Below are 56,641 nucleotides of genomic sequence, written 5' to 3'. Positions count from 1 at the left end.
TCTCAGGCATCCGTACCGCACGGACGAGGCGACTCTGGAAAGCAGGCCCGCCGGCCAGGCGGCGCCTCACCGAAGGGGAAAGCCGGGCTCGACGGCCCGGTGAAGCTCTCAGGTCCGATGACAGAGGGGGAGACCGCTTCACGACCGGCCGCGCCACACAGGGCGCCGGGCGGTCGCCGCAGGTCTCGACCCGTCCAGGAGGCCCCTGTCATGACCGATCGGTCCACGCTCCGCGATCTTTCCGCTCCGCCCTTCGCGACCCGTCACATCGGCCCCTCGGAGGCCGGCCGCGCCCGGATGCTCGAGGCCGTCGGCTACGAGTCGGTGGCCGACCTGCTCGCCGTGGCCGTGCCCGAGGCGATCCGCACGCGCGGTCCGCTGAACCTGCCCGAGGCGGTGGGGGAGGCCGAGGCCCTGGCCGAACTGCGCGCCCTCGCGGGCCGCAACCGGGTGCTGACCCCCATGATCGGCCTCGGCTACCATGACACGATCACGCCGGGCGTCGTCCTGCGCAACGTGCTGGAGAACCCGGGCTGGTACACCGCGTACACGCCGTACCAGCCGGAGATCTCGCAGGGGCGGCTGGAGGCGCTGCTGAACTTCCAGACGGTCGTGTCGGACCTCACCGGCCTCGACGTCGCCGGCGCGTCCCTGCTGGATGAGGCGACCGCCGTGGCCGAGGCGATGACGCTGGCCCGGCGCGCGAGCAAGGTCAAGACCGACGTGTTCGTGGTGGACGCCGACGCGCTGCCGCAGACCAAGGCCGTGCTGGCGACCCGCGCCGAGCCGCTCGGCATCACGCTGGTGGAGTCCGACCTCACCGGTGAGCTGCCCGAGTGCTTCGGGGTCCTCGTCCAGTACCCGGGCGCGAGCGGCCGGGTGGCGTCCTTCCGCGCGGTCGCCGAGCGGGCCCACGCCCAGGGGGCGCAGCTCGTGGCCGCGGCCGACCTGCTGGCGCTGACCCTGCTGGAGTCCCCCGGGGAGCAGGGCGCCGACATCGCCGTCGGCTCCTCCCAGCGCTTCGGGGTGCCGCTGGGCTACGGCGGTCCCCACGCGGCCTACATGGCGGTCCGCGAGGGGCTGCAGCGGCAGATGCCGGGCCGTCTGGTCGGCGTCTCGGTGGACGCCGACGGCCGCACGGCCTACCGGCTCGCCCTGCAGACCCGCGAGCAGCACATCCGGCGCGAGAAGGCCACCAGCAACATCTGCACCGCGCAAGTCCTGCTCGCGGTCATGGCGTCCATGTACGCCGTCTACCACGGGCCGGACGGCCTGAAGAGGATCGCCCAGCGGGTGCACCGCCACGCGGCCGTCCTCGCCGCCGGGCTGCGCGAGGGCGGCGTGGAGGTCGTCCACGACGAATTCTTCGACACCGTGCTCGCCCGCGTGCCCGGGCGGGCCGCTCAGGTCGTGGCCGCCGCCACCGAGCGGGGCGTGAACCTGCGCCTCGCGGACGACGACCACGTCGGCGTCGCCTGCGACGAGAAGACCACCACCGGTCACCTTAGGGCCGTGTGGGATGCGTTCGGCGTCGAGCCGGCCGTGGTGGAGGACCTCGACCGGGTGACGCCCGACGCCGTCCCCGCCGGTCTGCAGCGGACCTCGGACTACCTCACGCACCCCGTGTTCCACGCCTACCGGTCCGAGACGGCCATGCTGCGCTACCTGCGGCGCCTGCAGGACAAGGACATCGCGCTCGACCGCTCGATGATCCCGCTGGGCTCCTGCACGATGAAGCTCAACGCGACCACCGAGATGGAGCCCATCACCTGGCCGGAGTTCGCCTCCATCCACCCGTTCGCGCCGGCCGGGCAGGCCGAGGGGTACGCCGAGCTGATCGCGACGCTGGAGGGCTGGCTGGCCGAGGTCACCGGCTACGACCGGGTGTCGATCCAGCCGAACGCGGGGTCCCAGGGCGAGTTCGCCGGGCTGCTGGCAATCAGGTCCTACCACCGCTCCAGGGGCGAGGACGGCCGTGACGTGTGCCTCATCCCGTCCTCCGCGCACGGCACCAACGCCGCGAGCGCGGTCATGGCGGGCATGCGGGTGGTCGTGGTGGCCTGCGACGAAAACGGCAACGTCGACCTCGCCGACCTCGCCGCCAAGATCGACAAGCACCGCGACGCGCTCGCCGCGATCATGGTGACCTACCCGTCCACGCACGGCGTGTACGAGGAGACGATCGTCGAGATCTGCGAGCGGGTGCACGAGGCCGGCGGGCAGGTCTACGTGGACGGGGCCAACCTCAACGCGCTGGTGGGCCTGGCCAAGCTGGGCGAGTTCGGCGCGGACGTCTCCCACCTGAACCTGCACAAGACCTTCTGCATCCCGCACGGCGGCGGCGGGCCCGGGGTCGGCCCGGTGGCCGTCAAGGCCCACCTCGCCGAGCACCTCCCGGCGCACGTGTCGGCCGCGCCGTACGGCTCGGCGGGCATCCTGCCGATCTCCTGGGCGTACGTCAGGATGATGGGCGGCGACGGGCTGCGGCAGGCCACCGAGCAGGCGATCCTCTCGGCCAACTACCTGGCCCGGCGGCTGGCGCCGCACTACCCGGTGCTGTACACCGGCAGGGACGGCCTGGTCGCCCACGAGTGCATCGTCGACCTGCGCCAGATCACCAAGGAGACCGGCGTCACGGTGGACGACGTGGCCAAGCGCCTGATCGACTACGGCTTCCACGCGCCGACCATGTCGTTCCCCGTCGCCGGAACGCTCATGATCGAGCCGACGGAGAGCGAGGACCTGGCCGAACTCGACCGCTTCGCCGACGCGATGATCGCCATCCGGGGCGAGATCGCCAAGGTGGCGTCGGGCGAGTTCGACAAGACCGACAACCCGCTGCGAAACGCCCCGCACACGGCCGAGTGCCTCACCGCCGACGAGTGGACCCACCCGTACTCGCGGGCGGTCGCGGCCTACCCGGTGCCCGGCCTCCGGGACGACAAGTACTGGTCGCCGGTGCGCCGGATCGACCAGGCGTACGGCGACCGCAACCTCGTCTGCTCCTGCCCGCCCCTCGAGGCCTACGAGGACTGATCAGTTGAGTATGTCGGCCCCGCCCGGCGGCCGGTCTCGTTAAGATCGCGGTGATCGTTCCTCATCATCTGCGACCATGCGAGGCCCCTGTATGACGGCCATCGATTCCGGGCGGCGGTCCGACCGGCTCGACCACGCGCGCCGGCTCGCCGAGAGCGGCGACCTCGACGGCGCGGCCGCGATCTTCGCGGAGCTCGCCGCGGACGAGGCCGCGCCGGACCGCGGCGAGGCCGGCGAGGGCCTGTCCGTCGTGGTCGAGCGCATGGCCGAGCGGCTGCTGGAGGACGGCGAGCCCGAGCGGGCCGCCGACGTCCTGCTGGAGGCGCTGTCGGTCAGCGTGGTGGCCGACCCGGCGCGCCTGCGGGTGCTGCTCGGCATGGCCCATCTGGAGATGGCGTGCGCGCAGTTCGCCGGGGCCGTGGAGGACAGCCGCCAAGAGGGGGCCGACGCCGGCACCGGCGCGCTCGCGATCGAACTACTGGCCCGTACGCTGCCGTTGCGCGGCCGCGACGGCGACGCGGAGACCGTGTGGCGCTACGGCCTCGATCACCCCGATGCGGCGCTCGCCGAGCAGGTGCGGCTGCGCCTCGGGCGGGACGTACGCCCCGCCATGGAAGGCGTCGTGGAGGCCTGATCCGCCGGGCAGGGCTCAGCGCTGATTGCGGCGGCTGATGGCGTAGGCGAAGTTGACCGCGATGATCCCGCCCCAGGCGAGCAGGAGCCCCGGAAAGTGCCCGGCTCCGGCCGCGATGGCGGTCAGCGGGATGCCGATGCCGAGTGAGCCGAGGGCCAGGCCCACGGCGCCGTCCTTCTGCTTGGGCTGGTTGCCCGGGGGCTGGTGGTGCAGCTGGGCCGCCACCTCGTTGCGTACCCGCGCGGCGATCTCGACGTCGAGCTTGTCGAGGAACGACTCGACCAGCGCGTCCTCGTACTCCGGGCCGAGGTCGCGGCGGGCCGCCATGACGGCGCGCAGGTCCTCGCGGGTCGAGGGCGCCGCAGGCGGCGGGGGGACGGGGCGCCCGGTCGCGGGCGACGGCTGCGATGCGATGTCCGGCACCATCACATTCTGGCCCTTTCCGCGGCGGCCTGCCATCCTCCGATCGGAGGGTCGCCTCCTCCTGCTCCGGTCGGACCCGCTACCGTCACCCGCATGGAGATCGAGACTCCGCACGGCCGCGCCCTGGCCGAGGTGGACGAGGCGTCCGATCCCCGGCTGCTGCTGGTCCTGACCCACGGGTCCGGGGGAGGTGTGGACGCCCCCGACCTGCTCGCCGTACGTGACGCGGTCCTGGCCGCCGGGGGGACGGTCGTCCGGGTGATCCAGCCGTTCCGGCTGCGCGGCGCGCGGGCGCCGGGGTCGGCGGTCAAGCAGGACGAGGCGTGGCTGTCGATCGCCGCCGCGATCCGCGAGCGCCATCCGGGCCTGCCGTTCGTCCAGGGCGGGCGGAGCAACGGCGCGCGGGTCGCCTGCCGCACCGCGCGCGCCGCCGGCGCCGAGGCGGTGGTGGCGCTCGCGTTCCCGCTGCACCCGCCGGGGAAGCCGGAACGCTCACGGGCGGACGAACTGCGGCAGGCGGGGACCCCCGTGCTCGTGGTCAACGGGGATCGGGATCCGTTCGGCGTGCCGGACGAGAAGGACGCCGCACGTCTCGTGGTCCTCCCGGGGGAGGGACACGAGTTCAAGAAGGACCCCGCCCGGGTGGGCGAGGTGGTGGCGCGGTGGCTGTTGCCGCCTAGGCGGCGCTGATGGCCATGTCGGTGGGGCGATGCGGGGCGATGACGCCGCCGTCCGGCAGCAGTTCGCCGGTGTCCTCGAACAGCACGACACCGTTGCAGAGCAGACTCCAGCCCTGCTCGGGGTGACAGGCTATCGTGCGGGCGGCTTCTCGGTCCTTCGCGTCCGCGGTGGGACAGGCCGGTTCATGAGGGCACATCGCCGGGGCTCCGTGTCTTTTCGTTCGTTCGCTCGTTTTGTCTTGCGGGCGTCCCGTGGGCGCCGTCACGAGTGCCCTCGTTCAGGGTGCGAGGGGCTCGGTATGACGAACACCACACTGGACTACACCAGTTTGCGGCTCGGCCGCATCCGTACGACATAGTCCGTTCGGAGCATTTCCGCCGGTCGGGCAGGGGACCCGGCCGCACCCCGAGCAGGCTCGCGCGCACTGATGTGACCTAGTACACAAGAATGCCCCATTGCAGGCAACGGTCCGGCCTCGACACGCCGACGGCCCGGTAACCGGGAGATCACAGATTTCGGTCGCCGGGCGGGATCGATGCGGACGGCCCGGATATCCGGTGCCTCAGCCGCCGAGTCCGGCGATCAGCGCGTCGAGGCCGTGCTCGAAGTCGCGCTCGCCCTCGGCGGTGCGCGCGTCGCGTACCTCGGCGTCCGGATCGGCCCACCCCGACTGCTGGACCTCCACGGCCACGCTGCCGTGCACGTAGGCCCGCAGCGCGCGGACGGCCCGGGCCGGGTCGCCGATCCCCGCCTCGCGCAGCTGCTCGGTCTGCTCCCTGATCGCGATGAGGGCCGACCCCTTCGGGGGCTTGGTCAGGGCCAGCGACAGCACCCCCGGGTGTTCCAGCAGCGCGGCGCGGCTCGCGCGCGCCCAGGCGCGCGCCCTGTCCTGCCAGGTGGCGGCGCCGGCCGGGTCGACCTCCACGGTCGTCACGTGCTCGGCGAGGGCGTCCATCAGCGCCTCCTTGCCTCGCGGCAGGTGGTGGTAGATGGCCATGGCCTCCACCTGGAGGGCGTCGCCGAGCCTGCGCATGGTCAGCCGGCGCAGGCCCTGGCCGTCGGCGATGTGCAGGGCGGCGTCGATGATCCGCTCCCGGGACAGGGGGACGGGCGGTCGCTTGGCAGGCATAGCGATCATGCTGCCATATCGAGCCTTACTTCGTAAAGGGCGACGCACCCTGCGGTACGGGCCTCCGTGCGGAGCGCGTACGCTACCGCTTGCGACGTGAGTTCGATGCGCGAGCCGATACGAAGGGGCTGACGATGGCGTTTTTCCGTCCGCGGGTGAGCCGGGAGGCGGAGGTCCGCTACCACGCGGATCTGGAGACCCGGAAGAACTTCGACCACGTGCTGGACAAGCTCCGGGCGGCGCAGCGGCGGTTCCAGGAGGCGAAGGCGGCGGGCGCGCCGCTCCCCGAGCTCCGTGAGGCGGCCCTGGGCCTCGACGCGGCGCTGACCGAGGCGCTGCGCGCCGCCGAGGCGGGACAGCGTGCCACGTACGGTGTGAAGTCCTACGACAGCAGGATCGCCCGGCGCAAGGCGAGGGCCACCCCCGACGGCGCGCTGTGGACCGACGAGGTGAACCGGCTGCGCACGCTGCGCGAGGCGCACCGCCTCAGCGGCATCCCGAGGGTGCCCCGTGCCGGCAAGACGGGCGACCCCGCCCGCCTGACCCCGCGCGACGTGCGCAAGGGCCTGGCCGCCGCCGGTCGCTGAGCCCGCACGTCTGGCCTGTGCGTCTGGACCGGCCCGGCGTACGGCCCCGCAGGCGCGACGACGGTGATCGCGGCTCCTGACAAGGGAGCCGCGAAGGTCTACGATTCCGCCTCACACCCGAGCCGAGCGTCAGGGGCTCGGGGCCAGGAAGGCAGGTCGTCCCCTTGATCCCCGACTCGCTGTCGTCGTCACCGCTGGAACCCCTGATCACCAGGGAGTACGACACCGAACCCGCGCTCGTCCACGAACGCCTCCGGAGCACCTACGGCCCTGTGGCGCCGGTCGATCTCCTCGGTGTGCCCGTGTGGTTCGTCCTCGGTTACGACGAGGTGCTGCACGTCCTGCAGAACGCGGGCGAGCGCTGGAGCAAGTGCGTGGCCAACTGGCGGGCGTTCGCCGAGGGCCGCGTGCCCGCCGACTGGCCGCCGCTGACCCTGCTCGCGGCGGACAATACCGGGTTCCAGGACGGGGACAGGCATCGCGAGGGCCGCGCGGCCTGGGACGCCGCCCTCCGGCCGTACCAGGACCCGGCTCATCCGCAGGCGCAGGCGATGGAACGCGCCATCCTGCGCTACTGCGACGAGCTCGTCGACGTCATCACGGAGGGCACGTCCACGGGGCTCGCGGACCTGTGCGCGCAGTACGGGCGGCTGCTGCCGCTGATGGTCGCGGGCCACCTGTTCGGCATCAGCATCGACCGCGGCGACAATCTGGTGATGGACCTGTGGCGACTGTTGGACGGCCCTGACTCCGGCGGGGCGTTCCAGCGGCTCTACGCCACCTTCCTGGAACTCGCGACGGTCAAGCGGAGACGGCCCGGCGAGGACGTCCCCTCCTACCTGCTCGCCGCCAAGCCGGACTTCACCGACGACGAGCTGGCCCGCGAGCTGTTCCTGCTGCCCGCCTTCCTCGACTTCACCGGCAGTCTGATCTGCAACGCGGTGGTCGAGATGATCACCAACCCGCGGCTGCGGGCGGCGTTGTCGACGGGGGCGATCGAGGAGGTGGTGAACCGGGTCGCGATGCTGAAACCGGCGATCGCCAACGTCACCCTCCGCTACGCCAGGGCGGAGGCGAAGCTGGGGAACTTCACGATCGCCGCGGGCGACCCCGTGCTGCTGTCCGTCGCGGCGGCGAACGCCGACCCGCGGATGGCCTCCGCGCTGAGCGACGACACCGTGCGCAGCACCCGCGCGCACCTGTCGTGGGGCGCGGGCCCGCACCGATGCCCGAGCCGGCGACTGGCCACCCAGATCACCACGATCGCCGTGCGCCGGCTGCTCGAGCGGTTCGCGGCGCTGGGCCTCGCGCTGCCGCCCGACCAGCTGCCCTGGCGCCCTTCTCCCTTCATGCGGGCGCTGCGCGCCCTGCCCGTGCAGTACGAGGTGCGGCCGGCGTCCGGGCCGCGCGACAGGAGCGATGCGGGTATCTCGGGCAGCACGGATAGCCCGGGGAGCACGGGCGGCGAGGGTGGGCGGCAGCCGTCCGGCGCCCCCGCCGCCGGCGACCGCCCGGCCGCCCGGTCCGCGCTGTGGACCTTCCTGCGCAGGCTCCGGGGCGGGCGGCGGGACGACCAGCCGGGGGCCTGAAAGCCGTACGGCCCGCGCCCCCCTCACGGGGACGCGGGCCATACTCATGTCCGGATCAGGCGGCGCTCAGCCGGCCCAGATCTCAGCTAGCCCAGTCGAGCAGCGGACGGGTGTTGCTCGGGTGGCGCAGCTTGGACAGCGACTCCTTCTCGAGCTGGCGGATCCGCTCCCGGGTCAGGCCCAGGTGCTTGCCGATCTCGTCCAGCGTGTGCGGCTTGCCGTCGGCCAGCCCGAAGCGCAGGCTCATGATCTTGGCCTCGCGCGGCGACAGGTTGCTCAGCACGCCCTTGAGCTGCTCGGCCAGCAGCTGCCGGTCCACGACCTCGGACGCCTCGGGGGAGTCGACGTCCTCGATGAGGTCGCCGATCCGGGTCTCGCCGTCCTCGCCGATGGTCGAGTCGAGGCTGATCGGCTGCCGGCTGGTGCGCAGCAGCTCCTCGATCTGGTCCGGAGTCTTGTCCAGCTCGACGGCCAGCTCCTCCGGCGTGGGCTCCCGGCCGAGCCGCTGGTGCATGTCACGCTCGACGCGCGACAGCTTCGACAGCATCTCCAGCACGTGGACGGGCAGCCGGATCGTACGGGCCGAGTCGGCGAAGCCGCGCTGGATGGCCTGCCGGATCCACCACATGGCGTACGTCGAGAACTTGTAGCCCTTGGTGTAGTCGAACTTCTCGACCGCGCGGATCAGGCCGAGGTTGCCCTCCTGCACGACGTCGAGCAGGGCCATGCCGCGGTCGGTGTACTTCTTGGCGACCGAGACGACCAGGCGGAGGTTGGCCTCCAGCATGTGGTCCTTGGCCCGCCTGCCGTCCTCGATGACCCACTCCAGGTCCTCGCGGACGCCCGGCGCGAGGCGCTCGCCGCTCTCCAGGGCGGTCTCGAGCTTGTACTCGGCGTACAGCCCGGCCTCGATGCGCTTGGCCAGCTCCACCTCCTGGGCGGCGGTGAGCAGGGTGCGGCGGCCGATGGACTTCAGGTAGGTGTGCACCGAGTCGCCCATGACCGACGAGGTGTCGTCGAGGTCGAGCGTCGCGCTCTCCTCCGTCTCGGCCTCGTCGACCTGGAGCTCCTCGTCGTAAGGCTCCTCGTCGGTCTTCTTCGCGGCGCTCCTGGCGGCGGGCGCGCTCTTCTTGGCGGCCTCGGCCTGGGCGGCGCGGCGGGACTTCCTGGCGGGAGCCTTGCCCTTCTGGGTGCCCGCGGGGGCGGTGCCGCCCGGCGCGCCGTTGTCCGTGTCGGCGGCCAGGTTCACGCCCGCCTCGGTCAGCTCGCGCAGGATCGAGCGGCCCTCGACGGGGCTGACGCCGGCCTTGGCGAAGGCCTCGCGCAGCTCCGACAGGGAAAGGCGACCCTGCGCACGGCCTCGCTCCAGCAGCAGGTCGAGCGTCGTCGGGGTCACCTCGCGCTCGGGCGAGGCCGCCACGGCGGTCCGGGGCATGAGGACACCTCCTCCTTGCGGAGTTCATGGTTTCGAATGCTTGCGATCGGGGCGCGGCGTCCGGCGGCTCAGCGCACCAGTATCAATAACGCTCTCGCGCCTGGTTTGTTCCCTCACCCCGCGGGGGAGGGCGGTGGATCCGGCCGGGCGGCCCGGCCGGTAGGTGCTGTCAGTCGGGGATGATGGTGACGCTGACCTCGGGCATCGGCATGGGGTCGGCGTCCTCGATGCGCTCGGAGGTCCAGTAGCCGGCGACCCCGTCCGGGTCGTCCGTGAGCGCCTCCGACACCACGTCGGGGTCGGGAGTGGACCTCGGTCCGGTGAAGCCGCCGCGGCCGGAGTCGGCCGGGAGGATCTCGCGCGATCCCTCGTGGCCGCGACCCGCCGGGCCGAGCTTGGCGGCGGGGGTGTCGCCCACCTTGGCGACATCATCGAGGCGCCCGGCGAACGCGGCCGCGGTGACCGACGCTCCGCCCACGATGACGACGCCGACGAGCACGGCGGAGGCCATCATCTTGTGGGCCGGCGTGAGGCGGATCGGTTGCATGCGGCGTCCCCTTCCCCCGCTCTCATAGACGCACGACGGTCACCCACGGTTCCGGATCTTCACTTCCGGTTCTTCAGAGCGACCATATCCGGTTTGCCGTTCGGAAGGAGGGGAATCTGGGACACCAGCTCGACGGCACGCGGCGCGGCGTAGGCGGGCAGCCGCTCCTTGGCGAAGCCCCTCAGCTCGTCGAGCGTGACCTCGCGGGCGTCCCCCGGAACCACGACGGCGACCACGATCTCACCCCACTCGGGGTCGGGCCTGCCCACCACCACGACGTCGCGTACGGCCGGATGCCCGGCCATGACCTCGGCGACCGCGCCGGCCACGACCTTCCGGCCGCCGGTGTTGATCACGTCGTCGGCCCGGCCGAGCACGGTGAGCCGCCCGTTCTCCATCGAGCCGAGATCGGAGGTGACGAACCAGCCGCCCTCGAAGGGCCGCTCCTCACGCAGCCGGTAGCCCGAGAACAGCACCGAGCCCGAGATCCGCACCCGCCCGTCGCCGCCGATCTTGACCTCGACGCCGTCCAGCGGCACGCCGTCGTACACGCACCCGCCGCTCGTCTCGCTCATGCCGTACGAGGTGACGATCCGGAGTCCGGCGGCGCCGGCCTCGGCGAGCAGGCCGGCGGGAGCGGCGGCCCCGCCGAGCAGGATCACGGGGAAGGCCGTGAGGTCCGCACCCGCGTCGAGCACGCGCCGCACCTGGGTGGGGACCAGTGAGACGTAGTCGGCCCGGCTCGCGATGACCTCGGCGGGGGAGAAGCGGGGATGGACGATCGGCTCGGTGCCGCACAGCAGCGACCGGATGAGCACCTGCGCGCCGGAGATGTGCGAGGGCGGCAGGCAGCACAGCCAGCGGTCGCCCTCGCGGGCGCCGAGCCTGGCCAGCGAGGCCCGGGCCGAGGCGAGCAGCGCCTCGGCCGTCAGCTCCACGCCCTTGGGGGCGCCGGTGGAGCCGGAGGTCGCGATGATCAGCGCCGCGTCGGACGGCTCCCCGTCCGGCTCGCGCCGCACGCCGTCGGCGGTGACGACGTGGGTCGGCCGCAGCGCGGCGAGCGTCGCCTCCAGCGCGGGCCCGGGCAGATCCGGGGACAGCGGCAGAACGGCGGGTCCGTCGCCGGTCAGGGCCTGCCGTACGGCCTCCGACAGGGCGGGCCCCGGTGGCAGGACGAGGGCGTGCACGGGTCGCTGTCCTGGGCGGTGTCCGGGAGGGCTGAGCACGGTCGTAAGGTTAGTCCCGGCGCGGTGGCCGCAGGTCGCCGCCTGGCAGGTGACGACGAAGGAGCGGGTGTGACGAGCGGGGTCGACTGGAAGCGGTCGGGCGAGTACGAGGACATCATCTACGAGACCGCCGAGGGCATGGCGAAGATCACGATCAACCGCCCCGAGCGGCACAACGCCTTCCGCCCCACGACGTTGTTCGAGCTCCGTGAGGCCTTCGACCGGGCCCAGGAGGACACCGAGGTCGGTGTGATCATCTTCACCGGCGCCGGGGACAGGGCGTTCTGCTCCGGCGGCGACCAGAAGATCCGCGGCGACGACGGCTACGTGGACGACAAGACCCACGGCATCGGCCGGCTCAACGTCCTGGACCTGCAGGTGCAGATTCGCCGCTGCCCCAAGCCGGTCATCGCGATGGTGGCGGGCTACGCCATCGGCGGCGGCCACGTGCTGCACGTCTGCTGCGACCTGACGATCGCCGCCGACAACGCGAAGTTCGGCCAGACCGGTCCCAAGGTGGGCTCGTTCGACGGCGGGTACGGCTCCTGGCTGCTCGCCGAGACCGTGGGCCTCAAGCGGGCCCGCGAGATCTGGTACCTGTGCCGTCAGTACGACGCCCAGACCGCGCTCCAGTGGGGCCTGGTCAACGCCGTCGTGCCGGTGGAGCGCCTGGAGGAGGAGACCGTCCAGTGGGCCCGCGAGCTGCTGGAGAAGTCGCCCCTCGCGCTGCGCATGCTGAAGGGCGCGCTCAACGCGGTGACCGACGGCGCGGCCGGCATGCAGCAGTTCGCCGGCGACGCGACGCTGCTCTACTACATGAGCGAGGAGGCCCAGGAGGGCCGCGACGCGTTCAAGGAGAAGCGCAAGCCGGACTTCTCGAAGTATCCCCGCCGGCCCTGACGGGCTCCGGGAGAGGCCGCGGAATGGCGGCGGCCTCTCCGTTTTGCCGTACGCTTGCGGCTGCGGGAACGGGAGGAGACGGGCGGGTGGACATAAACCGGGCCGGCCGGGGCGTTCTGGAGGCGCGGCGGTGAACCCGGCGACCGCTCTCTCGACCGTCCTGATCGACGAACTGGTGCGGTGCGGGGTCACCGACGTGGTGCTCGCCCCGGGCTCCCGGTCCGCGCCGCTGGCGCTCGCCGCGCACGGCGAGTCGCGGCTGCGGCTGCACGTACGCGTCGACGAGCGCTCGGCGTCGTACCTCGCGCTCGGCCTGGCCAAGCGGTCCGAGCGGCCGGTGGCTCTGGTCTGCACCTCCGGCACGGCGGCGGCCAACTTCCACCCCGCCGTGATCGAGGCGTCGGAGTCGGGGGTCCCGCTGCTCCTGCTGACCGCCGACCGGCCGCCCGAGCTGCGCGGCACCGGCGCCAACCAGACGATCGACCAGGTCAAGCTGTACGGCTCGGCCGTGCGCTGGTTCGCCGAGGTCGGTGTGCCGGAGGAGCGGCCCGGCCAGGTGGCCTACTGGCGGTCCCTGGTGTGCCGGGCCTGCCAGCGCGCCGCCGGCCCGCCGGACCCCGGCCCCGTCCACCTCAACGTGGCCTTCCGCGAGCCGCTGATCCCCGACGGCGACGCGAGCTGGTGCGAGCCCCTCGACGGCGACGCCTCGGGCGCGTGGATGAGGGCGCGGGTCGCGCCGCCGTCCGCCGCCCTGCACATCCCGCCGACCCGGCGCGGCGTGCTGGTCGTCGGCGACGGCGCCGCCAACGTGCGGCGGTACGTCGCCGCCGCGGGCATGGCGGGCTGGCCCGTGCTGTCGGAGCCCAACGGCGGCGGCCGGTACGGCGACCACGCGATCTCGACCTACCACTTCCTGCTGGGCGACCAGGAGTGGGCCGACGCCCACCGGCCGGACGTCGTGGTCACCCTCGGCCGCCCCGGGCTTTCGCGCCCGCTGCTGTCGTGGCTGCGCCGGGCCGAGGAGCACATCGTCGTGGCCCCCGACCTGACCCGATGGCCCGACCCGACGCGTTCGGCGACCCAGGTGGCCCAGGCCGTGGAGATCCCGATCGCCGCGGGAGGGGACGCCTGGCTGCGTGCCTGGCGGAACGCCGATCGACTGGCCCGCGAGGCGCTCGATGAGGTGCTCGACTCCTCCGGGCTGACCGAGCCGCGGCTGGCCAGGGACCTCGCCGAGGTGCTGCCCAACGGGTCGCTGCTGTTCTGCGGCTCGTCCATGCCGATCCGCGACCTCGACCAGGCCATGCGCCCGCGGCGAGGGCTGCGGCTCATGGCCAACCGGGGCGCCTCGGGCATCGACGGCCTGGTCTCCACCGCCGTCGGGGCCGCGCTCGCCCACAACGGGCCGGCGTACGCGCTGATCGGCGACCTGACTCTCCTGCACGACCAGAACGGGCTGATCCTCGGCCCGCGCGAGCCCCGGCCCGACCTGTGCCTGGTGGTGGTGAACAACGACGGCGGCGGGATCTTCTCGCTGCTGCCGCAGGTCGCGATCGAGGACCCGTTCGAGCGGGTCTTCGGCACCCCCCACGGAGTGGATTTCGGCTACCTGGCCGCCGCGAGCGGCCTGCCGTACACGCTGGTGGATGATCCCGAGGAGCTGTCCAGGGCGATCAAGGGGGACGGCCTGCGGCTGGTGGAGGCGCGCACCGACCGGGCGCGCAACGCGGCCGTCCACGCCGCGATGCGCGAGGCCGTACGCGCCGCCATGCGCGGTTGATCGTTTCCAGGTCGGAGGCGGGGGCGCGCCCGTCGTTCTGCGGGCTTACGCCTGTTGGTCCTCGCGGCGGATGCCGCACTCGCGGGGCGACGGCAGAATGGGTGCTGTTTCCCCGCCATGAGGAGTGAGATGCACGTCGACGAGTGGCTGCAGACCATCCCGTCCGTCTGGGTCTACGTGCTCGTGGGCGCCGTCATCGGGCTGGAGAGCCTGGGCATCCCGCTCCCGGGTGAGATCGTGCTGGTGAGCGCCGCGCTGCTGTCGTCCAGAGGAGTCGTGGACCCCCTGGTCGTCGGGATCTGCGCGAGCGGCGGCGCGATCGTCGGAGACTCGATCGGCTACCTGATCGGCCGCAGGGGCGGACGGCCGCTGTTCGACCGTCTGGGGCGGCGCTTCCCCAAGCACTTCGGCCCGGCGCACATCGCCAAGGCGGAGCAGGTGTTCAACCGTCACGGCATGTGGGCGGTGTTCTTCGGCCGCTTCGTGGCCCTGCTGCGGATCCTCGCCGGGCCGCTGGCCGGCGCGCTGCACATGCCCTACTGGCGCTTCCTCGTCGCCAACATCCTCGGCGGCGTGGTGTGGGCGGGCGGGACCACGGCCGCGATCTACTACCTGGGCGTGGTGGCCGACAAGTGGCTCAAGGGCTTCTCCTGGGTCGGGCTGGTGGTCGCCCTCCTGTTCGGGCTGGGCACCACGGTGTGGCTGAAGCGCAAGGCCACCAAGGCGGCCGACGAGGAGAGCGTGCCGGAGACCGTCAGCGCCTCCTGACGCGCCGTCCGTTTTCCGCCAGCCCCGCGGACGGTCGCGAGGCCACCATGAGGGCTATGACGTACGAGATCAGGGCCATCGCGCCCGACGTGCTCGACCAGCTGAGGAAGACCGACGACGCCGGGCGCCGGCCGCGCCGGATCGTCGAGCGCGAGGGCGGCAACCCGCTGCGCTGCTGCCTGCGCCGCTCCCGGCCCGGGGAGGCGATCCTGCTCGCGGCCTACGCGCCGCTGCGCCGCTGGGCGCTGGAGACCGGTGCGGACCCCGGGGCGTACGAGGAGGTCGGGCCGGTTTTCGTCCACGAGGAGCCGTGCGGAGGACCGGTGCCGGGCTACCCCGCGGCCATGGGCGGCCCGCGGCGGGTCTTCCGCACCTACCGCGCCGACGGTTCCATCCTGAACGGGTACCTCGTGGACGCGCACCAGTCGGCCGATCCTCTCGCGGCGTCGATCCTCCTGGACAGGCTGCTGGAGGACCCGGAGGCGGCGCTGGTCCACGTGCGGGCCGTGGAGTTCGGCTGCTTCCTGTTCGAAGTACGGCGCGTTGTGTTGGAGAATCCCACCACGGACGGCGTGCCGGTTCGTTGAGCCGGACGAAGCAGCGGCAGGGAAGGACGCCTAGCGTTCGGGCGACGAGCCCGGCGACGGAAGGACCCCTTCGATGGCTGACACTGCAGGACGATGGCGGGCACGGCTCGGTGAGCTGATCGCCGAGTACGAGGTCCCCGGCGCGGCCCTGGCATTCCTGCACGAGGGGGAGGTCCGCGAGTTCGCCGCCGGCGTGCTCAACGTCGCGACCGGCGTCGAGGCGACTCCCGACTCCCTCTTCCAGATCGGCTCGATCACGAAGGTGTGGACCTCGACGCAGATCATGCTGCTGGCCGAGCAGGGGCGGGTCACCCTCGACACGCCCGTGCGGGAGATCCTGCCGGAGTTCCGGGTCGCGGACCCGGAGGTGACCAAGAGGGTCACGCTCCGGCACCTGCTGTCGCACACCTCGGGCATCGACGGGGATCTGTTCCTCGACACGGGCCGAGGCGACGACTGCCTGGAGAAGTACGTCGAGGCGTGCGCGGACCTCGCGCAGAACCACCCGCTCGGCGCCACCCAGTCGTACTGCAACTCCGGCTTCTCCGTCGCGGGGCGGGTGGTCGAGCGCCTGACCGGCAAGGTGTGGGACGCCGCGCTGCGCGAGCAGATCGTCGAGCCGCTGGGCCTGACCCACACCTGGACCCTGCCGGAGGACGTCCTGCGGTTCCGCGCGGCCATGGGCCACATCGACGGTGCGCCGGCGCCGATGTGGGGCCTGATGCGCTCGGGGGGACCGGCCGGGCTGATCTGCGCCCGCGCCGCCGACGTCGTGGCCTTCGCCCGTGCCCATCTGGAAGGCGGCCTGCTCGCCGATCCCCGCGCGATGTGGGAGCCGCAGGTGGACATCCCGAACCCGCACACCCTGGGCAGGCAGTGGGGGATCGGCTGGATCCTCGACGAGTGGGACGGTCGCCGGGTGATCTCGCACGCCGGCAACACGATCGGCCAGGCCGCCATGCTCTGGGCGGTCCCCGAGGCGGGCACCGTCGCGTGCGTGCTGGCCAACGGCGGCCAGACCGGCGCCTTCCAGCACGCCGTCGCCACCGAGCTGTTCGGCGACCTGCTCGGCCTGGCCGTCCCGCCCGTGCTCGGCCCGCCGGCCGAGCCGTACGAGACCGACGTGGAGCGGTACGCCGGGGTCTACGAGCGAACCGGCACGCGGATCACGATGACCGTGCGCGACGGAGTCCTGGCGACGCACATCGAGGCCACCGGGGCCCTCGCCGGCGTGCAGCCGCCCATGGACCTCGACCTCGTGCCGGTGGACGACGTCACGTTCGTCGGCCGCCCGCAGGGGCAGCCCGACTGGTGGTCCGCGGTGTTCTTCCGGCTCCCCGACGGCACGCCGTACGTCCACCTCGGCGCACGGGCCACGCCCAGGATCGGCTGAGGCGGAGGATGGACGCACGGCCGCGCGCCAGCCTGCGCCGGGTCCTGGAGGATCTCGGCAGCACCGTGCTCGACGTGGCCGCCTCACCCGGTGACCTCGACGCCGAGGTCACCGGGGTGCACATCTACGACCCCCTGGACGAGCCGCTGCTGCATGAGGGGGCTCTCGTGCTCGCCGTCGGGGTGGACTCGGCCGAGCGGATACGGGCCCTGCTCGACGCGGCCGGTCCGGCGGCCGGAATCGTCGTGAAGCAGCCGGTGGAGATCGACGAGCCGCTCCGCGCGAAGGTCCGGGAGACCGGGGTCGCGGTGCTCGGTCTCACCCGAGCCGCGTCCTGGGCCCAGGTGGCGGCGCTGCTGCGCTCCCTGCTGGCCGAGCTGCGGGACCCGCTCCTGGACGAGTCGCCGGACGGCCTGTTCTCGCTGGCCAACGCCGTGTGCGCGCTGCTGGACGCGCCGGTGACCATCGAGGACCGCTCCTCGCGGGTGCTGGCGTACTCCGAGCGGCAGGAGGAGGCCGACCCCGGGCGGGTGGCGACCGTGCTCGGCCGTCAGGTGCCGGAGCGGTACCGGCGGATGCTGGAGGAAGGGGGCGTCTTCCGCCGGCTCTACCAGAGCCGTGAGCCGATCTACATCGAACTGCACGACGAGGGGATCAACCGGGCGGCGGTGGCCGTCCGCTCGGGCGACGAGATCCTCGGCTCCATCTGGGCCGCGGTGCGCGAGCCGCTCAGCGAGCAGCGGCGGCGCGCCCTCGCCGACGCCGCCAAGATCGTCGCGCTGCAGCTCCTGCGGCAGCGCGCCGGGGCCGACACCAGCAGGCGGCTGCGCGCCGACCTCCTGTCGACGGTGCTCGCCGGCGGCCGCGACGCCGCCGAGGCGGCGGGCCGGCTGGGCGTGGCGAGCGAGCGCCTGTGCGTGCTCGCGGCCCAGCTCACCGAGGAGGCGTACGACGACGCCGCCCGGCTGGAGAGCGACCGGCAGCGGTTCTGCGACGCTCTCGCCCTGCACGTCGGGGCCATCCACCCGAAGGCCGCCGCCGCGCTGGTCGGTTCGGTGGCCTACGCCGTGCTCCCTCTGCAGGCCGGCGGGCAGGAGGAGGCACGGGCCGTACGCGTGGCGGAGAGCTTCCTGACCAGGGTCGGCCCCCGGCACGCGGCCAACATCGGCGTGGGCCGCCTGGCGGCCGACCTCGCCGAGGTGGCCCGGTCGCGGGCCGACGCCGACCGGGCGCTGCGGGTGCTGCGCGCCAGGGGCGCCTCCGGCCAGGCGGCCGGGTACACGAGCGTGCACTTCGAGGCGTTGCTGCTCCAGTTCTCCGATCTGGTCCGGGCGGAGAAGCAGGCGCCCACCGGGCCGTACGAGCGGCTGCTCGCGTACGACGCCGAGCACGGCAGCGAGCTGGTCGCCACGCTGCGGGCCTATCTGGACGCCTTCGGCGACGTCAACGCCGCCGCCGCGCGGGTCCACGTGCACGCCAACACCTTCCGCTACCGCCTCAAGCGGTTGACCGAGATCGGCGGGCTGGACCTGACAGATCCCGACGCACGGCTCAGCGTCATGCTCCAGATGCGCATCTTCGGTCGATAGCACGACGCGTCACGGGTGCGCAGAACCCGTCAGCTCACCTGGCGGTGCACGTCCTCGGGGCTGCCCGAGGGCGGAAATTCCGTGCTGGCCCCCACATCTCGTGCGTCGTAGGTTCCGAAACGGTGGAAGGACGGATCCCCGAGGTGCGGGTACGGGCGGCTGCCCGGCGTCCCAGCGGGCTGTTCGGCGGCGCTGACCTATCGATAGTGGTCCGGCTCGCCGTCATGGCCGGTCTTGGCTGCGCGCTTGTCCGGGCTCGATCCTGTGACTCCAAGTAATCGTTCAGTGAGCTTGCTGTAAACATCGGCCGATGAAAGAATTCGTACAGGCATTCGAATGAGGGGGGAGATGTGATGGAGTCCATTGAAGTCGCTCCCGCACATCCTCGGCCTTCGAATGCGCCATCCGGCGACTGGTGGGATGAGCTCATCGCCAACTCGTCCCTGTGGTCGTCCGAAGACTCCCTCGCCCGCGATCTGCTCTCCGGGCAACCCGTCCCGGGGGAGGACAGGGGTGATCGCGCCAGTTGCGCAGGAACCGCAGACGCTGGGGTTTCGTCTGTTCGCTCTGCGGGTGCCGGTACGGGCAATGCGGCCGACGACGCCGGTATGGCGGAGGCCACCGCTGGGGAGGCCGACGGCGATGCCACCGGCAATGCGACTGAAAGCGGTGCTGGTGCTGGTGGTCGTGGGGTGGGTGATCGCCGGGGTCGGTCGTCGTGGGTGCGGGTGGGTTCTGTTCGTGAGTCGGCGCAGGCGTTGGCGTTGGCGCGGGTTCCGGATGATGTGGATGTTTGTCTGGCTGAGGCCGAGGAGTTGGTGTTCGCGCGGGATCGGATCACGTGTGCTCTGGCTGATCGGGTGGGGCGGGTGCATCGGGCGGGGCAGGCCCGGCGGCATGGGCATGCCTCCACCCGCAGTTGGCTGCGCACCGCCGCGGGGATGACGGTGGCGGGTGCGGGCCGGCTGCTGACCCTGGGGATCGAGTTGGCCCGCCTGCCGCGGGTGCGGGAGAAGTTCGCGGTGGGTGGGTTGGCGGCGGGGGTGGTGGAGGCCATCTGCACCGCGATCTCCGGCCTGTCGGATGAGCACGCCGCGGTGGCCGAGCCGATCCTGCTGGAGCTGGCGGGCAAGGCGGGCGCGGCGGAGGTGGCCAGGGCCGGCCGCTACCTGCGGGCGGTGCTGGACCCCGATGGTGAGGACCGCGATGAGCGGGCCGACTACGGGCGGCGGTTCCTGCGGGTCCGCCCCGGTAAGGGCGGCGGTTTGGAGGGGGAGTTCTATCTGCCGCGTGAGCATGCCGCCCGGTTGCAGGCGCTGTTGGATGCGTATGCCAGGCCGAAGGCGGAGGGGGATGACCGGCCGCTGGCGGTGCGTCAGGCGGATGCGTTGATGGCGTTGCTGGAGGAGAAGATCGCCGCCGAGCTCCTGGTGCTGGTCAACGCCGAATCCCTCCCTGCCGACCCCGCCCCCGAGCACCCCGAGGCCCCGGAAGACACTCAGGACAGCCACAGCGCCCAGAACGCCGAGGACGCGCCCGTCAGCCGGGACGGCGAGGACACCGGTGCCCTCGTCGACGAGGGCGACACGCACGACGTCGGCAGCAACGGCCCCGTTGCCGGCACCGGTGACGCCGAGGAGTCCGTTCCTGCGGTAGGTGCCGGGGCCGATGCCGATGTAGCCGCAAATGCCTTCGTCGAGAGCGCCGTCAACGGCGCCAACCCTGCGACCGGATCCCGTGACGTGCGGTCCGGCGATGACGTGACCGGACGCGCGCAGGCGAAGAGCAGCGAGCGGAGCGAGTCGCAGCAGGAGTCACAGCAGAGGGAGTCACAGCAGAGCCCGCCACGGCAGAGCGTGCCGAGGCCGGGGGAGTCACAGCGGCAGGAGTGGCACTCGTGGGTGTCGCGGTGGGGTGAGTGGCGGTCGCCTGATCCTCCCGGGGATGCCTGTGCCCATCACGCCCACGCCGGGCCTCGGCCTGCGGGGGACTGCCGCCATGCGCAGCCCCCGCGTGAGGATGACGGCCACGAGCACCAGTGGCACGGCGAGGGCGCGTGCGGATACGGGTGCGGGTGCGGGGATAGGGCGCGGTGCTCGTCCGCAGCGCCGAGGACGCCCGGCACGCGGGGAGCAGAGCCGGGGTCGCCACCGGGACCAGAACCAGGGGCGTCACCGGGAGCAGCGGCCGGAGGGCTGCCTGGGGCGCTGCTGGGAGCGCTGGGCACGTTGGGGACGGCGCCGGGGTTGCTGCTGGCGACCGGGCAGGTGCTGCCCGTCTCCAGCGTGCACCGGCTGGCCCGCACCTCCACCCTGGTGCGCCTGGTCATGGACGCCGACGGGCAGGTCCTGGACATGGGCCGCAAGGTCCGCCTGGCCACCCCCGCCCAGCGGCGGGCGATCTACGCCCGCTACGCCACCTGCCGGGTCGACGGCTGCCCGCTGCCGGCCACCAGGTGCCAGATCGACCACGCCGACAACTGGAGCAGCGGCGGCCTGACCGACCTCAAACTGCTGGGCCCGGCCTGCCAGTTCCACAACCGCGACCGCTACCAGCACCCCGACCGCTACACCCGCCGGAGGGTCGGCACAGACCGCTGGGCCTTCACCTACCATCGCCTCGTGGGAGCACGGAGGCTACGGGAATGACAGCCAACCGAATCCTCTGCTCGCAGGCGGCAGGCACGCGTCGGCGGCATGGGCGGGCGGGTATGGGCGGGGCGGGTATGGACGGGGCGGCATGGGACTGGGCCGTCAGAGGGAGATCCACTCGGTGGCGACGGTGACCTCGTCCAGCAGCGACGGGATCGGCTCGACCCCGATGCCGGGGCCGGTGGGCACGGTCAGATGACCGTCTTCGAGCTCGAAGGGCGGTGTGATGTCGGTGCTGTAGTAGCGGCGGGAGCCGGAGGTGTCGCCGGGCAGGGTGAAACCGGGAAGCGCGGCCAGTGCGACGTTCGCGGCGCGGCCGATGCCCGTCTCCAGCATGCCGCCGCACCAGACCGCGACGCCGTGCGCTCGGCACAGGTCGTGGATGCGCCGGGCTTCGAGGTAACCGCCGACCCGGCCGGGCTTGATGTTGACGACCGAGCAGGCGCCGAGGGAGATGGCCGCCGCCGCGTGCTCGGCGGACTCGATCGACTCGTCCAGGCAGATCGGCGTGCGGATCGACCGGGCGAGCCGGGCGTGCTGGACCATGTCGTCGTTGGCCAGCGGCTGCTCGATGAGCAGCAGGCCGAACTCGTCCAGGCGCGCCAGGTGCGGAGCGTCGGCAAGGGTGTAGGCGGCGTTCGCGTCGATCTGCAACGGCAGCTCGGGGCCGAATCGCTCGCGTACGGCGCGTACGGGCTCCAGATCCCAGCCGGGCTGGATTTTGAGCTTGATGCGGACATAACCCTCGTCCAGGTAGCCCGTTACGGCGTCGAGCAGTTCGGGGACGGAGTTCATGATGCCGACCGAGACCCCGGCCGGCACCCGGCTCCTGGTGGCGCCGAGGAAGGCGGCGAGCGACTGCCCGGTGGCACGCAGGTGAGCGTCCAGCACGGCCGTCTCCAGGGCGGCCTTGGCCATGCGGTGCCCCTTGATCGGGTGCAGCGCCTCGTTGACGGCGTACGGGCCGGGACGCGAGGGCAGCGCGGGGATCAGGAAGCGGCGCAGCACGTCGGCCGCGCCCTCGGCGTACTCGGAGGAGTACAGCGGCTGGGACATCGCCACGCACTCGCCCCAGCCCTCGGCGTCGGGGGTGACGACGCGCAGCAGCAGCACGTCACGCCGCGTCTCGGTCCCGAACGACGTGCGGAACGGAGCCACCAGCGGCATCGCGATCCGCCGCAGCTCGATCCCGGTGATCTTCATGCCGGTGGTTTTCATGCCAGTGCGCGGCAGTCGCCGCCGCTCCCTTCGTCGCGGCCGTCCCGGCGGACGACGTAGCAGGACTTGTCGTGAAACCCCGTGACCCGCGCGCCGTCGCGCAGCAGGTCGCCGAGCACTTCGCGCAGGGCCAGCCGCCAGGCCCGGGCCGCGGCCGGATCCGTCACGCGCAGGGTCTCGATGTCTCCGGGCACGGCGACCAGTACCGTCTCGGCGTCGGTGCGGCCCCGCACGGGCCGGCCGCCGTCGTCGTCCAGCCCGGTGACCGCGTCCGGCGGGATCCCCATCGGGGACGGCTCACGCCGTACGGCGGCGAGCACGCGCGGCGAGGTCAGGCGCCAGACCGCGAGCACCCGGTCGCTCTCGTCCCCGGCGTTGATCGCGTCGCCCATGGTGCCGTAGAAGGCGGGCAGGTACTCCTCGGGCCGGGCGCCGAGCTTGGCGAGGTTGAAGTGGGCGTTGCGGCGCACCAGCGGGTCGTACGTCCAGGTGATCGTCTCCAGGCCGCGGTCGAGCGCCCACTCGCGCTGGTGCAGCTTCAACGCGAAACCGGCGCCCTGCCCGGCGAGAGTCCCGGTGATGTGGGAGTGCAGCGCCCGCCGCGGCGGGGCCGCGACGAACCCGACCGACGCGCCGACCAGCCGGTCATGTCGGTAGGCCCCCGCGACGTAGTTGCCGGCGTGGGAGAGCGCGCGCATCATCTCCGCTGTCACCGGAGCGCCCCCGGGATCCGGCCGCCAGATGCCGGCGAACAGCCCGCAGACGTCCTCGAACTCCTCGATGGTGTGCAGTTCCCGCAGACACAGCTCGCGGGGATGCGGCTCGATGGGGCCGCTCATCCGCGCACCGCCTCGACCAGGCCCGTCAGCAGCGCGGCGCGGCGCGGCATCTCGGCCACGACCACGTGCTCGTCGTCGGCGTGCGCGCCGCCGCCGACCGCGCCGAGCCCGTCCAGGGTGGGGCAGCCCACGCCGGCGGTGAGGTTGCCGTCCGACGCGCCCCCGACGGCCGCGCTCGGCAGGGGAGCGAGTCCGAGGCCGGCGGCGACCCGCTGGGCGAGCGCGAACAGGCCGTCCGACGAGGCCGGTTCGAGCGGCGGGCGGTTCGGGCCGCCGAGGACCTCCAGGCGGGTTCCGGGCGTCCGGGGCGACAGCGCCCGCATCAGCGCGTCCACGCGGAGCTGGGCCGTGACGGTCGGCACGCGGACGTCCACGGCCAGGCGGGCCAGCGCGGGCACGGTGTTCACGGTGGTGCCGCCGGACAGCAGCGTCGGCGTGACCGTCGTGCCGTCCGGGTTTGCGTCCGGGTTTGCGTCCGTGCCGCCCTCGGCGGCCATCGCGGCGACGGCGAGGATCTGGTGGGCGAGCTCCACTCCCGCGTTGGCCCCTTTGCCGGGATCGAGGCCGGCGTGGGCGGCCCGGCCGCGCACCACGATCTCGTACGTGGAGATGCCCTTGCGCGCGGTCTTGAGCGCGCCGCCGTCGGCGCTCGCCTCCAGCACGAAGGCGGCGGCGCGGCCGCGGGCCGACTCCTCGACCAGGGCGCGGGAGGACGGCGACCCGAGCTCCTCGTCCCCGGTGACCAGCACGCACACGCCGTCCGGGGAGGGGAGCGCGGCCAGCGCGTGGAACATCTGCACCAGCCCGGCCTTCATGTCGAACACGCCGGGCCCCCGCGCGATCCCGCCGGCGACCGACCACGGCCGCGAGCGGAGGGAGCCGATCGGCCAGACCGTGTCGTGGTGGCCGAGCAGCAGCACACGCGGCTCGCCGAAGCTCCACCGCAGGTGCGTCACGCCGTCGATCACGATCGTCTCCGGAGGTACGCCGAGCAGGCGGCGCCCCTGGCCGGCGACCACGGCGGCGCTGCGGGCCACCGCCTCGTGGTCGGCGGAGAACGACTCGCAGCAGACGAGCTCCTCCAGGTCCGCGAGCATGGCGGAGAGGTTCACAGTGGTGGTCACCGGGGCCTGCCCAGCTCGGCGCGGAACAGCCGCCGCACGTTGCCGCCGAGGATCTTCAGGATGTCGTCTTCTGCCAGCCCCCGCCGCAGCAGCGCCTCGGTGACCAGGGGCAGCCCGCGCGGCCCGTCCAGCCCGGGCAGGGCGGCGCCGGGGTCGATCCCGTCGAAGCCGAAGTCCTCACAGCACGGGGGAGTGACGTCGTGCAGCACCTCGCGGACGAAGTCGGGCCCCAGCCCCACGTGGTCCATCCCGGCGACCGCGGCGACGTGCTCGATGTGCTCCACCAGCCGGTCCAGTGTGTGATCGGCGGGATCCTCGGCGAGGAAGACGGGGAAGAAGTTGACGCAGACGACCCCGCCGGTGGCGGCGACGCCGCGGATCTGGTCGTCGGTGAGGTTGCGGTGGTGGTCGCGCAGGGCCCGGGCGGAGGAGTGGGTCGCCATCACCGGGCGGGTGGCCAGCTCCAGCACGTGCTCGACCCCGCGTGCGCCCAGATGGGAGACGTCGAAGATCATGCCGAGCCGCTCCATCTCCCGTACGGCCGCCACCCCGGCGTGGGTGAGCCTGCCGCCGGTGGCGTCCTCGCCGCTGCCGTCCGCCAGCGGCGTGCGCCCCCAGTGGGCGATCGAGGCGACCCGTACGCCGAGCCGGTGCAGGGTGGGCAGCAGTTCGACGGAGGAGTCCAGGCCGGGCATGCTCTCCAGCGCCAGGACCAGGGCGATCACGCCGTCGTCGAGCGCCCGGTCGACCTGCGCGCCGTCCAGGCAGAGCCGTACGGCGTCCGCGTTGCCCTCGGCCAGCGTGTGCGCGCACTCGATCATCCGCAGGGTCTGGCGCAGCGCGCCCTCCGGCCGGTAACGGTCGTCCACGAAGACCGGCAGCACCTGCAGGTCCACGCCGCCGTCCCGCAACTGGGGCAGCCACCGTTCCCGGAAGAACCCCGCCCACCGGGCCGGCGGGCGTTCGGCGACGGCCATCAGCAGGTCGTTGTGCGTGTCCGCGACGACGGCGGTGTGATGAAGGCGCTGGTGGAGGCGGCGCTGGGGCTCGGCTGACACCCCGCTGACGGTACGGCAGGGAAGGACCGGCGTAATTCGTCCGATCCCACCAAAGAACAGGGCAATCTTCGTGTGTCAGACCAAAGGCCTTACCTTACTTCGTAAAGGCGCACGGCTGAATAAGCTGATCTCGTGGCAGCGCCGTACCGGACGATCAGGGACATCGTCGAGCACGAGATCGAGATCCGACGATCGCGCTTCATCTGCGCGCTCGCCCCTGCGGCCACGGAGGAGGCCGCGCGGGAGTTCGTGGCCGAGCGCAGGCGGCTCTACGCCGACGCGACCCACAACTGCTCGGCGTACGTCATCGGTCAGGGCGTCCGCAGGGCGGACGACGACGGGGAGCCGGGCGGCACGGCCGGCACACCGATGCTGGAGATGCTCACCCGGCGCGGGTTCGCGGACGTGGTCGCCGTCGTCACCCGTTACTTCGGCGGGGTGCTCCTGGGCGCGGGCGGCCTGGCCCGCGCGTACGGCGGTGCGGTGGGGGAGACGCTCGACCGGGCGCGGGTGGTCGAGATGGTCCCCGCGGCGGTCGTGACCGTGTCGGTCGGCCACGCCCAGGCCGGCAGGCTGGAAAGTGACCTACGCGCCTCGCCGTACGTTCTGCGGGGTGTCGACTATGGCGCGCGGGTCGCCTTCGAGGTGGCGGTGGCCGAGGACCGGCTGCCCGTCTTCGAGGAGTGGATCGCGGCGGTCACCGCCGGGCGGGCCGAGACCACGCTCGGCGGCACGGTCCACCTCGCCCGCTGAGCCGGCGACGCCGGGCCGTCACCCCTCCAGGGCGTACTGCATCACGCGGAGCTTGGCCTGCGCCTCGGCGAGCTCGGCGGCGGGGTCCGACCCGGCCATGATGCCGCAGCCGGCGAACAACCGGGCACGCCTGCCGGAGACGTACGCGCAACGCAGCGCGATGCCCCACTCGCCGTCGCCGCGCGAGTCGATCCAGCCGACCGGCCCGGAGTAGCCCGCGCGGTCCATGCCCTCCAGTTCGCGGATCACGCGGAGCGCGGCGCCGGTGGGCGTTCCGCCGACCGCGGCCGTGGGGTGCATGGCGGCCACCACGTCGAGCACCGACGCGCCGTCGGACAGCCGCCCGGTGACCCGGCTGGCCAGGTGCTGGACGTTCGGCAGCACCAGCAGTTCGGGGCGGTCGGGCACGTCGAGCGCCGAGCAGAGGGGCGCGAGAGCCTCGCGGACGGAGGCGACCGCGTAGGCGTGCTCGTGGCGGTCCTTGTGCGAGGCGTAGAGGGCGGCGCCGCGGGCGGCGTCGTCGGCGGGGTGGGCGCCGCGCGGCGTCGTTCCCGCGAGGACCAGCGACTCGACCGCCTGGCCGGTGTGCCTCACCAGTAGTTCCGGCGTCGCGCCGACGAGCCCGTCCACCGAGAACGTGTAGCACTCGGGGTAGCGCTCGGCCAGCCGTTCCAGCAGCACGCGGGGGTCGATGTCCCGCTCCGCGACCGCCGTCAGATCGCGGGCGAGCACGACCTTGTCCAGCATGCCGTCTCTGATTCGCCGTACGGCTCGCGCGACCCGGTGCTCCCATTGCGGCGCCGACAGGGAGCCGTCGCCGTACCGGATGCGGCCGGGTGCGGAGGGCGGGGTGACCAGGTCGAAGGCGTCGTCGCCGATCGTGGTGAGCCAGGCGCGGCCGTTCCGGCGGGCGAGCACCACGCGGGGGACGACCAGCACGGTCCCCTCGGCGTCGGCGTCGAAGGTGAAGGAGCCGAAGGCGACCGGTCCCGAGCCCGGCACGCCGACCTCGTCCTCGATGAGCGCTCCGGCGAACAGCGAGGAGAGCCAGCCGCGCGCCCAGTCGAACCGCCCGGGGCCCGGCGGCACCGTGGCCCGCGCCGCCTCCCCCCAGCCGACGAGTCCCTCACCGTGCCTGATCCAGGCATACGGCGCGGCGTCGGGCAGACGCGCCAGCAGATCGTCAGGGTCGCTCACCGCGACCGTGCGAACCACGAGGGGCCGGATAAGAGCGACACTCACTCGACTCACTCTACGCAGGATCTGAACATGTTCGACAAGAGGCCCCCCATGCGATCGTGCTGCCCCTCTGTCAAGCCGCGATAGGAATCTGGTCATGGAAGGCTCGCCTTCCCTGGTGGCGATAGAGCGTACCTCCACACGATCCCTACCTTTGATCTCCCGGAGGTGCCCATGATCAAGAAGATCACGCCGGTCCTGGTCGCGAGCATCCTGTTCGTGCCGACCGGCGCCCACGCCCGTACGACGCCCGCCGTGATGGCGGCGCTGGGGGACTCGATCAGCGCGGGGTTCAACGCCTGCGGCTGGTACGTCGCCTGCACGTCCCGCTCGTGGTCGGCGGGTGACTTCCCGTCGGTGAACAGCCACTACCTGCGCCTGCTCGCCATGGGGAGCGGAGTCAAGGGGCACAACCTGAACTTCGCCGTCCCGGGGTCGACCAGCGCCGACCTGCCGGGGCAGGCGCGGCAGGCCGCCGAGGCCGGCGCGGGCTACGTCACCGTCCTCATCGGCGCGCAGGACGCCTGCGTGGGCTCCGAGAAGGAGATGACGCCCGTGGGAACGTTCCGGCGCAACATCGACGCGGCCTTCGACGTGCTGCGGCCCACCGGTGCGCGGGTCTTCGTCGCGAGTATCCCGGACGTCAAGCGCCTGTGGCGGGTGGGCAAGGACAACGGGTGGGCGCGCGTCTTCTGGGGCATCGGCCACATCTGCCAGTCGATGCTGGCCAACCCGACGTCCACCGCCAAGAAGGACGAGGCCAGGCGCGACCGGGTGCGTGGGCGGGTGATGGACTACAACGAGCAGCTCAGGCAGGCGTGCGCGAGGTACGGCCCGGCCTGCCGCTACGACGGGGGAGCGGTCTTCTCCTATCCCTTCACCCTCAAGCAGGTGAGCGCGTGGGACTACTTCCATCCCAACGCCGACGGGCAGAAGGCCCTCGCCAAGATCACCTTCGATCCCCGATTCTTCTCCGACGCCGTCGAACCCTGATCCCCCGGCGCCCTGACGTGCCTGGGCCGGACCGGCTGGACTCTCCCCCTGCGGGAGGCCTCATGCTCCTCCCAGCGGTCCCGGTCGGCGCGAGGAGAGCGATCATGGTCATGGTGAAGGACGTCGAGGCCCGTGGCATGCACCACTGCGAGACGACGGCGCTGGGAGTGCTGCTGCGGCATGAGGGACTTGATCTGTCCGAGCCCATGCTGTTCGGGCTGGGCTCGGGCCTGTCCTTCGTCTACTGGGACGGCAAGGCCATGCCGTTCCCCTTTCTCGGCGGCCGCGTCAAGCCCTTCGACCTCACCAGGAATCTGGCCGCCAGGCTGGGGCTGACGTTGAGGACGGAGGAGACCACCTCACCCCGTAAGGCGTGGGAGAACGTGGCCGCCCCCATCGACGCCGGCCGGCCGGTCGGCCTCCAGCTCGACTGCTACCACCTGGACTACTTCCGCTCCAAGGTGCACTTCGGCGGGCATGTCGTCGCCATGTACGGCTACGACGAGCACGACGTCTACCTGGTGGACACCGGCCAGCAGGGAGGAGCGGTGCGCACCAGCCGGGCCGGCCTGGCCATGGCACGGGCCGAACGCGGCCCGATGACCGCCAGGAACCGATCCTTCACCATCACCCTGCCCGCTCGCCCGCTTCCCTGGCAGGACCAGATCGTCCCCGCAATCAGGCACTGCGCCGACGCCTTCCTCGCCGCGCCCATCGCGAATCTGGGCCATCGCGGCATCGAGAAAGCCGGCAAGCGGGTGCCCGGATGGCTGCGACGCGCCGGCGAGCCGCGGCGGGACCTGCCGCAGGCCGCCCTCCTCATGGAGCAGGGCGGCACCGGCGGTGCCCTGTTCCGCGCCCTCTATCGCGACTTCCTCGACGAGTGCGCCCGGCTGATCGACGACGACAACCTCCGCGCCGGTCAACGGCTGTACGCCGAGGCCGCCGTCCTGTGGACGCAGGTGTCCGCTCTGATCGCGAAGGCTGGAGAAAGCGGCGACGCGGAGTGCCTCGATCAGGCCGGCGCCATCCTCCACGATCTTTCGCGCATCGAGAGGGACGCCATGCGGGTGCTGCGGCAGTTGTAGCTCACTCGCGGGAGCGGTGCGCGCGGACCTTGTGGCGGTTGCCGCACCGCTCCATCGAGCACCAGCGCCTGCTGCCCGGACGTGAGGTGTCGACGAAGACGAGGGCGCAGTTGTCTCCCGCGCACTCCCGCACCCGGTGCGCGTACGGGCCGGTGAACAGCTCGACGGCGTCCCTCGCGACGGTCGCGATCACCCGGGCCCCGGTGGCGGGGGCGGCCCAGGATCTCAGCCCGTCGGCCGTCATCACGGGTGTCAGCGGCGGCGCCGACGCCGCCTCGTTGACCGTGTCCACGTCCGCCTGCCTCGGCGTGCGTCCGTGGGCGCGGTCGCCGGCGAGCCCCCACAGGGCGGTGCGCAGGACCTTGGCCCGGGCGAGGTCCTCCGCCGTCGCGTCCACCCGTTCCAGGCCGAGCCGGGACACCGCGGCCCACCGGGCGAGGTCGTCCGGCTCGTGCAGCGTCTCGTAGTGGGCGTAGACCCCCACGCCGCCGCTCACGAGGAACTCCAGGCAGAGGGCGCCCGGGTCGAAACGGAAGGAAGCGCCGTCACGTGGATGTAGCGTCAGGCTCATGTAACCACTATAAAAGGTTACATGACTCTCGAATGGAAGCTCGTCATCGACTGCGCCGACCCGCACGCGCAGGCGGCGTTCTGGGCGGAGGCCCTGGGCTACGAGGTGGAGGACAACAGCGCGCTGGTCGGCCGGCTCCTGGACGCCGGCGTCCTGGGGGAGGCGGAGGTGACCCCCGACCGCACGGCCTTCCGGGCACTGCGGGCCGTGCGGCACCCGGACGACCCGTTCGATCCGCACAGTGGCACCGGCCTCGGCCGCCGGATCCTCTTCCAGGCGGTCCCCGAGCCGAAGGCGGGCAAGAACCGCCTGCACATCGACCTGCACGCGGGCCCCGAGCGCAGGGACGCCGAGGTGGACCGGCTCAAGGCGCTCGGCGCCACCGTGCTGCGGACCGTGCAGGAGCCGGGGACCCACCACGTCACCATGGCCGACCCCGAGGGCAACGAGTTCGACGTGCAGTGACCCCCTACAGCCAGCCGTTGTGGCGGGCCAGGCGGGCGGCCTCGATGCGGTTCCTGGTGCCGGTCTTGCCGATGGCCGACGACAGGTAGTTGCGCACGGTGCTCTCCGACAGGTGGAGGCGGGCGGCGATGTCGGAGATCGTCGAGCCGTCCGCCGCCGCGGCGAGGACGTCGCGCTCCCGGTCGGTCAGCGGGCTCGGGCCGGTGCTCAGCGCGGCCGCCGCGAGAGCGGGGTCGATGACCCGCTCGCCGCGCAGCACGCGGCGGACGGCGTCGGCGAGCTCCTCGACCGGCCCGTCCTTGACCAGGAACCCCCGGGCCCCGGCCTCCATCGCGCGGCGCAGGTAGCCGGGCCGCCCGAACGTCGTGAGGATGAGCACGGCGCAGCCGGGCAGCCGCTCGCCCAGGTCGGCGGCGGTCTCCAGGCCGCCGCGGCCCGGCATCTCGATGTCGAGCAGAGCCACGTCGGGCCGGGTCCGCAGCGCGGCGTCCACCACCTCGTCACCGTGGCCGACCTGGGCGACGACCTCGATGTCCTCCTCCAGGCCGAGGAGCAGGGCCAGCGCGCCGCGCATCATGCCCTGGTCCTCGGCCAGCAGCAGCCTGATCACTCGCCGTCCTCCTTCGCGTACGGCACGGTCACCCGGAGGAGGAAGCCCCCGTCCGGCGGCGCCGTGGTCTCCACGGCGCCGCCGGCGGCCTTCACCCGCTCGCGCAGGCCGGTCAGGCCGTTGCCCCTGCCGTGGGGTTTCGCGGGCGGGCCGTCGTTGCGGATCTCGAGCACGAGGTGTCCGGCGTCCTCGCGCAGGCCGATCGCGCAGGCCGCCGCGCCGCCGTGCCGTACGACGTTGGTGACGCCCTCGCGCACGGCCCAGCCGAGCAGGGCGTCGGTCTCGGGAGCGGGCCGTACGGAGGAGACGCGGACGGTCGCCTCGACGCCGCCGTCCGCGAGGGCGGCCCGGGCGGAGTCGAGCTCGGCGGTGAGCCCTCTGCCGCGGTAGCCGGTGACGGCGGCGCGCACCTCGGTCAGCGCCTGCCGCCCGATCCGCTCGATGTCGGCCGCCTGCCCGGCCGCCTCGTCCGCGTCCACCCGCGCGAGCCGGCGTACGGCCTCGGCCTTGACCACCATCACCGAGAGCGTGTGGCCGAGCAGGTCGTGCAGGTCGCGGGAGAAGCGCAGCCGCTCCTCGCTCACGGCGGCCCGGGCCAGCTCCTCCCGGGTCGCCTTGAGCTCGTGGATGGCCTCCCACAGCCGGATGATGATCGCCGGGATGATGCCCGCGGTGAACGTCCCCCAGACCAGCGCGAGCATGCCGCTCAGGTCGGTGCCGGCCCGTACGGCGACGGCCAGAGCGGCGGCGCACTCGGCGAACAGCGCGACCGGCAGGATCCTGCCGCGGATGGTGGTCCCGGTGGCCACGGCCAGCATGGCGACCAGGTAGAGCCAGTTGTTCCCGAACCAGGCCGCCGACGCCAGGACCACCGCCGCGAGCAGTCCCAGCGCCGGCAGGGCGCGCCGCCGGTCGGCGAAGGCGAAGTGCGTGGTGGCCACGTAGAGCCCGGCGGCGGCCAGCGCGGCCGGCCAGGCCAGCCACAGCGGGTGGGAGCGGCCGTGCGCGATGTCCCACACGGGCGCCGCCGTCAGGGCGGCCCACATGTACATACCCCTGGCGTCGGGGCCGCGCTCGCCCTCCCGCAGCGGGTCGAGCCAGGTGCCGCGTTCTGTCGTCATCGGGAACGTCACATTAGCGGTCAGGCCCGGCGGCCGGCGCGGCGATAGCCGTGCACCGCGTAGACGCCGAAGACGAGCAGCCAGGCCGACAGGATCGCGACCTGGCGGACGGTGGGGACGTCGCCGAACGCGACCCGCCACGACAGGCCCGCGTAGCTGTTCGACGGGATCCACTCGGCGACGGCGCGCAGCCAGGACGGGAAGTTCGCGATCGGCACCCACAGGCCGCCGAGGACGGCCAGCGTCAGCATGGTCGCGATGTTGGCCATCGCGGCCGACTGGCCCGACAGGCGATAGCCGTTGCCGAGGCCGAGCAGGGAGAACGGCACGGTCCCCGCCCACAGGAGCACCACGATCGCCAGCCACCGCTGCGGCGCGAGCGTGACGTGGTTGACCAGCACACCGGCCAGCAGCACGGCCGCGATGCTCGGCACGACGCCGACGATCCCTGTGACGACCTTCCCGGCCACGACCTGGGCGGGGGTCAGCGGGGTGAGCCGCAACCGGCGCAGCCATCCCGCCGCGCGGTCCTCGGCGATGCCGCTGCCGTTGTTGAACGCGCCGCCGAGCGCGCCGTACGCCGCCATGCTGACCATCGTGTAGATCGCGGCGTCGTGCCGGTCGCCGGGGGCCAGGCCGAGGTTGGTGAAGACGAGGTACATGACGACCGGCATGACGATCCCGAAGATCACGTAGCCGCCGTCGCGCGTGCTCCTGATCAGTTCGAGCCGTACGTATCCCCACATCACGCGTTCTCCTTCGCGGTGAGGGCGACGAAGGCGTCCTCCAGGTCGGCCGGCACGACCTCCAGCTCGCGGACGGCGCCCGCGCGGGCGAGGGCCATGACGGTGGCGTCGGAGTCGGCGCTGCGCAGGTGGACCCGGCCGCCCCTGATCTCCATGTGGCGCACGCCCGGCAGGGCCGCGAGCCAGGCGGACTCGCCGTCGGCCGTCACGCTCACCGTGGTCAGCGCCGCCGCCCGCTTGATTTCCGCGCTGGTGCCGTCGGCGACCACCCGGCCGTGACCGAGCACGACGACGCGGTCGGCGTGCTCGTCGGCCTCCTCCAGGTAGTGCGTGGAGAACAGGATCGTCTTGCCCCGGCTGGCCAGCCCGCGCATGCCGTCCCAGAACTCGCGCCTGGCCTCCACGTCCAGCGCCGCGGTGGGCTCGTCGAGGACGATCAGGCCGGGGTCGCCGCACACGGCCGTCGCGAACCGCACACGCTGCGCCTGCCCGCCCGACAGCCGGTCCACCCGGCGGTCGCGCAGGTCGCCGATCCGCGCGAGCGCGAGCACCTGGTCGAGGGGGAGGGGAGCGGCGTAGGTCCCGGCCACGAAGGTCAGCAACTCGCGGACCGTCACCCGTGGGACGAGGCCGCCCTCCTGCGGCATCGCGCCGACCAGGCCCCGCCGTACGGCCTGCTCGGGGGCGAGGTCGAACAGCACGGCCCGCCCGGAGTCGGGTGCGAGCAGCCCGAGCAGCAGCGCGATGGTGGTCGACTTGCCCGCGCCGTTGGGGCCGAGCAGTGCCACGGTCTGGCCGCGGGGGATGGCGAGCGTGAGCCCGTCCACGGCCCGTACGGGGCCGAAGTGCTTGGTCGCCGAGGTCAGGGACACGGCGTGGGGGGTGTTCGTGGTCACGGTGACGACGGTAGGCGGGCGCCGCCGGTCCGAGTAGATCGATCGATACGGCTCCGGGCAGGACAAATGTCCCACCCGGAAATCTACATCGTAAAGGCGCTGGCTCGTTACGGAATCTGAGCGAGAACCGCCGCTAGATCCGCCGGACGCGACAGCATCGGCCAGTGGCCGGTCGGCAGCTCACGCAGCTCCCACTCCGGCCCGCTCAGGGACGCGAAGAACGGATGCCCGGCTGCGATCAGCTCCTTGACCTGCGCGAGCGGGAACGAGCAGCTCACGAGCGTCTTCGGCAGCGCGGCGAACGCGGCGGCGTCCCCGCCGAGAACGAGGGGCTGGGTGATCGTGCCGAGCGGCTGGCCGGTGGCCCGGGAGGCCATCAGCCCCCGCTCCCGCTCGCCCAGCCCCTCGAGGCTCGCGCCCGACTCCTCCAGTTCGTCCCAGGAGGGCAGGGGATAGCGCCGGCCGTCCTCGACGCGCTTCTCGACGAACTCCCGCCCGGTGAGGTCGATCTGGGCCATGCCGTCCGGCACCGGGCCGCTCTCGACGTACACGACCCGGCTCACGCGGCCGGCCGCGCGGGCGGCGGCTCCGGTGACCGCGGCGGCGCTGCCGCTGTGGCCGACGAGCACGACGTCGTGCAGGTCCTCGGCCTCGATGAGGCCGGTGATGTCGCGGATGTGGGTGTCCAGATCCAGGGCGGGGAAGGCGAGGTGGGCGCGGTCGGCCAGGCCGGTGAGGGTCAGGGGATACGCCTCGTGGCCCATCCCCCGGAGTGCGGCGGTCACGTCCCGCCACGCCCACGCGCCGAGCCAGAATCCGGGAACCAGTACGTAAGTCGTCATGCGTCGACGCTAGGACCGAATCAGGGCAGAATCGGTCCTGATATGTCGACGAATCGCGTTCTCGCCTTCCTGGAGTTGCTGCAGGCCCGGCCCGGGCTCACCGGTCCCGAGCTCGCCGAGCGTCTGGAGGTGGACGTGCGCAGCGTGCGCCGCTACGTCCGCAGGCTGGAGGACCTCGGCATTCCCGTGCAGGCCGAGCGGGGGCGATACGGCGGCTACCGGCTGATGCCGGGCTACCGGCTGCCGCCGCTCATGCTGACCGGCGACGAGGCCGCCGCCGTGGTGCTCGGGCTGCTCGCGGGCCGCCGGGCGGGCCTGACGGTGGGCGAGGGGGCGGCCGAGAGCGCGCTCGCGAAGATCCGGCGCGTGCTGCCCGACGCCCTGCGCGACCGGGTCGGCGCCGTCGAGGACATGGTGGGCCTGACCTCCCGATCCGCCACGGCCTCCCGGCCGAGCGGGGCGACGCTGCTGACACTCGCCGATGCCGCCCGCCGTCGTCGCCGCGTACGGCTGACCTACCGGTCGTACCGGGGCGAAAGCAGTGAGCGGACGGTCGATCCCTACGGGCTGGTGTTCCACTCGGGCCGCTGGTACCTGACCGGCCACGACCACCGCAGGGGCGAGGTGCGGACGTTCCGGCTCGACCGGATCGGCCAGGTGGTGGCGACGGAGGAGGAGTTTCCCGCGCCGGGGGAGTTCGACGCGGTCGCCCACGTGATGGAGTCGCTGGCGGGCGTGCCGTACCGGTATGAGGTCGAGGTGGTACTGGTCACGACGATGGAGGAGGCGCGCAGGCGGATCCCGCCGACGGCGGCCGCGCTCGCCCCGGCGGACGGCGGCGTCCGGATGACCGGCCGCGCCGAACGCCTGGACGGAATGGCGCAGATGCTGGCCGGCCTCGGCATGCCGTTCACCGTGGTGGGGCCCCCGGAACTGCGCGAGGAGGTGCGCGCGCTCGCCCGCCGCCTGTCCGAGTGGGCCGGTCAGCCCCGAGACGCCGGCCGTGTGACCGTGCCTCGCGATCACCCGCCCGGGTTCACGCGTTCTGGCTGAGGGGCGCCGCCGGCCCCTTCTGGGCCCGGGCGACGTCCAGCGCGGCGGCGTCGCGAGGGCCCGGCCGTTCCCCGGCGTCGTGTTCGCCCGTCCGGGCCGGCCCGTACGCGAGCGGGCCGACGGGCGGGAGACCGCGCCGCCGGGCCACCAGTCCGGACAGCAGGTCCTCCCACCGCGCGCCGATGACGTCGAGGTCGTAGCGGGCCGCCGTCTTCAGGGCGTTGGCGCCCATCCGGCGGCGCAGGTCCTCGTCCTCGATGAGCGCGCAGATGGCGTCGGCCATCGCGTGGATCTTCTCCGGCTTCACCAGCAGGCCGTCGTGACCGTTGGTGATCATCTCCTTCGGGCCGGTCGGGCAGTCGTAGCTGACGACGGGGAGGCCCTTGCTCATGGCCTCCAGGATGACCATCGGCATGCCCTCGTGGCGGGAGCTCAGCGCGAACATCGAGGCGTCCGCGAGGACGGCGCCGACGTCCTCGGCCGGGCCCTCGAGGAACACCCGATCGGACAGCCCGCGCTTGTCGATCGACGCCTGGAGCTTCTCCCGCCGGGGGCCGCCGCCGTAGATGCGAAGCGTCCAGTCCGGGTGCCGCTCCGCCACGTGCGCCCACGCGCGGATGAGCAGGTCGTAGCCCTTGCCCCAGGTCAGCCGGCCCACCGTGACGACGGTCTTCGCGGTGAGCGGCGAGACGCCGCCGTTCAGGTGGGGCGTCGCGTTGGGCACCTGCGCCAGCACGGCGGGCCGGTCCTTGCGTGCCTTCTCGAAGGACCGCTCGTAGGTGCGCAGGTCGGCCTGCGTGAGGGTGACGACCGCGTCGTGCCTGCCGTACCTGCGGGTGATCTGCTTGCGCACCAGCGGCTGGTGCGAGGACAGGTTGCCGTGCTCCTGCGCGACCGTGATGATCTCCGGGGGCGCGAAGCGCGCGGCGATCAGGTTGAGGCCGGGCCGGGTCCCGATGAGGATGCCCCGGCGGCGGGAGCGGATGTAGCGGACCAGCTTGAGGTCGGTGCGCAGGGTGAACCAGTGGTGGGCCGCCTCGTCCTTCGGCACCAGCCTGCTCGGGAAGCGCGACAGCAGGCCCTTGCGGCGAGGCAGCCGGTCGTCGAGATAACGGACGCGCACTCCGGGAGGAACGGGGAGGAAGGGCTCCTCACGTTCCCGCACGACGCTCACGATCTCGACGTCGTGGGTGCGCGCCAGATATCCGGCGAGGTTGAAGACCGTGCGGATCGTGCCGCCCATGCCGTTGGCGTGCAGCAGCAGGATGCGGATCTCGTGACCGTCGGGCGGCGGCGCCGACCGGGCACGCTGCCGGTCGCGGGTTTCCATCGCCCGTACGACCGCTCTGGCCGCTTTCCTTGCCACCCTGCGGTGAAGTGAAGACACAGTCATGCCCCGTTCGTGTCAGATGAAGATCCCCTTTCCCTATGACGTAACCGGCAGTTCTCTCGTTGTTGTGATCTAAGTCACGTTGTGCGGAAAAGTCGGTATATGGTCGTCCGTTTGCTGGGAGTGTCCTCCAGCGCGGCGGGCACATCATGCACGCCGACCGGCTCGAACACGCCCTCCGGGAGATAGGAGCAGGCGCGGTCGGGGACCCCGATAAGGACATCGCCGCCCGCGCGGGACAGGAACGGGGTGACCCGCCGGGCCAGCGGCTCCTCGTAGTAGACGTCCCCGGCCAGCACGACCTGCTGGGACGGCGCCCCGTCGAGCAGGTCGCCCCCGGCGACCCGCACCGCGACGCCGTTGGCGCGGGCGTTGACGCCGACGGCCGCCAGCGCGTACGGGTCGACGTCGTTGGCGACGACGAGGGCGGCTCCGGCCAGCGCCGCGGCGACCGCGACCAGTCCCGAGCCGGTGGCGAGGTCGAGAACGGTACGCCCCCGCACGATCTCGGGATGGTCGAGCACGTGACGGGCCAGCGCCTGCCCGCCGGCCCAGGGACAGGCCCAGAAAGGCAGCCGCCCGGCGCGCTCCCACAGCTCGTACACGCGGTCGTCCTCGCCCGCGTCCCGCGTGGCGTCCGCGGCGATCACACGCAGTCGTATCTCCGGCACGTACGGCACGGCCGCGAGCCCGGTGTGCGCGCGCACGAAATCCTCGGCGTCCTCGGCGTCCTGCACGGTGGCCGATCGTATCCGCACGGACCACGCCTCCGGGTCACAGAAGCGTGAGCTGCTCGGCCGTCGCGGCCGGTGCGGGCGGGCGGACCGGCCGCTCGCCGAGCCGTCGCGCGCCACGGGCGCCGTGCGGGGCCGACCGGCCGACGCCGTGCTCGCGGGCGAGCGCCCGCACGGTCTCGCCGATCCGTTCCTGGTACGCCCTGGGGGCGTAGGCGCCCCTGCCGTACAGCTCCAGGTAGCGGGGGACGAGCCGGGGGTGCTCACGGGACAGCCAGGCCATGAACCACTCGCGCGCGCCGGGCCGCAGGTGGAGCACGATAGGGGTCACGTGCGTGGCGCCGGCCTCGGCGATGCGGCGGACGGTGGTCTCCAGCGCCCGCGGCGAGTCGGACAGGTAGGGGAGGATCGGCGCCATCAGCACGCCGCACGCGACGCCGTGCTCGTTGAGGGTGGCGCACACCTCCAGCCGCTTGCGCGGCGAGGGGGTGCCGGGCTCGACGGCCCGCCACAGCGGCTCATCGGTGAACCCGGCCGAGACGGCCGTGCTCACGTCGGTCACCTCGGCCGCCTCGGCGAGCAGATCGAGGTCGCGCAGGATGAGCGAGCCCTTGGTCAGGATCGAGAACGGGTTGCGTGCGTCCCGCAGGGCGCCGATGATGCCGGGCATCAGCCGGTAGCGGCCCTCGGCGCGCTGATAGCAGTCGACGTTGGTCCCCATCGCGATGGGCTGCCCGCGCCACCGGGGCGCCGCCAGCTCCCTGCGTACGAGGTCGGGGGCGTTGACCTTCACCACGATCTTCGAGTCGAAGTCCCGCCCGGAGTCCAGGTCGAGGTATTCGTGCGTCCTGCGGGCGAAGCAGTACGTGCACGCGTGCGTACAGCCGCGGTAGGGGTTGACGGTCCACTCGAACGGGACCCGGCTCGCCGAGGGGACCCGGTTGACGATCGACCGCGCGTGGATCTCGTAGAAGGTGACGCCCCGGAACTCGGGGGTGTCGAAGGTCCGCGTCACGGCCGACCGGGCGAACAGGGGTGTCGACTCCCTTTGTCCGCCTTCGTCGGTCTCGAGGCGCAGCCCGTCCCATCGCACCCTCCGATTAGAACAGAGGTTCGATCGAGATCGCAACAGGCAACGCGTCGTAAATCGCGGGCCTGGAAACGGCTAACGATCTTCATCGTTGGGCAGAACGTCGGCATATACCTTGCGTTCTGGGAGAGTTGCGCGATGGCCTGGTCGCAGGACGAAGAGCGGATGCTGGCGATGATCGAGCGGCACCTCACCGACGAGGATCCGAAGCTCGCGGCCAGGCTCGAGTCGTTCAACCACCGTGTGGAGCGTGGACGGCAGGGACGGGCCCCCGGTCGCCGGCCGGGCCGCTCAACGGTGATCATCGCGGTGAGCTGGCTGCTCATCGCCACGTTGATCGCGACACTGCTGGTCATGGCCCTGCGGCACGACGCCGCCGCTCTCCCGGTGTAGCGCCGGCGGCAGGTCATCCGCGCGGGGTCAGGACAGGCCCTTCAGGAAGCGCGCGGCGACCGGCGCGGCCACGCCGCCGCCCATGCCACCGGCCTCCACGACGACGGCGAAGGCCAGGTCACCGCGATACCCGATGAACCAGGCGTGCGAGTCGAGTTCGGGGCCGGCGCCGAACTCGGCGGTCCCGGTCTTGCCCGCCGTCCCCGCGGGCAGCCCGGCGGCGTGGGCGGTGCCCTTGGTGACGACCGCTCTCATCATCGACCGCAGGCCCGTGACGACGTTGTCCGGCAGTTCCCTGGGAGCGGTCTTCTGCTTCAGCGAGGGCACCAGTGTGGGTGGCCGCCAGGAGCCGTCGGCCACCGCCGCGGCCACGGTCGCCATCACCAGGGGACTGGCGGTGATCCTGCCCTGCCCGAAGGACTCCGCGGCCAGGTCGGCCTCGCTGGTGGCCTTCGGCATGCTGCCGGCGGTCGCCGGGACGCCGATGCGCAGCGGCTGGTTGAAGCCCAGGTCCGTCGCCAGGTCGTACAGCTTGGCCGCGCCGAGCTTGTCCGCGGCGAGCGGGGCGAACGTGGTGTTGCAGGAGTGGGCGTAGGAGTCGAGGAACGACAGCGACCCGAACGCCTCGTGGTCGGAGTTGCGGATCTTCAATCCGCCGACGACCGCCTCCTTCGGGCAGGTCACCCGGCTCGACGGGGTCAGCCCCTCGGCCAGCAGCCCGGCGGCGGTGATCGTCTTGAACGTGGACCCGGGAGCGTACCTGCCGTCCAGTGCGCGGTTGAATCCGCCCTTGTTGTTGGCGATGGCGAGGATCTCGCCCGTAGAGGGCCTGACCGCGACGAGCGAGGCGGGCTTGTCCAGGTCGCGCACCGCGTCGGCGGCGGCGCTCTGCACCTTCAGATCGAGGCTGGTCCGCAGGTCCTTGCCGGGGGAGCCCTCGACGGCGTGCAGGGTCTTCCGGCTCCGGCCCACCACCTGGATCTCGGTGGTGGGGGTGCCGGCGAGCTGCCTCTGGAACGTCTCCTGCAGGCCGCCGCGGCCCACGGCGTCGCCCTTCTTGTAGGCGGTGCCGAGCTTCTCGACGTCCTCGTCCTCCGCCTTGTCCAGGTAGCCCACGAGCTGCTGCACCGAGCCGCCCACGTCGCCGCCGTCGATGCGGCCGCCGTCGGCGCCGGTGATCGCCGCCCGCTGCGGCCACGACGTCTTGAGCGCCAGGTGGTTGGTTCCGTCGAGCGCGGGGTGGACCGCGGCCGGCGACCAGTCGACCTTCCAGTAGTGGTCCTTGACCACCAGCTTCAGCGAGCCCCGGTAGGTCCAGTCGCCGACGTTCTTCACGGTGGCCGTGGCGGTGTAGGACGCGGTCGCCCTGTCGTCCTTCGCCGCGCCGGCCCGCACGTCGCGGACGGCGACCTTCGCCACCGCGAGGTTCTTGGTGAGCTCGGCGTACGCCGCGTCGAAGCCGGGGGCGGGAGCGGCGAGCTCGGCCTTCATCGCCGCGAGGTCGCCCCGCGACCAGGCGGCGGCGAACCGCGCGGCGGTCTCCTGCGGCGTGCCGCGCGTGTGCAGCACGTAGTAGGCGCCGCCGGCGGCGCCCCCCGCCAGCACGACGGCCACGGCGGCCGAGATCGCGACAGTACGTCCTCGCGGCACGCGCACCCCCAATGACGGCCTTGCGGTCGGGACCAGAGCCTAGCGGGGTCAAATCGTTATTTACACTCCAGTTTCCCCGGCGCTCTTGACGCTGGCGCCGTACCGGGGGACGTACTCCTGGCCGGACAGGCGCTGGATCGCGGCCATGACCTCGTCGGTCACCCGTCGGCGGTCCCGGGCGTTGCCCGCGTCGCCGGTGAAGATCAGCGGCTCTCCGAACCGCACGCCGATGCTGTGCAGGCGCGGCACCGACGCGCCGGGCGGAAGCACCTTCTCGGTGCCCAGCATGGCGACGGGCACGATCGGGGCGCCCGTGGTCAGCGTGAGCCAGGCCACGCCGACCTTCCCCCGGTAGAGGCGGCCGTCGGGGGAGCGGGTGCCCTCGGGATAGATGCCGAACAACTCGCCGGCCTTCAGCACCTCCACCGCGGCGTCGAGCATGTCCTGGGCGGCCGTGACGTTCTCGCGGTCGATCTCCATCGCTCCCATCGAGCGCATCCACGCCGCCACGAGGGGGTTGCCGGTGAAGTACTCCTTTTTCGCTACGAACCGCACCATCCGCGGCACCACGGCCGGCATGAAGAACGAGTCGAGCACGGACAGGTGGTTGGAGGCGAGGATCGCGGGCCCGTGCGCGGGGACGTGCTCGAGTCCTTCCGTCCGCGGCCGCCACAGCGCGTGCATGACGGGAACGCTGAGGAACTTCAGGGCGGGGTAGAGCACGGCCTCTCCTTCTCCGGTCCGACGCACATACCCTAGGGCGACCGGACCCCCTTACAGGTGTAGGGCCCCTGCAACGGAGCCGTTCGTGTTTTGTACGGCTTCACCATGGCTGTTTGTACCTACTAGTATGTACGGCATGAGCACATCGGACCGCCTGATCGAGAGCACGCGCGAACTGCTGTGGGAGCGGGGCTACGTCGGGACCAGCCCACGGGCGATCCAGCAGCGGGCGGGAGCCGGGCAGGGCAGCATGTACCACCACTTCTCCGGCAAACCCGACCTCGCGCTGGCCGCGATCAGCCGTACGGCGGAGGAGATGCGCGCCGGGGTGGAGGAGATCCTGGGCGGCCCGGGCACGGCCGTCGAGCGGGTGTCGGCCTACCTGCGGCGCGAGCGGGAGGTGCTGCGGGGCTGTCCGATCGGCCGGCTCACCCAGGACCCCGAGGTCATGGCCGATCCGGCGCTGCGGCGGCCGTTGGAGGAGACGTTCGGGTGGCTGCGCGACCGGCTCGCGGCGGTGCTGGCCGAGGGACGCGACCGGGGTGAGCTCGACGCGGGCCTCGATCCCGCGCGGACCGCCGCGACGGTGGTGGCGGTGCTGCAGGGCGGTTACGTTCTGGCCCGCGCGGCCGGTTCGCCCGAGCCGTTCCACCAGGCCGTCGACGGGGTGCTCGCCCTGTTGTCCCGCGCTTGAGCGCCCAAGGAGACCCGCCCGTGTACGCGATGCAGTACGAGATCACTCTGCCCGCCGACTACGACATGACGATCGTCCGGGAGAGGGTGGCCGCCCGCGGCCACGCCCTCGACGACCGGCCCGGGCTCGGACTCAAGGCCTACCTGGTCCGTGAGCGCGGCGTCGCCGGCTCCGCGGTCAACCAGTACGCGCCGTTCTACCTCTGGAACGACGCCGGGAGGATGGGCGAGTTCCTGGTCGGAGGGGGCGGCTTCCAGGGCATCGTCGCCGACTTCGGCCGCCCGGCCGTGCGGCACTGGACGGGGCTGGCCGTCGAGGCGGGCCGGGCCAGGGGGACGGCGCCCCGCGCGGCGTCGCGGCGGCTGGTCCCGCTGCCCGCCTCGGCCGACCTGCCGGAACAGGTGGCGGCCGCCCTCGCCGGACTGCGTGAGCTGGGCGGCGCCGACGGCCTGCACACCGCGGCCCTCGCCGTCGACCCTCACCACTGGCGGCTGATGACGTTCGCGCTGTGGGAGCGGGAGGCGCCGGGTGTGCGCGGCGACGCCGAGCACTACGAGGTGCTGCACCTGTCCGCGCCCGGCCTCACGAGTCTGCCCGCGGGACGGACCTGGTGACGGCCCCGGGACGAGCCGACGCCCCGCGAGACCCGAGTCTCGCGGGGCGTCCACGTCGAGGGCCGATGTGGCGGTCGCCTCCTCGGCGAGATGCACAACACGGCTCCAGCCGAACGGTATTCCGTGAAGGCGGTGATTGCGGCCCGGGGGACACAAACCACATCGGCCACGAACGACTCTAGCCGACTTCCGCCTCTGCTTTCTCCCGCCCCCCTCATCGGGGTGCGTCATCAGCAGCCCAAGCCCTCGTGCACTATCGTCGGCGAGTGACGAATTCGATCAAAACCGCGCGACTCGTGCTGCGGCGGTGGCGCGAGGAGGACAAGGAGCCGTTCGCGGCGCTGAACGCCGATCCGGTCGTCATGGAGCACTTCCCGGCCACGCTGTCCCGTGAGGAGAGCGACGCGCTCGCCGAGCGCGCCGACGCCGGATTCGACGAGCGAGGGTTCGGCTGGTGGGCGGTCGAGGCGGACGGGGAGTTCATCGGCTTCACCGGACTACAGGTCCCGAGGTTCACCGCGCACTTCACGCCGTGCGTGGAGATCGGCTGGCGGCTCGCCCGCTCGGCCTGGGGCCATGGGTACGCATCGGAGGCGGCACGGGCGTCGCTTGAGGACGGGTTCGGCCGCCTCGGACTGACCGAGGTCGTCTCGTTCACGGCGGTGCCGAACGTCCGCTCGCAGGCCGTGATGCGGCGGATCGGCATGACCCACGACCCCGCGGGGGACTTCGACCACCCGGTGCTCCCCGAAGGCCACCCGCTGCGCCGCCACGTTCTGTACCGGATCCGGAGGCAGGAGTGAGCGGCATGCGGCTGCTGGTGCTGGGCGGCACGACGTTCGTCGGCCGGTGGGTGGTCACGGCCGCGGTGGAGTGCGGCTGGCACGTCACCACGTTCACCCGAGGGCAGGCCGGATGGGCCCACCCCGAGGCCGAGGCGGTGACCGGCGACCGGCTGCGCCCGGCCGACCTCGCCCCGCTCGCCGACGGCCGATGGGACGCCGTGGTGGACACCTGGGCCGGCGCGCCCCGGGTCGTACGGGACAGCGCCCGCGCGCTCGCCGGGCGCGCGGACAGGTACCTGTACGTCTCCAGCCGGGCGGTGTACGCCCCTCCGACGCCGGTCGGTCTGGACGAGGACTGGCCCACGGTCGAGGCGTCGGCGGACGCCGAGGACATCGACTACGCCCCCAACAAGCGGGGCGGCGAGATCGCCGTGGAGCAGGCCTTCGGCGACCGCGCGGTGCTGGCCAGGGCCGGGCTCATCCTCGGGCCGTACGAGGACCAGGGACGGCTGCCGCACTGGCTGCTCCGGGCCGCGCGGGGCGGGGAGATGCTCGCTCCCGGCCCGGCCGCCCAGCCGTTCCGCTACGTGGACGTACGGGATCTCGCGGCCTGGCTCCTCGACGCGGCCGAGGGCGGCGTGCGGGGCCCGGTCAACCTGGTCAACCCGGAGGGGCACGCCACGACCCGGGACCTGCTGGAGTCCGCGGTCGCCGTCACCGGCGGGCGCGCGGAGCCGGTCTGGGTGGATCCGGAGGCGATCGAGGCCGGCGGCGTCGACCGGTGGACGGAACTGCCGGGCTGGATCCCGCCCGGTCCCGAGCAGGCCGGGCTCATCCGGACCGACGTAGGCCGGGCCCTGGCGACCGGGCTGCGGTGCCGTCCGGTGGTGGAGACCGTCGCCGACACCTGGGCGTGGCTGACCGGGTCCGGCGAGATCCCCGTGTCCCCGCCCGGGATCGACCCCGCCAAGGAGCGGGCCGTTGTCGACGCATGGCGGCGATCGGGGCGGAGGACCCCATGACGGACGACCTGCGCGAGGCGGCACGGCGGGCCGCGGACGCGGCGGCCGACCACCTGGCCGCGGTTCCGGACGGCCCGGTGTGGCGGCCGGTGACCGGTCCGGACCTGGACTGGCTGATCCGGCAGCCGCTGCCCGCCACGGGACGCCCGCTGGCGGAACTGCTCGGCGACGTGGACCGGCACGTGTTGCCCTACCCGATGGGCAACGGGCACCCCCGGTTCTTCGGCTGGGTCAACTCGCCGCCCTCGGCGGCCGGCGTCGTGGTCGCACCGCTGGCCGCGGCGATGAACCCGAGCTGCGCCGGGGGCGAGCACGCGGGCGTGCTGCTGGAGCGCACCGCCGTCCGGTGGCTGGCGGAGCTGGCGGGGTTCCCCCACCGGCCGGGCGCCGGGCTGCTGACCAGCGGAGCGTCCATGGCCACCGTCGTCGCGCTCGCCGCGGCCCGGCAGCGCGCTGTCCCGGACGTACGGGAGACGGGCCTGTACGGGCATCCTCCGCTGGCCGTCTACCTGACGGAGGAGGCGCACAGCTGCCTGCGCAAGGCGGCCGAGCTGCTCGGTCTGGGCAGCGGGCACATCCGCACGGTCCCTGTCGACGACGCGTACCGCATGGACACCGCCGCGCTGCGCCGCCTCGTCGCGGCGGACCGGAAGGCGGGGGTGCACCCGTTCTTCGTCGCGGCCAGCGCGGGGACGGTCAACACCGGGGCGGTCGATCCTCTGCGGGAGGTCGCCGAGATCGCACGCGAGAACGGGCTGTGGTTCCACGTCGACGGCGCCTACGGCGCGCTCGGTGTGCTCGCGGAGGAGTGCCGGCCCGCGTACGCCGGGCTGGAACTGGCGGACTCCCTCGCGCTGGACCCGCACAAGTGGCTCGGCGTCCCGGTCGACTGCGGATGCGTCCTGTTCCGCGATCCCTCCGGCCCGCGGGCGGCGTTCAGCCTCGTCCCGCCGTACCTGCGGGACGACGACTCCGGCGAGCTGGGGTGGTACTCCGAGTACGGGCCGGAGCAGACCCGGCCGTTCCGCGCGTTGCGGGTGTGGGCCACGATCGCGCACCTGGGCCGCGACGGCGTCGCCGGACTGGTGCGGCACACCACCCGGCTGGCGCGCGTCCTGGCCGCGATGATCGAGGGCTCAGCCGACTTCGAGCTGCTCGCGCCGGTGGTCACCTCGGTCGTCGCGTTCCGGTACCGGCCCGCGGGCCTCGACGCCGCCGCGGCGGAGAGGCTGAACGAGGCGATTCCCGCCGCGGTGCAGCGGCGCGGGCGCGCCTTCCTCACCGGCACCAGGCTGCGCGGCGCGGCGGCCCTGCGCGCCTGCGTTCTCCACCCGGACACGACCGAGGCCGATTTGGCGGTCCTGCTGGAGGAGATCCGGGCCGCCGCGTGAGTACGCGCCGGCCCATGCCGGACGCCGGGGCGTGACCGGCGTCGAGGACCTCGCGCTGCTGGCCGCCGCCGGGGCGCTCGCCGGGCTGGTCGGCACCGCGGGCGGCATCACCTCCCTCATCTCCTATCCGGCGCTGCTCGCGGCGGGCCTTCCCGCACTCGAGGCGAACGTGGCCAACATCGTCGCGCTCGTCGCCTGCTGGCCCGGCTCGGCCCTGGCCTCGCGGCCCGAGCTGCGCGGGAAGGGGCCCTGGCTGCGGCGGTGGGTGCCGCTGTCGGCGCTCGGCGGGGCGGCGGGGTCGGCGTTGCTGCTGTCCACCTCGCCCGGTGTCTTCGCCCGCGTCGTGCCCTTCCTCGTGGCCGCGGGCTCGCTGGCGCTGCTCGCGCAGCCCCGGCTCGCCGCACGTCACGAGCGACGAGGCTCACCGGACACCGTTCTCCCGCTCGGGCTGACCGCCCTGTCGGTCTACAACGGATACTTCGGTGCGGGATCGGGGGTGATGATCCTCGCCCTCCTCCTGGTGACCGCCGAGCCGGAGCTGCCCGCCGCGAACGCCCTGAAGAACATGCTCCTCGGCGCCGGCGCCCTGGTCTCCGCCGCCGGATTCGCTTTCTTCGGGCCCGTCGACTGGGCCGCCGTCGCGCCTCTCGCGGTGGGCCTGTTCGCCGGGTCCACGCTCGGCCCCCGGGTCACCCGGCGCCTGCCGGCCGGGCTGCTGCGCTGGCTGGTCGCCCTGATCGGCCTCGGCCTGGCGGTCCGCCTGTGGGTCGCGCCGGGCAGCTGATCGCCGAAGCGTCACGCCGGCGGCCGGGCGAGTTTGGCGGCCACGGCGTCGAGGACCCAGTCCAGGCCGGTCGCGAAGGACGCCTCGGCGTCCACGTCCGTGCCGTCGTACACGGCCTTGGCCAACGCCGGGAAGCGGCCCGTGGCCAGCATTCTCGTCACGTGCGGGCCGGAGGCGCGCTGCCAGTCGCGCTTGGACAGGCCCGTGGCCCGCTCGGCCCGCAGGTGCGCGATCTCGCGCCTGATCGCGCCGGTGAAGTAGGCGCTGACAGTCTCCACGGCGCGCATGACGGTGTCGAGGTCGGCGAGGCCGTCGAGGGCGGCAAGCGTGGCCTCGGTCACGGCGAGACCGTTCGGGCCCAGGGCCGGGCGGCCGCCGAGCAGGTCGGCCAGCCATTCGTGACGGAGAGCGGCCTGCCTGGTGCGGTGGGCGAGGACGCGCAGCGCCTCCCGCCAGTCGCCGGGCTGCTCCTCGGGGAGGATCTCGGCTTGGACCTCGTCCACCATGAGGTCGAACAGTTCCTCCTTGGTGGAAATGTATCCGTACAACCGCATCGGACCGGCGTCCAGCCGGGCGGCGACCTTGCGTAGCGACACCGCCTCCAGCCCGCCCTCGTCGGCCAGCGCGATGGCGGCGGCGACGATCCGCTCGCGGTCGAGCGGCACGGGGCGAGGCGGCGGCTCCGGCCGGTCCCACACAGTCATGGTCACACCGTACTGGTGCGATGCGTCGCGGCGGAATACAGTGTATCGATATGAGACAGCGTATCGCCGTGGTCGGGAGCGGCCCCGCCGGCCTTACTTTCGCCCGCGTCCTGCACCGTCATGATCACCCCGTCACCGTCCTCGAACGCGATCCCGCCCCCGACGCCCGCCCCCCGGGCGGCACCCTGGACCTGCACGAAGGGCTGGGTCAGCTCGCACTGGACAAGGCGGGGCTGCTCGCGGAGTTCCAGGCGCTGTCTCGTCCCGAGGGGCAGGCCATGCGCATCCTGGACACGGACGGGACCGTCCTGCGCGACTGGCGACCCCGTCCAGACGACCGGGCCAATCCCGAGATCGACCGCCGCCAACTCCGTGACCTGCTGCTCGGCCCTCTCGACGTCCGGTGGGGGCGGGGCGTGACGCAGGTGGTTCCGGGGACCCGGGACGGCGTACTGGTCCATTTCGCGGACGGACGGCAGGAGACGTTCGACCTCGTGGTCGGCGCGGACGGCGCCTGGTCCCGGACCCGCCCGGCGGTCTCGTCGATGACACCGCACTACACCGGCGTCACCTTGGTCGAGACCTTCCTCGACGACGTCGACGCCCGCCACCCTGACCTCGCCCGGTTGGTCGGCGACGGTTCCGTGGCCGTGTACGGCGTGAACCGAGGTCTTGTCGCCCAGCGCAACAGCGGCGGCCACGTCAAGGTGTACGCCCAGTTCCGCGCGCCTGTGGACTGGCACACGAACCTGGACCTGGCCGACGTCGAGGCCGTGCGATCGAGCCTGCTGGCTCTGTTCGACGGCTGGGCCGCCCCCGTCCTCGACCTCCTCCGCCATGGCACCGCTTTCGCCCACCGCCCCCTCTACGTCCTGCCCGCGTCCCACACCTGGACCCACGTCCCCGGGGTGACGCTACTGGGCGACGCCGCCCATCTGATGCCCCCGTTGGGGGCGGGCGCGAACCTCGCGATGCTGGACGGCGCCGAACTCGCCGAGGCCATCGCCACCGGCCCCGGAGATCTGGACGGGGCCGTCCGCGCATTCGAGGAACAGATGTGGGAGCGGGCCGGCAGGTGGGCGAAGATCACGATGGCAGGTCTGGAACGCCTCGTGAGCCCCAACCCCGCCGACGCCATCGCCCTCTTCGACCACGTCCAGCCATCCTGAGGCGCCCGACTGCCGGGCGCGAGGGTGCTTCACCGCCCATCGCGGCAGGGGCTACCTTGCTGGGGTGGATCTCTTCGCGCGCTCATGGGTGGCATTACGCAGCGTGGTCGCCGAACTCCCGGACGAGGACTTCGCACAGCCGTCCGGCTGCGCAGGCTGGCTCGTGCGGGACCTGGTGTGCCATCTGGTGATCGACGCTCAGGACGTCCTGATCACCCTCGTGACCCCGGCGGACACGGAACCGACCCGCGACGCGGTCACCTACTGGGACGTCGCCGAGACGCCGCCGAGCGGCGACGACCCGCTCGACGCGCTGATCGTCCGGCTGGCCGCCGCCTACGAGGAGCCCCGGCTGCTCAAGTTCCATCTCGACGACGTCGGCTCCGCCGCGGGCCGCGCCGCCGGACTCGCCGACCCGGACCTCCGGGTCGGCACCCGCGGCGAGGTCCTCACCGCGGGCGACTACCTCTCGGCGTACGTCCTGGAGTGGACGCTGCACCACCTGGACCTGGGCGCGCACCTACCGCACGCACCGGAACCGCCCGCGGAGGGACTCGCCCGGTCCCGCGAGATGCTCGAGAAGATCGCCGGAACCGCCTTCCCCGCGTCGTTCTCCGACAAGGACGCGCTGCTCGTCGGCACGGGACGGCGCGCGCCGACCACCGCGGAGCAGGTGGAACTGGGCGAGCTGGCCGCGAAACTCCCGATGGTCCTCGGCTGATCTGATCAGCCGACGCGGACCCGGCGTATCAGCGGCCGCGTCAGCACGGCAACGGCCCGGTGTCAGGGCGGCCGGAGATCGTGGACGCCATGAACGGATCAGCCATCACGGCCTCGGGGCTGCGGAAGGCATACAAAGACAAGATCGTGCTCGACGGCATCGACCTGGATGTCCGGACCGGCACTGTTTTCGCCCTGCTCGGACCCAACGGGGCAGGGAAGACGACGACGGTGAACGTGCTGACCACGCTGCTGACCCCCGACGCCGGCACGGTCGTCGTCGCCGGGCACGACGTGGCCACGGAGACCACGGCGGTGCGCGCGGCGATCGGGGTCACCGGGCAGTTCGCCGCGGTGGACGACCTGCTCACCGGCGAGGAGAACCTCCTGCTGATGGCGGATCTCCTGCACCTGCCCAAGGCGGAGGGCAGGGGAGTCGCCCGCCGGTTGATCGACCGGTTCGACCTGGCCGAGGCGGCGGGGGAACCGGCGGCGTCCTACTCCGGCGGCATGCGCCGCAAGCTGGATCTCGCCATGACGCTGGTCGGCAGGCCGCAGGTCATCTTCCTCGACGAGCCCACGACAGGGCTCGACCCGCGCAGCCGCCGCACCATGTGGGAGATCATCCGGGAACTGGTCGCCGACGGTACGACCGTCTTCCTCACCACCCAGTACCTCGAGGAGGCCGACCAGCTCGCCGGTCGCATCGCCGTACTCGACCGGGGCCGGCTGGTCGCGGAGGGCACCTCCGACGAGCTCAAGCGCCGGGTTCCCGGGAGTCATGTCCGGCTGCGGTTCACCGGCCGGGACGAACTCGACGCCGCGGCGCGGGTCCTGCCCGGCTCCACGCGGGACGACGAAGAGCTGACCCTGCGTGTGCCCGGAGACGGCGGGGTGAGGTCGTTGCGCACGCTGCTCGACCGGCTCGACGCCCACTCCGTCGACGTCGGGGAACTGTCGGTGCACACCCCGGACCTGGACGACGTCTTCCTCGCCCTCACCGGCGACGCGAACAAGGAGATCGGCGCACGATGAACGTCATCGCGGATTCCGTGACCATGCTGCGGCGCAACTTCCGGCACACCATGCGAAATCCCCTGGCGCTGTTCAACGGCGTCGTCATGCCGGTCTTCCTGATGTTCCTGATGGTCTACGTGTTCGGTGACGCGTTCAGCGTCGGTGTGGACTACGCCGACTACGCGACGCCGGGACTGATGCTGACGACCATCTGCTACGGCATCGGCGCCACCGCGATCGCGGTGAACGCCGATATGACGACCGGATTCATCAACCGGCTCCGCGTCATGGACGTGTCCCGGTCCGCGGTGCTGAACGCGCACGTGATCATGACCCTGCTGCGGAGCCTGGTGGCCATCGCGATCGTCACCGGGGTCGCGTTCCTCATGGGATTCGGGCCGTCGGCGGGTCTCGCGCAGTGGCTCGGCGTGATCGGCATCGTCGTGCTGACGGTCCTGGCGATCGGCTGGCTGGCCGTCGCGTTCGGTCTCGCGGCGAAGACGCCGGAAAGCGCGGGCCTCGCCGGCGTCCCGCTGATGCTCCTTCCCTTCTTGAGCAGCGCGTTCGTGCCGGCGGACAAGATGGGGCCGGGGGTGCGGCAGTTCGCCGAGTATCAGCCGTTCACCCCGATCATCGAAACCCTGCGGGGGCTGCTGGCCGGCACGCCGTCGGCGGGTTCGGCCGTCACGGCGATCGCCTGGTGCGTGGGGCTCGCGCTGATCGGCTACCTGTGGGCGCGCGCGTCGTTCACGAAGCGAGCGTGACCTCGGCCAGCTCGCGCCAATCCCGCCGCCGGCCGTCCCGGGTCGCCTCGGTGAACGCGGTTTCGCCGAGGCGACCCCGCACGGCCGCGGCGATCCTCGCGGCGTCCGGCTGTGAACGATCCGGCATCCCGCGTACGGCGTCGCTCGCCGCGAGCAGCCGCGCGGCCTGCTCGTAGTCTCCCTGGCGAAGGGCGAGATCCGCGATCCCGACCAGCACCCCGGCGGTCGCCGGCGGATACTCGTACTCCGTCACCGCGCGCAACGCCTCGCTCCGGTACGCGCGGGCCCTGCCGAGATCCTCCGTGAGGTAGCCGTGGAGGTCCAGGGCGCCGGCGCGGGCGAAGCCGGCCAGTTCCGCGTCGCCCAGCAGCCTGGCCAGGTGCCGGCGTGCCTCGTCCGGCTCGCCGCGCCAGCGCGCCAGCCGCGCCTTCGCCAGCTCGAGCTCGGCGAGCACGCCCGGCCAGGTGATCCCGCCCGCGCACCGCTGCGCTTCGGCCATGGCGGAGGCGCTGGATCGCTCCTCGCCGAGCAGCCAGTACAGCTGCGCCTGCCGCGCCCGCAGGCCGACCACGTCCTCGGTCGCGCCCACCTCGGTCAGCGCCACGACGGCCTCCTCGTAGTGCTCACACGCGCGGGCGAACTCGCCGCGCATGGCGAGCCGATCGGCCAGGAAGGTCAGCGCCAGCGAGATCCCCCACCGGTCACCCAGCGTGCGGAACTCGGCGAGACCGATCTCGAGGTCGATGTCCACGTCGGTCTCGTCGCCGCCGAGCGTGAGCCGCAACCGGCCACGACTGACCCTGGCCTGCGCACGCACCCACGGATCGTCGCCGGCGATGAGCGGCTCGAACGCGGGCAGGAACTCCGCCGGTTCACGCAGCATCCGCTCCAGCGGCGCGACGAAGCCGAGCAGCGGGTTGCGATGTTCGCCGAGCTGGGCGAAGCGGTGCGCCGCGTTGATCCATTCCCGCGCCTGATACTGGTCGCCGCCGATCCTGGAGCTGACGAACATCGCCACGACGGCGTACGCCATCGCCCGCACCTCATCGGGCACCGTGCCGTGGACCTCGCTCCGCAGCGAGGCCGCCGCGATGCCCAGCTCGGTGCCCTCGGCCCTGTGCCCGCTGAGGAACCAGTACCAGCCCGCGGCCGCGACCAGCCGCATCGCCTCCTGGGCCCATCCCTCGGCGATGGCCCCGCGCAGAGCCGCGTTGATGTTGTCGTGCTCGGCGTCGAGCGTGGACAGCCACTCGAGTTGCTCGGCCCGGCGCAGGTGCGGATCGGCCGTCTCGGCCAGCTCGGTGAAGTAGGCGAGGTGCGCCCGGCGCGCCGTCTCGGTCTCCCCGGCTTCGGCGAGCCGGTGCGCCGCGTACTCTCTGATGGTGTCGAGCATCCGGTAGCGAGGCGTGTCCTCGCCGCCGGCGAGCACCAGCGACTTCTCGACCAACGTGGTCAGCAGGTCGAGCACCTGCTCCCCGGCGAGCTCCCCGTCGAGCGCTCCACCCCCGGCGAGCGCATCGTTCCGGGGATGCGCCTCGTTCCCGCACACCCGCTCGGCCGCCTCCAGGCTCGCCCCGCCGGAGAACACCGAGAGCCGCCGCAGCACGCGACGTTCGGCCTCGGTCAGCAGATCCCAGCTCCAGTCGATCACCGCGCGGAGCGTCTTGTGCCGGGGCAGTGCCGTACGGCTGCCGCCGGTCAGCAGCCGGAACCGGTCGTCGAGCCGGAGTGCCAGCTGGTCGACGGACATGGTGCGCAGCCGTGCCGCGGCCAGTTCGATCGCCAGCGGGATCCCGTCGAGCGCCCGGCAGATCCGCGCCATGGCCGACAAGGTGTGCGCGTCCGAGCCGATGTCCTTGCGCACCAGATTCGCGCGGTCCCGCAGCAGCCGCACCGCGGGCGAGGATCCGGCCTCGGAGGGGTCCGCCCCCTTCGCGGGCAGCGCGAGCGGCTCGACCTGCCACAGAACCTCCCCGGTGATACCGAGAGGTTCCCTGCTCGTGGCCAGGATCCGCAGCCTCCGGCACTCCCGGAGAAGCCGATCCGCGAGAGTCGCGGCCGCCTCGATCACGTGTTCGCAGTTGTCCAGGATCAGCAGGATCGCGCGGTCCCGGACGGCGGCGATGAGCCGATCGACCGGTTCCCCACCCCGCGCACCACCGAGCAGCGCCTGGTCACGCAGGCCGATCGCGGTAAGGGCGGCCTGCGCCGGCTCACCGCCTGCCGGCACCGAGGCCAGCTCGACCAGCCACGCCCCATCCGGCAGCTCGGCGAGCATCGTCCGTGCGGTCTCCGTGGCCAGCCTCGTCTTGCCGGAGCCACCCGGCCCCGTCAAGGTGACCAGCCGGTGCCCGGCGACCAGACCGGCGACCGCGGAGACGTCGTCGTCCTTGCCGACGAAACTCGTCAGCTCGGCGCGCAGGTTCGTCCTGCCGTTGTCCGCCCGCTCGCCCAGCTCGCCCCGCAGCAACGCGGTGTGCAGCGCGGAGAGCTCGGCCGACGGGCCGGTGCCGAGCTCCTCGGCGAGCCGCTCACGTGTCCGCTGGTACACGGTCAACGCCTCGGCCGCACGTCCCGCATCGGCGAGCGCTCGCATCAGGGCCGCCACGAACCCCTCCCGCAGCGGGTACGCGGCGACCAGCTCGGTCAGCTCGGAGACCAGCTCCGACCCACGGCCGAGGCGGATGTCGGCATCCACCCGATCCCCGAGCGCGGCGACGTGGAGCTCGTCCAGACGCACGACCGCGGCGTCGAACGCGTCGCTGTCCCGCAGCGCGATGTCCGCCATGGCCGTACCGCGCCACAACGCCAGGGCCGAGCGCAGCAGATCCGCCCGCGCCGCGGGCTCGGCGGTGCGGGCCTGACCGACCAGGCGCTCGAACCGGCACACGTCCACGGCATCAGGAGCGACGGCGAGCCGGTACCCGCCGGAGTCCGCCTCGATCACACCGTCCGGCAGCACCTTGCGCAGCCTGGACACCAGCGCCTGTAAGGCGTTCACCTCGTCCGCGGGTGGCCGCCGCCCCCAGATCCAGTCCACCAGCCTCGCACGCGTGACGATCCGGCCGGGTTCGAGGGCGAGCGCGGCGAGCAGTGCGCGCAGCCGAATCCCGGGAACCTCCACCACGGCCCCATCACCGTTCCGGACCTCGAACGGCCCGAGCAATCCGACTCGCACGTCAGCAATTGTGCCGAGCCGTGGCGGCGACCGATCAACCGCCACCGCGCGCACTCCGCCCACCTGTGAACGGAGCAGGCGGCCTCGGATGAAGGCCGGCGCTTCGCGGGGCGTGCCGGCGTCGATCAGCGGTCGCGGGGCGTCGGCGGCGGTGTCGGGACGGCGGATTCATTCGCGAGCGAAATCGCGAGTGCGGCTTGACGAATTCCTCGCCGGCGTGCAACTCTGATTGCGGGATCGAGATTGACAAGCTAGATATTGATGGACTTTCGTTTGCATTTTGGTTTATGATGCCCTTCCATCATGCTCGCCCTCGGCATCCCACTCCTTCGTTTTCGGCTGTGATGTCGTCCGGCGCGCGTGTCGTCAGTCCGCGATCCCCCGGAAGGACATCTGTTGGCAGCCTCGCGCAACGCCTCCGCCGTACCCGCCGGTCCCCGCCGCGTCTCCTTCGCGCACATCCGGGAGCCGCTCGAAGTGCCCGACCTTCTCGCCCTGCAGACCGAGTCCTTCGACTGGCTGGTGGGGAACGAGAGATGGAAGGGCCGGGTCGAGGCGGCTCGCCAGGCCGGGCGCAAGGACATTCCGCTCCAGTCGGGTCTCGAAGAGATCTTCGAGGAGATCAGTCCCATCGAGGACTTCTCCGGAACCATGTCCCTGTCGTTCCGGGACCACAGGTTCGAGCCGCCCAAGTACTCGGTCGACGAGTGCAAAGACAAGGACATGACCTACTCCGCCCCGATGTTCGTCACGGCGGAGTTCATCAACAACACCACAGGTGAGATCAAGAGCCAGACGGTGTTCATGGGCGACTTCCCGCTCATGACGTCGAAGGGCACCTTCATCGTCAACGGCACCGAGCGTGTCGTGGTCTCCCAGCTCGTCCGGTCACCCGGTGTGTACTTCGAGCGGAGTCCCGACAAGACCTCCGACAAGGACCTCTACGGGTGCAAGGTCATCCCCTCCAGGGGCGCCTGGCTGGAGTTCGAGGTCGACAAGCGGGACAGTGTCGGCGTGCGCGTCGACCGCAAGCGCAAGCAGCCGGTCACCGTGCTGCTCAAGGCGCTCGGCTGGACCAGCGACCAGATTCTGGAGCGTTTCGGCCAGTACGAGTCGATGCGGGCGACCCTGGAGAAGGACCACACCTCCGGTCAGGACGACGCGCTGCTGGACATCTACCGCAAGCTGCGTCCGGGTGAGCCGCCGACCAAGGAGTCGGCGCAGGCGTTGCTGGAGAACCTGTACTTCAACCCGAAGCGTTACGACCTGGCCAAGGTCGGCCGCTACAAGATCAACAAGAAGCTGGGCGTCCAGGCCGACATCACCCAGGGCACGCTGACCGACGAGGACATCGTCGCCACCATCGAGTACATCGTGCGCCTGCACGCCGGCGAGGCCGACGTCGAGATCGACGACATCGACCACTTCGGCAACCGCCGTCTGCGCACGGTCGGCGAGCTGATCCAGAACCAGGTCCGCCTGGGCCTGGCCCGCATGGAGCGCGTCGTGCGCGAGCGCATGACCACGCAGGACGTCGAGGCGATCACGCCGCAGTCCTTGATCAACATCCGCCCGGTCGTGGCGTCGATCAAGGAGTTCTTCGGCACCTCGCAGCTGTCGCAGTTCATGGACCACATCAACCCGCTCGCCGCCCTGACGCAGAAGCGGCGTCTGAACGCGCTGGGTCCCGGTGGTCTGTCGCGTGAGCGGGCGGGTTTCGAGGTCCGCGACGTGCACCCGTCCCACTACGGCCGGATGTGCCCGATCGAGTCGCCCGAAGGCCCGAACATCGGCCTCATCGGCTCGCTGGCCTCCTTCGGGCGGGTCAACGCCTTCGGCTTCGTCGAGACGCCCTATCGGAGGGTCGTCGACGGCAAGGTGACCGACGAGATCGACTACCTGACCGCGGACGAGGAGGACAAGTACGTCAAGGCGCAGGCCAACACGGCGCTCAACGCCGACGGCAGCTTCGCCGAGTCGCGCGTCCTGGTGCGTACGAAGGGTGGTGAGACCGAACTCGCGCGTGCGGAGGAGGTCGACTACATCGACGTCTCGCCGCGTCAGATGGTGTCGGTGGCGACGGCGATGATCCCGTTCCTGGAGCACGACGACGCCAACCGCGCGCTGATGGGTTCGAACATGCAGCGTCAGTCGGTGCCGCTGCTGAAGAGCGAGGCGCCGCTGGTCGGGACCGGTATGGAGTACCGTGCCGCGACCGACGCCGGTGATGTGATCACGGCGGAGAAGG

52 protein-coding genes, 1 pseudogene and 1 riboswitch (1 of these 54 cut by a window edge) are annotated in these 56,641 nt (G+C 72.4%); of the genes and pseudogenes, 29 read left to right on the top strand and 24 right to left on the bottom strand.

All coding sequences use genetic code 11. From position 1 onward, the window contains the following. Positions 1–28: riboswitch (glycine riboswitch) on the top strand (it extends 65 nt beyond the left edge of the window). Between the two features lie 182 nt (positions 29–210). Further along, the gene (gene gcvP, locus HHX30_RS24805; protein WP_169984387.1) at positions 211–3,036 is read left to right on the top strand and encodes an aminomethyl-transferring glycine dehydrogenase; all 2,826 of its coding nucleotides are present in this window, start codon (positions 211–213) and stop codon (positions 3,034–3,036) included. Positions 3,037–3,127: 91 nt separating this feature from the next. After that, complete coding sequence (locus HHX30_RS24800; protein WP_169984386.1) at positions 3,128–3,670, top strand: hypothetical protein; 543 nt, start codon at positions 3,128–3,130, stop codon at positions 3,668–3,670. A 15-nt stretch (positions 3,671–3,685) separates the two neighbouring features. Here HHX30_RS24800 and HHX30_RS24795 read toward each other — a convergent pair whose 3' ends face one another. Further along, a complete protein-coding gene (locus tag HHX30_RS24795; protein ID WP_169984385.1) occupies positions 3,686–4,093 on the bottom strand; it encodes a hypothetical protein in 408 nt (135 codons plus the stop codon). Positions 4,094–4,186: 93 nt separating this feature from the next. On the opposite strand from HHX30_RS24795, the gene HHX30_RS24790 reads away from it, so the two are divergent. After that, positions 4,187–4,783: an alpha/beta family hydrolase gene (locus HHX30_RS24790; protein WP_169984384.1), complete on the top strand. Its 597-nt coding sequence runs from the start codon at positions 4,187–4,189 to the stop codon at positions 4,781–4,783. Here HHX30_RS24790 and HHX30_RS24785 read toward each other — a convergent pair. Together HHX30_RS24785 and HHX30_RS24780 are read right to left on the bottom strand one after the other, a co-directional pair. After that, on the bottom strand, positions 4,770–4,970 hold the full coding sequence (locus tag HHX30_RS24785) for a DUF5999 family protein (protein ID WP_169952435.1): 201 nt from the start codon (positions 4,968–4,970) through the stop codon (positions 4,770–4,772). The two genes, HHX30_RS24790 and HHX30_RS24785, sit on opposite strands and share 14 nt — an antisense overlap. 366 nt (positions 4,971–5,336) lie before the next feature. Then, positions 5,337–5,903: a TetR/AcrR family transcriptional regulator C-terminal domain-containing protein gene (locus HHX30_RS24780; protein ID WP_169984383.1), complete on the bottom strand. Its 567-nt coding sequence runs from the start codon at positions 5,901–5,903 to the stop codon at positions 5,337–5,339. Positions 5,904–6,037: 134 nt separating this feature from the next. Here HHX30_RS24780 and HHX30_RS24775 point away from each other — a divergent pair, with 134 nt between their 5' ends. Continuing rightward, positions 6,038–6,490 (top strand): hypothetical protein, encoded by a 453-nt coding sequence (locus tag HHX30_RS24775; RefSeq protein WP_249350410.1) that lies wholly within the window; start codon positions 6,038–6,040, stop codon positions 6,488–6,490. Between the two features lie 164 nt (positions 6,491–6,654). Continuing rightward, positions 6,655–8,079, top strand: coding sequence for a cytochrome P450 (locus HHX30_RS24770; RefSeq protein ID WP_169984382.1), 1,425 nt, complete (start codon positions 6,655–6,657; stop codon positions 8,077–8,079). Between the two features lie 82 nt (positions 8,080–8,161). On the opposite strand, the gene HHX30_RS24765 is transcribed toward HHX30_RS24770, so the two are convergent. The 3 genes from HHX30_RS24765 to HHX30_RS24755 all read right to left on the bottom strand — a co-directional run bounded on the left by HHX30_RS24765 (position 8,162) and on the right by HHX30_RS24755 (position 11,248). Further along, positions 8,162–9,514 carry an RNA polymerase sigma factor gene (locus HHX30_RS24765; protein WP_169984381.1) on the bottom strand — a complete coding sequence of 451 codons (1,353 nt, stop codon included), beginning with the start codon at positions 9,512–9,514 and terminating at the stop codon, positions 8,162–8,164. Between the two features lie 169 nt (positions 9,515–9,683). Continuing rightward, entirely contained in the window at positions 9,684–10,061 is a 378-nt protein-coding gene (locus HHX30_RS24760; RefSeq protein ID WP_169984380.1) for a hypothetical protein, read from the bottom strand. 59 nt (positions 10,062–10,120) lie between these two features. Then, complete coding sequence (locus HHX30_RS24755) at positions 10,121–11,248, bottom strand: AMP-binding protein (protein WP_169984379.1); 1,128 nt, start codon at positions 11,246–11,248, stop codon at positions 10,121–10,123. Between the two features lie 108 nt (positions 11,249–11,356). On the opposite strand from HHX30_RS24755, the gene menB reads away from it, so the two are divergent. From menB to HHX30_RS24720, 7 genes are all read left to right on the top strand, one after another. Further along, positions 11,357–12,187: a 1,4-dihydroxy-2-naphthoyl-CoA synthase gene (gene menB / locus HHX30_RS24750; RefSeq protein ID WP_169984378.1), complete on the top strand. Its 831-nt coding sequence runs from the start codon at positions 11,357–11,359 to the stop codon at positions 12,185–12,187. Positions 12,188–12,317: 130 nt separating this feature from the next. Then, positions 12,318–13,967 carry a 2-succinyl-5-enolpyruvyl-6-hydroxy-3-cyclohexene-1-carboxylic-acid synthase gene (gene menD / locus HHX30_RS24745; RefSeq protein WP_169984377.1) on the top strand — a complete coding sequence of 550 codons (1,650 nt, stop codon included), beginning with the start codon at positions 12,318–12,320 and terminating at the stop codon, positions 13,965–13,967. A 129-nt stretch (positions 13,968–14,096) separates the two neighbouring features. Further along, positions 14,097–14,735, top strand: a complete 639-nt coding sequence (locus HHX30_RS24740) for a DedA family protein (RefSeq protein ID WP_169984376.1) — start codon at positions 14,097–14,099, stop codon at positions 14,733–14,735. Positions 14,736–14,791: 56 nt separating this feature from the next. Beyond that, on the top strand, positions 14,792–15,322 hold the full coding sequence (locus HHX30_RS24735) for a DUF1203 domain-containing protein (protein WP_169984375.1): 531 nt from the start codon (positions 14,792–14,794) through the stop codon (positions 15,320–15,322). Positions 15,323–15,395: 73 nt separating this feature from the next. Continuing rightward, positions 15,396–16,715 (top strand): serine hydrolase, encoded by a 1,320-nt coding sequence (locus HHX30_RS24730; RefSeq protein WP_169984374.1) that lies wholly within the window; start codon positions 15,396–15,398, stop codon positions 16,713–16,715. A gap of 8 nt (positions 16,716–16,723) precedes the next feature. Then, on the top strand, positions 16,724–18,304 hold the full coding sequence (locus tag HHX30_RS24725; RefSeq protein WP_169984373.1) for a helix-turn-helix domain-containing protein: 1,581 nt from the start codon (positions 16,724–16,726) through the stop codon (positions 18,302–18,304). Positions 18,305–18,657: 353 nt separating this feature from the next. Beyond that, positions 18,658–20,952, top strand: coding sequence for a DUF222 domain-containing protein (locus HHX30_RS24720; RefSeq protein ID WP_311922853.1), 2,295 nt, complete (start codon positions 18,658–18,660; stop codon positions 20,950–20,952). Between the two features lie 105 nt (positions 20,953–21,057). Here HHX30_RS24720 and menC read toward each other — a convergent pair whose 3' ends face one another. Genes menC through HHX30_RS24700 form a run of 4 tightly spaced genes read right to left on the bottom strand, consistent with a single transcriptional unit; the run spans position 21,058 to position 25,194 of the window. Beyond that, the gene (gene menC / locus HHX30_RS24715) at positions 21,058–22,158 is read right to left on the bottom strand and encodes an o-succinylbenzoate synthase (RefSeq protein WP_169984371.1); all 1,101 of its coding nucleotides are present in this window, start codon (positions 22,156–22,158) and stop codon (positions 21,058–21,060) included. Positions 22,159–22,169: 11 nt separating this feature from the next. Next, complete coding sequence (locus HHX30_RS24710; RefSeq protein ID WP_169984370.1) at positions 22,170–23,012, bottom strand: GNAT family N-acetyltransferase; 843 nt, start codon at positions 23,010–23,012, stop codon at positions 22,170–22,172. Then, entirely contained in the window at positions 23,009–24,136 is a 1,128-nt protein-coding gene (locus tag HHX30_RS24705) for a M20 family metallopeptidase (protein ID WP_311922852.1), read from the bottom strand. Before HHX30_RS24705 ends, HHX30_RS24710 begins: the two co-directional genes overlap by 4 nt. Then, entirely contained in the window at positions 24,133–25,194 is a 1,062-nt protein-coding gene (locus HHX30_RS24700) for a membrane dipeptidase (protein WP_311922851.1), read from the bottom strand. The genes HHX30_RS24705 and HHX30_RS24700 overlap by 4 nt, the downstream gene beginning before the upstream one ends. 132 nt (positions 25,195–25,326) lie before the next feature. Between HHX30_RS24700 and HHX30_RS24695 the strand changes: the two genes are divergently transcribed. Next, a complete protein-coding gene (locus tag HHX30_RS24695) occupies positions 25,327–25,947 on the top strand; it encodes a YigZ family protein (RefSeq protein ID WP_169984369.1) in 621 nt (206 codons plus the stop codon). Positions 25,948–25,965: 18 nt separating this feature from the next. Here HHX30_RS24695 and HHX30_RS24690 read toward each other — a convergent pair whose 3' ends face one another. After that, the gene (locus HHX30_RS24690) at positions 25,966–27,189 is read right to left on the bottom strand and encodes an isochorismate synthase (protein ID WP_311922850.1); all 1,224 of its coding nucleotides are present in this window, start codon (positions 27,187–27,189) and stop codon (positions 25,966–25,968) included. Between the two features lie 171 nt (positions 27,190–27,360). Between HHX30_RS24690 and HHX30_RS24685 the strand changes: the two genes are divergently transcribed. Together HHX30_RS24685 and HHX30_RS24680 are read left to right on the top strand one after the other, a co-directional pair. Next, positions 27,361–28,179 (top strand): GDSL-type esterase/lipase family protein, encoded by an 819-nt coding sequence (locus tag HHX30_RS24685; RefSeq protein ID WP_169984367.1) that lies wholly within the window; start codon positions 27,361–27,363, stop codon positions 28,177–28,179. Between the two features lie 62 nt (positions 28,180–28,241). Continuing rightward, on the top strand, positions 28,242–29,267 hold the full coding sequence (locus tag HHX30_RS24680; RefSeq protein ID WP_249350408.1) for a BtrH N-terminal domain-containing protein: 1,026 nt from the start codon (positions 28,242–28,244) through the stop codon (positions 29,265–29,267). A 1-nt stretch (position 29,268) separates the two neighbouring features. On the opposite strand, the gene HHX30_RS24675 is transcribed toward HHX30_RS24680, so the two are convergent. Beyond that, positions 29,269–29,838, bottom strand: a complete 570-nt coding sequence (locus tag HHX30_RS24675; protein ID WP_169984366.1) for an ABATE domain-containing protein — start codon at positions 29,836–29,838, stop codon at positions 29,269–29,271. Between the two features lie 21 nt (positions 29,839–29,859). On the opposite strand from HHX30_RS24675, the gene HHX30_RS24670 reads away from it, so the two are divergent. Then, positions 29,860–30,303 carry a VOC family protein gene (locus tag HHX30_RS24670; RefSeq protein ID WP_169984365.1) on the top strand — a complete coding sequence of 148 codons (444 nt, stop codon included), beginning with the start codon at positions 29,860–29,862 and terminating at the stop codon, positions 30,301–30,303. Positions 30,304–30,307: 4 nt separating this feature from the next. Here the strand turns inward: HHX30_RS24670 and HHX30_RS24665 are convergent, their stop codons facing one another. From HHX30_RS24665 to HHX30_RS24645, 5 genes are all read right to left on the bottom strand, one after another. Then, positions 30,308–30,913: a response regulator transcription factor gene (locus HHX30_RS24665; RefSeq protein WP_169984364.1), complete on the bottom strand. Its 606-nt coding sequence runs from the start codon at positions 30,911–30,913 to the stop codon at positions 30,308–30,310. Next, a complete protein-coding gene (locus tag HHX30_RS24660) occupies positions 30,910–32,034 on the bottom strand; it encodes a sensor histidine kinase (RefSeq protein WP_169984363.1) in 1,125 nt (374 codons plus the stop codon). The genes HHX30_RS24665 and HHX30_RS24660 overlap by 4 nt, the downstream gene beginning before the upstream one ends. 20 nt (positions 32,035–32,054) lie before the next feature. Next, positions 32,055–32,780 (bottom strand): ABC transporter permease, encoded by a 726-nt coding sequence (locus tag HHX30_RS24655; protein ID WP_169984539.1) that lies wholly within the window; start codon positions 32,778–32,780, stop codon positions 32,055–32,057. Then, positions 32,780–33,676 (bottom strand): ABC transporter ATP-binding protein, encoded by an 897-nt coding sequence (locus HHX30_RS24650; protein WP_311922849.1) that lies wholly within the window; start codon positions 33,674–33,676, stop codon positions 32,780–32,782. The genes HHX30_RS24655 and HHX30_RS24650 overlap by 1 nt, the downstream gene beginning before the upstream one ends. A 107-nt stretch (positions 33,677–33,783) precedes the next feature. Next, the gene (locus tag HHX30_RS24645; RefSeq protein ID WP_169984362.1) at positions 33,784–34,518 is read right to left on the bottom strand and encodes an alpha/beta fold hydrolase; all 735 of its coding nucleotides are present in this window, start codon (positions 34,516–34,518) and stop codon (positions 33,784–33,786) included. 42 nt (positions 34,519–34,560) lie between these two features. Here HHX30_RS24645 and HHX30_RS24640 point away from each other — a divergent pair, with 42 nt between their 5' ends. Beyond that, positions 34,561–35,571, top strand: coding sequence for a YafY family protein (locus tag HHX30_RS24640; RefSeq protein WP_169984361.1), 1,011 nt, complete (start codon positions 34,561–34,563; stop codon positions 35,569–35,571). Here the strand turns inward: HHX30_RS24640 and HHX30_RS24635 are convergent. The 3 genes from HHX30_RS24635 to HHX30_RS24625 form a co-directional block, all read right to left on the bottom strand. After that, complete coding sequence (locus HHX30_RS24635) at positions 35,555–36,937, bottom strand: glycosyltransferase family 4 protein (protein ID WP_311922848.1); 1,383 nt, start codon at positions 36,935–36,937, stop codon at positions 35,555–35,557. The genes HHX30_RS24640 and HHX30_RS24635 overlap by 17 nt on opposite strands. A gap of 101 nt (positions 36,938–37,038) precedes the next feature. After that, on the bottom strand, positions 37,039–37,719 hold the full coding sequence (locus tag HHX30_RS24630) for a methyltransferase (protein ID WP_169984359.1): 681 nt from the start codon (positions 37,717–37,719) through the stop codon (positions 37,039–37,041). Between the two features lie 16 nt (positions 37,720–37,735). After that, positions 37,736–38,788, bottom strand: coding sequence for an Rv2578c family radical SAM protein (locus HHX30_RS24625; RefSeq protein WP_169984358.1), 1,053 nt, complete (start codon positions 38,786–38,788; stop codon positions 37,736–37,738). A 135-nt stretch (positions 38,789–38,923) separates the two neighbouring features. Between HHX30_RS24625 and HHX30_RS24620 the strand changes: the two genes are divergently transcribed. Beyond that, positions 38,924–39,178: a DUF3040 domain-containing protein gene (locus HHX30_RS24620; protein WP_169984357.1), complete on the top strand. Its 255-nt coding sequence runs from the start codon at positions 38,924–38,926 to the stop codon at positions 39,176–39,178. A gap of 27 nt (positions 39,179–39,205) precedes the next feature. On the opposite strand, the gene HHX30_RS24615 is transcribed toward HHX30_RS24620, so the two are convergent. Both HHX30_RS24615 and HHX30_RS24610 read right to left on the bottom strand, forming a co-directional pair. Next, complete coding sequence (locus HHX30_RS24615; RefSeq protein ID WP_169984356.1) at positions 39,206–40,828, bottom strand: penicillin-binding transpeptidase domain-containing protein; 1,623 nt, start codon at positions 40,826–40,828, stop codon at positions 39,206–39,208. Positions 40,829–40,888: 60 nt separating this feature from the next. Beyond that, positions 40,889–41,551 carry a lysophospholipid acyltransferase family protein gene (locus HHX30_RS24610; protein ID WP_310742060.1) on the bottom strand — a complete coding sequence of 221 codons (663 nt, stop codon included), beginning with the start codon at positions 41,549–41,551 and terminating at the stop codon, positions 40,889–40,891. A 136-nt stretch (positions 41,552–41,687) separates the two neighbouring features. Between HHX30_RS24610 and HHX30_RS24605 the strand changes: the two genes are divergently transcribed. The 6 genes from HHX30_RS24605 to HHX30_RS24580 all read left to right on the top strand — a co-directional run bounded on the left by HHX30_RS24605 (position 41,688) and on the right by HHX30_RS24580 (position 46,841). After that, positions 41,688–42,245: a TetR/AcrR family transcriptional regulator gene (locus tag HHX30_RS24605; protein ID WP_169984355.1), complete on the top strand. Its 558-nt coding sequence runs from the start codon at positions 41,688–41,690 to the stop codon at positions 42,243–42,245. Between the two features lie 29 nt (positions 42,246–42,274). Then, positions 42,275–42,859, top strand: coding sequence for a DUF4865 family protein (locus tag HHX30_RS24600; RefSeq protein WP_211592490.1), 585 nt, complete (start codon positions 42,275–42,277; stop codon positions 42,857–42,859). Between the two features lie 266 nt (positions 42,860–43,125). Beyond that, on the top strand, positions 43,126–43,662 hold the full coding sequence (locus HHX30_RS24595; protein WP_311922847.1) for a GNAT family N-acetyltransferase: 537 nt from the start codon (positions 43,126–43,128) through the stop codon (positions 43,660–43,662). 5 nt (positions 43,663–43,667) lie between these two features. Continuing rightward, on the top strand, positions 43,668–44,666 hold the full coding sequence (locus HHX30_RS24590; RefSeq protein ID WP_169984353.1) for an NAD-dependent epimerase/dehydratase family protein: 999 nt from the start codon (positions 43,668–43,670) through the stop codon (positions 44,664–44,666). Next, positions 44,663–46,057, top strand: a complete 1,395-nt coding sequence (locus tag HHX30_RS24585) for an aminotransferase class V-fold PLP-dependent enzyme (RefSeq protein ID WP_169984352.1) — start codon at positions 44,663–44,665, stop codon at positions 46,055–46,057. The genes HHX30_RS24590 and HHX30_RS24585 overlap by 4 nt, the downstream gene beginning before the upstream one ends. A gap of 31 nt (positions 46,058–46,088) precedes the next feature. Next, complete coding sequence (locus tag HHX30_RS24580; protein ID WP_169984351.1) at positions 46,089–46,841, top strand: sulfite exporter TauE/SafE family protein; 753 nt, start codon at positions 46,089–46,091, stop codon at positions 46,839–46,841. Positions 46,842–46,852: 11 nt separating this feature from the next. Here HHX30_RS24580 and HHX30_RS24575 read toward each other — a convergent pair whose 3' ends face one another. Beyond that, positions 46,853–47,545 carry a TetR/AcrR family transcriptional regulator gene (locus HHX30_RS24575; RefSeq protein ID WP_169984350.1) on the bottom strand — a complete coding sequence of 231 codons (693 nt, stop codon included), beginning with the start codon at positions 47,543–47,545 and terminating at the stop codon, positions 46,853–46,855. Between the two features lie 50 nt (positions 47,546–47,595). Here HHX30_RS24575 and HHX30_RS24570 point away from each other — a divergent pair, with 50 nt between their 5' ends. From HHX30_RS24570 to HHX30_RS24555, 4 genes are all read left to right on the top strand, one after another. Then, positions 47,596–48,714, top strand: coding sequence for an NAD(P)/FAD-dependent oxidoreductase (locus tag HHX30_RS24570; RefSeq protein ID WP_169984349.1), 1,119 nt, complete (start codon positions 47,596–47,598; stop codon positions 48,712–48,714). A 64-nt stretch (positions 48,715–48,778) separates the two neighbouring features. Further along, positions 48,779–49,435, top strand: coding sequence for a maleylpyruvate isomerase N-terminal domain-containing protein (locus tag HHX30_RS24565; RefSeq protein WP_169984348.1), 657 nt, complete (start codon positions 48,779–48,781; stop codon positions 49,433–49,435). An 89-nt stretch (positions 49,436–49,524) separates the two neighbouring features. Next, the gene (locus tag HHX30_RS24560) at positions 49,525–50,469 is read left to right on the top strand and encodes an ATP-binding cassette domain-containing protein (protein ID WP_169984347.1); all 945 of its coding nucleotides are present in this window, start codon (positions 49,525–49,527) and stop codon (positions 50,467–50,469) included. Continuing rightward, the gene (locus HHX30_RS24555; protein WP_169984346.1) at positions 50,466–51,215 is read left to right on the top strand and encodes an ABC transporter permease; all 750 of its coding nucleotides are present in this window, start codon (positions 50,466–50,468) and stop codon (positions 51,213–51,215) included. The genes HHX30_RS24560 and HHX30_RS24555 overlap by 4 nt, the downstream gene beginning before the upstream one ends. Here the strand turns inward: HHX30_RS24555 and HHX30_RS24550 are convergent. Further along, positions 51,199–54,393: a BTAD domain-containing putative transcriptional regulator gene (locus HHX30_RS24550; protein ID WP_169984345.1), complete on the bottom strand. Its 3,195-nt coding sequence runs from the start codon at positions 54,391–54,393 to the stop codon at positions 51,199–51,201. The two genes, HHX30_RS24555 and HHX30_RS24550, sit on opposite strands and share 17 nt — an antisense overlap. A gap of 396 nt (positions 54,394–54,789) precedes the next feature. Between HHX30_RS24550 and HHX30_RS24545 the strand changes: the two are divergent. Further along, positions 54,790–56,641: pseudogene (locus HHX30_RS24545) on the top strand (DNA-directed RNA polymerase subunit beta); the annotation flags it as partial.

The organism is Microbispora sp. H10836, from assembly GCF_012999525.1.
Classification (GTDB): domain Bacteria; phylum Actinomycetota; class Actinomycetes; order Streptosporangiales; family Streptosporangiaceae; genus Microbispora.
Note: the sequence above shows the minus strand (reverse complement) of the source record. Positions and strands in the feature narration are given on the sequence as shown.

Excerpts from the sequence above, each read along its gene's own strand:
- HHX30_RS24685 (WP_169984367.1), top strand. The coding sequence starts at position 27,361 with ATGATCAAGAAGATCACGCCGGTCCTGGTCGCGAGCATCCTGTTCGTG.
- HHX30_RS24765 (WP_169984381.1), bottom strand. The coding sequence starts at position 9,514 with ATGCCCCGGACCGCCGTGGCGGCCTCGCCCGAGCGCGAGGTGACCCCG.
- HHX30_RS24780 (WP_169984383.1), bottom strand. The coding sequence starts at position 5,903 with ATGCCTGCCAAGCGACCGCCCGTCCCCCTGTCCCGGGAGCGGATCATC.
- gcvP (WP_169984387.1), top strand. The coding sequence starts at position 211 with ATGACCGATCGGTCCACGCTCCGCGATCTTTCCGCTCCGCCCTTCGCG.
- HHX30_RS24640 (WP_169984361.1), top strand. The coding sequence starts at position 34,561 with ATGTCGACGAATCGCGTTCTCGCCTTCCTGGAGTTGCTGCAGGCCCGG.
- HHX30_RS24775 (WP_249350410.1), top strand. The coding sequence starts at position 6,038 with ATGGCGTTTTTCCGTCCGCGGGTGAGCCGGGAGGCGGAGGTCCGCTAC.
- HHX30_RS24800 (WP_169984386.1), top strand. The coding sequence starts at position 3,128 with ATGACGGCCATCGATTCCGGGCGGCGGTCCGACCGGCTCGACCACGCG.
- menC (WP_169984371.1), bottom strand. The coding sequence starts at position 22,158 with ATGAAGATCACCGGGATCGAGCTGCGGCGGATCGCGATGCCGCTGGTG.
- HHX30_RS24660 (WP_169984363.1), bottom strand. The coding sequence starts at position 32,034 with ATGACGACAGAACGCGGCACCTGGCTCGACCCGCTGCGGGAGGGCGAG.
- HHX30_RS24570 (WP_169984349.1), top strand. The coding sequence starts at position 47,596 with ATGAGACAGCGTATCGCCGTGGTCGGGAGCGGCCCCGCCGGCCTTACT.
- HHX30_RS24560 (WP_169984347.1), top strand. The coding sequence starts at position 49,525 with ATGAACGGATCAGCCATCACGGCCTCGGGGCTGCGGAAGGCATACAAA.
- HHX30_RS24675 (WP_169984366.1), bottom strand. The coding sequence starts at position 29,838 with ATGAGCCTGACGCTACATCCACGTGACGGCGCTTCCTTCCGTTTCGAC.
- HHX30_RS24600 (WP_211592490.1), top strand. The coding sequence starts at position 42,275 with ATGCAGTACGAGATCACTCTGCCCGCCGACTACGACATGACGATCGTC.
- HHX30_RS24590 (WP_169984353.1), top strand. The coding sequence starts at position 43,668 with ATGCGGCTGCTGGTGCTGGGCGGCACGACGTTCGTCGGCCGGTGGGTG.
- HHX30_RS24740 (WP_169984376.1), top strand. The coding sequence starts at position 14,097 with ATGCACGTCGACGAGTGGCTGCAGACCATCCCGTCCGTCTGGGTCTAC.
- HHX30_RS24760 (WP_169984380.1), bottom strand. The coding sequence starts at position 10,061 with ATGCAACCGATCCGCCTCACGCCGGCCCACAAGATGATGGCCTCCGCC.
- HHX30_RS24710 (WP_169984370.1), bottom strand. The coding sequence starts at position 23,012 with ATGAGCGGCCCCATCGAGCCGCATCCCCGCGAGCTGTGTCTGCGGGAA.
- HHX30_RS24680 (WP_249350408.1), top strand. The coding sequence starts at position 28,242 with ATGCTCCTCCCAGCGGTCCCGGTCGGCGCGAGGAGAGCGATCATGGTC.
- HHX30_RS24735 (WP_169984375.1), top strand. The coding sequence starts at position 14,792 with ATGACGTACGAGATCAGGGCCATCGCGCCCGACGTGCTCGACCAGCTG.
- HHX30_RS24670 (WP_169984365.1), top strand. The coding sequence starts at position 29,860 with ATGACTCTCGAATGGAAGCTCGTCATCGACTGCGCCGACCCGCACGCG.
- HHX30_RS24785 (WP_169952435.1), bottom strand. The coding sequence starts at position 4,970 with ATGTGCCCTCATGAACCGGCCTGTCCCACCGCGGACGCGAAGGACCGA.
- HHX30_RS24790 (WP_169984384.1), top strand. The coding sequence starts at position 4,187 with ATGGAGATCGAGACTCCGCACGGCCGCGCCCTGGCCGAGGTGGACGAG.
- HHX30_RS24655 (WP_169984539.1), bottom strand. The coding sequence starts at position 32,780 with ATGTGGGGATACGTACGGCTCGAACTGATCAGGAGCACGCGCGACGGC.
- HHX30_RS24555 (WP_169984346.1), top strand. The coding sequence starts at position 50,466 with ATGAACGTCATCGCGGATTCCGTGACCATGCTGCGGCGCAACTTCCGG.
- HHX30_RS24605 (WP_169984355.1), top strand. The coding sequence starts at position 41,688 with ATGAGCACATCGGACCGCCTGATCGAGAGCACGCGCGAACTGCTGTGG.
- HHX30_RS24620 (WP_169984357.1), top strand. The coding sequence starts at position 38,924 with ATGGCCTGGTCGCAGGACGAAGAGCGGATGCTGGCGATGATCGAGCGG.
- HHX30_RS24730 (WP_169984374.1), top strand. The coding sequence starts at position 15,396 with ATGGCTGACACTGCAGGACGATGGCGGGCACGGCTCGGTGAGCTGATC.
- HHX30_RS24585 (WP_169984352.1), top strand. The coding sequence starts at position 44,663 with ATGACGGACGACCTGCGCGAGGCGGCACGGCGGGCCGCGGACGCGGCG.
- HHX30_RS24725 (WP_169984373.1), top strand. The coding sequence starts at position 16,724 with ATGGACGCACGGCCGCGCGCCAGCCTGCGCCGGGTCCTGGAGGATCTC.
- HHX30_RS24720 (WP_311922853.1), top strand. The coding sequence starts at position 18,658 with ATGGAGTCCATTGAAGTCGCTCCCGCACATCCTCGGCCTTCGAATGCG.
- HHX30_RS24575 (WP_169984350.1), bottom strand. The coding sequence starts at position 47,545 with ATGACTGTGTGGGACCGGCCGGAGCCGCCGCCTCGCCCCGTGCCGCTC.
- HHX30_RS24645 (WP_169984362.1), bottom strand. The coding sequence starts at position 34,518 with ATGACGACTTACGTACTGGTTCCCGGATTCTGGCTCGGCGCGTGGGCG.